At 57.7% G+C, this 57,671-nt stretch carries 38 protein-coding genes (1 of these 38 only partly in view); 21 read left to right on the forward strand and 17 right to left on the reverse strand.

What is annotated here, in order from left to right:
* Positions 1-108 precede the first annotated feature (108 nt).
* From BJL95_RS07485 to BJL95_RS07515, 7 genes are all read right to left on the reverse strand, one after another.
* Positions 109-2,247: a hypothetical protein gene (locus tag BJL95_RS07485; RefSeq protein WP_071156737.1), complete on the reverse strand. Its 2,139-nt coding sequence runs from the start codon at positions 2,245-2,247 to the stop codon at positions 109-111.
* Between the two features lie 558 nt (positions 2,248-2,805).
* Positions 2,806-3,384 carry a potassium-transporting ATPase subunit KdpC gene (gene kdpC, locus BJL95_RS07490; protein ID WP_071157061.1) on the reverse strand — a complete coding sequence of 193 codons (579 nt, stop codon included), beginning with the start codon at positions 3,382-3,384 and terminating at the stop codon, positions 2,806-2,808.
* A gap of 130 nt (positions 3,385-3,514) precedes the next feature.
* Positions 3,515-5,587 (reverse strand): potassium-transporting ATPase subunit KdpB, encoded by a 2,073-nt coding sequence (kdpB, locus tag BJL95_RS07495; RefSeq protein ID WP_071156739.1) that lies wholly within the window; start codon positions 5,585-5,587, stop codon positions 3,515-3,517.
* A gap of 124 nt (positions 5,588-5,711) precedes the next feature.
* Complete coding sequence (kdpA, locus tag BJL95_RS07500; protein WP_071156741.1) at positions 5,712-7,520, reverse strand: potassium-transporting ATPase subunit KdpA; 1,809 nt, start codon at positions 7,518-7,520, stop codon at positions 5,712-5,714.
* Positions 7,520-7,609, reverse strand: a complete 90-nt coding sequence (locus tag BJL95_RS07505) for a potassium-transporting ATPase subunit F (RefSeq protein ID WP_064025021.1) — start codon at positions 7,607-7,609, stop codon at positions 7,520-7,522. The genes kdpA and BJL95_RS07505 overlap by 1 nt, the downstream gene beginning before the upstream one ends.
* A 1,100-nt stretch (positions 7,610-8,709) precedes the next feature.
* Positions 8,710-9,141 (reverse strand): IS200/IS605 family transposase, encoded by a 432-nt coding sequence (gene tnpA / locus BJL95_RS07510; protein ID WP_071156743.1) that lies wholly within the window; start codon positions 9,139-9,141, stop codon positions 8,710-8,712.
* Between the two features lie 342 nt (positions 9,142-9,483).
* Complete coding sequence (locus BJL95_RS07515; protein ID WP_071156745.1) at positions 9,484-11,898, reverse strand: TonB-dependent receptor; 2,415 nt, start codon at positions 11,896-11,898, stop codon at positions 9,484-9,486.
* A 657-nt stretch (positions 11,899-12,555) separates the two neighbouring features.
* Here BJL95_RS07515 and BJL95_RS07520 point away from each other — a divergent pair.
* The 3 genes from BJL95_RS07520 (at position 12,556) to BJL95_RS07530 (ending at position 16,141) form a co-directional block, all read left to right on the forward strand.
* Complete coding sequence (locus tag BJL95_RS07520) at positions 12,556-13,239, forward strand: hypothetical protein (RefSeq protein ID WP_139306164.1); 684 nt, start codon at positions 12,556-12,558, stop codon at positions 13,237-13,239.
* Positions 13,240-13,371: 132 nt separating this feature from the next.
* Entirely contained in the window at positions 13,372-14,658 is a 1,287-nt protein-coding gene (locus BJL95_RS07525; protein WP_139306165.1) for a hypothetical protein, read from the forward strand.
* An 871-nt stretch (positions 14,659-15,529) separates the two neighbouring features.
* Positions 15,530-16,141 carry a hypothetical protein gene (locus BJL95_RS07530; RefSeq protein WP_071156751.1) on the forward strand — a complete coding sequence of 204 codons (612 nt, stop codon included), beginning with the start codon at positions 15,530-15,532 and terminating at the stop codon, positions 16,139-16,141.
* Between the two features lie 125 nt (positions 16,142-16,266).
* Here the strand turns inward: BJL95_RS07530 and BJL95_RS07535 are convergent, their stop codons facing one another.
* The gene (locus BJL95_RS07535) at positions 16,267-17,223 is read right to left on the reverse strand and encodes a FecR family protein (RefSeq protein WP_071156753.1); all 957 of its coding nucleotides are present in this window, start codon (positions 17,221-17,223) and stop codon (positions 16,267-16,269) included.
* A gap of 76 nt (positions 17,224-17,299) precedes the next feature.
* Positions 17,300-17,806, reverse strand: coding sequence for an RNA polymerase sigma factor (locus tag BJL95_RS07540; RefSeq protein WP_071156755.1), 507 nt, complete (start codon positions 17,804-17,806; stop codon positions 17,300-17,302).
* Positions 17,807-18,138: 332 nt separating this feature from the next.
* Here BJL95_RS07540 and BJL95_RS07545 point away from each other — a divergent pair, with 332 nt between their 5' ends.
* The 3 genes from BJL95_RS07545 to BJL95_RS07555 all read left to right on the forward strand — a co-directional run bounded on the left by BJL95_RS07545 (position 18,139) and on the right by BJL95_RS07555 (position 20,952).
* Positions 18,139-18,642, forward strand: coding sequence for an RNA polymerase sigma factor (locus BJL95_RS07545; protein WP_071156757.1), 504 nt, complete (start codon positions 18,139-18,141; stop codon positions 18,640-18,642).
* 19 nt (positions 18,643-18,661) lie between these two features.
* Positions 18,662-19,618: a FecR domain-containing protein gene (locus tag BJL95_RS07550; protein WP_071156759.1), complete on the forward strand. Its 957-nt coding sequence runs from the start codon at positions 18,662-18,664 to the stop codon at positions 19,616-19,618.
* A 263-nt stretch (positions 19,619-19,881) separates the two neighbouring features.
* Positions 19,882-20,952: an alkene reductase gene (locus BJL95_RS07555; RefSeq protein WP_071156762.1), complete on the forward strand. Its 1,071-nt coding sequence runs from the start codon at positions 19,882-19,884 to the stop codon at positions 20,950-20,952.
* 24 nt (positions 20,953-20,976) lie between these two features.
* On the opposite strand, the gene BJL95_RS07560 is transcribed toward BJL95_RS07555, so the two are convergent.
* The gene (locus tag BJL95_RS07560; RefSeq protein ID WP_254786717.1) at positions 20,977-22,392 is read right to left on the reverse strand and encodes a TolC family protein; all 1,416 of its coding nucleotides are present in this window, start codon (positions 22,390-22,392) and stop codon (positions 20,977-20,979) included.
* A 356-nt stretch (positions 22,393-22,748) separates the two neighbouring features.
* On the opposite strand from BJL95_RS07560, the gene BJL95_RS07565 reads away from it, so the two are divergent.
* From BJL95_RS07565 to can, 8 genes are all read left to right on the forward strand, one after another.
* Complete coding sequence (locus tag BJL95_RS07565) at positions 22,749-23,018, forward strand: YtcA family lipoprotein (RefSeq protein ID WP_064030395.1); 270 nt, start codon at positions 22,749-22,751, stop codon at positions 23,016-23,018.
* An 8-nt stretch (positions 23,019-23,026) separates the two neighbouring features.
* Complete coding sequence (locus BJL95_RS07570; RefSeq protein WP_071156764.1) at positions 23,027-24,193, forward strand: biotin/lipoyl-binding protein; 1,167 nt, start codon at positions 23,027-23,029, stop codon at positions 24,191-24,193.
* Positions 24,186-26,426 (forward strand): FUSC family protein, encoded by a 2,241-nt coding sequence (locus BJL95_RS07575; protein WP_071156766.1) that lies wholly within the window; start codon positions 24,186-24,188, stop codon positions 26,424-26,426. The genes BJL95_RS07570 and BJL95_RS07575 overlap by 8 nt, the downstream gene beginning before the upstream one ends.
* A 144-nt stretch (positions 26,427-26,570) precedes the next feature.
* On the forward strand, positions 26,571-29,093 hold the full coding sequence (locus tag BJL95_RS07580; RefSeq protein WP_071156768.1) for a TonB-dependent receptor: 2,523 nt from the start codon (positions 26,571-26,573) through the stop codon (positions 29,091-29,093).
* Between the two features lie 146 nt (positions 29,094-29,239).
* A complete protein-coding gene (locus BJL95_RS07585; RefSeq protein ID WP_071156770.1) occupies positions 29,240-29,755 on the forward strand; it encodes an RNA polymerase sigma factor in 516 nt (171 codons plus the stop codon).
* Positions 29,756-29,777: 22 nt separating this feature from the next.
* Entirely contained in the window at positions 29,778-30,758 is a 981-nt protein-coding gene (locus BJL95_RS07590) for a FecR family protein (protein ID WP_071156772.1), read from the forward strand.
* Between the two features lie 147 nt (positions 30,759-30,905).
* Positions 30,906-33,332, forward strand: coding sequence for a TonB-dependent siderophore receptor (locus tag BJL95_RS07595; RefSeq protein ID WP_071156774.1), 2,427 nt, complete (start codon positions 30,906-30,908; stop codon positions 33,330-33,332).
* A 166-nt stretch (positions 33,333-33,498) separates the two neighbouring features.
* Complete coding sequence (can, locus tag BJL95_RS07600) at positions 33,499-34,131, forward strand: carbonate dehydratase (RefSeq protein WP_064030413.1); 633 nt, start codon at positions 33,499-33,501, stop codon at positions 34,129-34,131.
* Positions 34,132-34,152: 21 nt separating this feature from the next.
* On the opposite strand, the gene BJL95_RS07605 is transcribed toward can, so the two are convergent.
* From BJL95_RS07605 to BJL95_RS07635, 7 genes are all read right to left on the reverse strand, one after another.
* The gene (locus tag BJL95_RS07605; RefSeq protein WP_071156776.1) at positions 34,153-35,202 is read right to left on the reverse strand and encodes an HD-GYP domain-containing protein; all 1,050 of its coding nucleotides are present in this window, start codon (positions 35,200-35,202) and stop codon (positions 34,153-34,155) included.
* A gap of 366 nt (positions 35,203-35,568) precedes the next feature.
* Positions 35,569-38,883 carry a PAS domain S-box protein gene (locus tag BJL95_RS07610; protein ID WP_254786719.1) on the reverse strand — a complete coding sequence of 1,105 codons (3,315 nt, stop codon included), beginning with the start codon at positions 38,881-38,883 and terminating at the stop codon, positions 35,569-35,571.
* Between the two features lie 9 nt (positions 38,884-38,892).
* Positions 38,893-39,510 carry a YfiR family protein gene (locus BJL95_RS07615; RefSeq protein WP_083385770.1) on the reverse strand — a complete coding sequence of 206 codons (618 nt, stop codon included), beginning with the start codon at positions 39,508-39,510 and terminating at the stop codon, positions 38,893-38,895.
* Positions 39,511-39,526: 16 nt separating this feature from the next.
* Positions 39,527-42,010, reverse strand: coding sequence for a TonB-dependent siderophore receptor (locus BJL95_RS07620; RefSeq protein ID WP_071156780.1), 2,484 nt, complete (start codon positions 42,008-42,010; stop codon positions 39,527-39,529).
* Between the two features lie 160 nt (positions 42,011-42,170).
* Complete coding sequence (locus BJL95_RS07625) at positions 42,171-44,435, reverse strand: ATP-binding protein (protein WP_071156782.1); 2,265 nt, start codon at positions 44,433-44,435, stop codon at positions 42,171-42,173.
* Positions 44,436-44,442: 7 nt separating this feature from the next.
* On the reverse strand, positions 44,443-45,555 hold the full coding sequence (locus BJL95_RS07630) for a substrate-binding domain-containing protein (RefSeq protein WP_071156784.1): 1,113 nt from the start codon (positions 45,553-45,555) through the stop codon (positions 44,443-44,445).
* 298 nt (positions 45,556-45,853) lie between these two features.
* The gene (locus BJL95_RS07635) at positions 45,854-50,737 is read right to left on the reverse strand and encodes a PAS domain S-box protein (protein WP_071156786.1); all 4,884 of its coding nucleotides are present in this window, start codon (positions 50,735-50,737) and stop codon (positions 45,854-45,856) included.
* Between the two features lie 216 nt (positions 50,738-50,953).
* Here BJL95_RS07635 and BJL95_RS07640 point away from each other — a divergent pair, with 216 nt between their 5' ends.
* The 7 genes from BJL95_RS07640 to BJL95_RS07670 form a co-directional block, all read left to right on the forward strand.
* On the forward strand, positions 50,954-51,541 hold the full coding sequence (locus BJL95_RS07640) for a TIGR00730 family Rossman fold protein (RefSeq protein ID WP_071156788.1): 588 nt from the start codon (positions 50,954-50,956) through the stop codon (positions 51,539-51,541).
* Positions 51,542-51,567: 26 nt separating this feature from the next.
* On the forward strand, positions 51,568-51,924 hold the full coding sequence (locus BJL95_RS07645; RefSeq protein ID WP_139306167.1) for a hypothetical protein: 357 nt from the start codon (positions 51,568-51,570) through the stop codon (positions 51,922-51,924).
* A gap of 118 nt (positions 51,925-52,042) precedes the next feature.
* Positions 52,043-52,414, forward strand: a complete 372-nt coding sequence (locus tag BJL95_RS07650) for a hypothetical protein (RefSeq protein ID WP_071156792.1) — start codon at positions 52,043-52,045, stop codon at positions 52,412-52,414.
* Positions 52,414-52,809 carry a glycine zipper family protein gene (locus BJL95_RS07655; RefSeq protein WP_064027668.1) on the forward strand — a complete coding sequence of 132 codons (396 nt, stop codon included), beginning with the start codon at positions 52,414-52,416 and terminating at the stop codon, positions 52,807-52,809. Before BJL95_RS07650 ends, BJL95_RS07655 begins: the two co-directional genes overlap by 1 nt.
* A gap of 78 nt (positions 52,810-52,887) precedes the next feature.
* Positions 52,888-53,502 carry a septal ring lytic transglycosylase RlpA family protein gene (locus BJL95_RS07660; protein WP_254786721.1) on the forward strand — a complete coding sequence of 205 codons (615 nt, stop codon included), beginning with the start codon at positions 52,888-52,890 and terminating at the stop codon, positions 53,500-53,502.
* A 393-nt stretch (positions 53,503-53,895) separates the two neighbouring features.
* A complete protein-coding gene (locus tag BJL95_RS07665; protein ID WP_071156794.1) occupies positions 53,896-55,089 on the forward strand; it encodes an HlyD family secretion protein in 1,194 nt (397 codons plus the stop codon).
* A protein-coding gene (locus BJL95_RS07670; RefSeq protein WP_071156796.1) for an ATP-binding cassette domain-containing protein crosses the window boundary here: on the forward strand, positions 55,086-57,671 show its 5' portion. Its footprint extends 444 nt past the window's final position; the window shows 2,586 of its 3,030 coding nt (coding positions 1-2,586); it begins with the start codon at positions 55,086-55,088; its stop codon lies off the right edge, out of view. The genes BJL95_RS07665 and BJL95_RS07670 overlap by 4 nt, the downstream gene beginning before the upstream one ends.

Consider the following 57,671-nt stretch of genomic DNA (forward strand, 5'->3'; position numbering starts at 1 on the left):
AGACGAGGGAAAATATACCATCGACCGGCAATCGGCTTGTTTGCAACGCGTCCGCATGAAAAAGCCCGCTCGCGTTGCCGCGCGCGGGCTTTCGGAAAGAAGGCGTTTTTAGCCTTCGGTGACGATCAAGGCCTTGGCCTGATTTTTCAGAGTGATGGCCTGTTGCAGCAAGCGTAGGCGTTGTCCACCGGTCATGAACCACCCGTTAACGGCGCGATGTTCATAATCCAATGCTTTTTCCAACTTGTTTAGGGCTTCCGGATAGGGATTGATCACCGCCTCGGATAGCACCCTGATTGCATCCTGAGTGTCGGCGATGGCCAGTTTTACCGATTTCACGCTGTTGGCGTTAGCCTGGTCGACGGCTTTTTGATCCAGCGCATTCGAACTGCGGATGTTTTCCAGCACATTGATCGAACGCAGAAACAGCGCAACCGCGATAACTTGCGACGAGTCGAGCTTCACCTGACGATTGACGCCTTTGGAGGTAAACGCCCCCGGCGACTGGTTGAAGGATTCGGTGTTGTAGTAGGCGACGGTCTCTTCCAGCGTTGTGACGCTGTTATTATGAAAGAACGGCGCGGTATCGGCGGCTTCGACCAACGGGGGCGTGTTGAAACGGTTCAGGCGCGGATGATCCGCGGGCCGAATGTTGCGCGGATCGACGCTTCCGTCGCTGTAACAAGGCTGATCGTAGTCCGGACCGCAATCGCTTTGCAGAACTTGGCCGAATCCGCCGTCGTAGGCCACGCTAGTGTCGGCGAGGTGATGCAATTGATCGCGCATGCGCTCGATGCCGGTGTCGCGGGTCGGATTACCGCCGGTCGTGGAACTGATCGCGCCGGCGTTCATATGGCAGCCATTGCAGTTGGCCGAGGTGCCGAAGACCGGCGTGCCGCCGACCGGGTAGCCGTTGCTCAAGGTCTCGCCGGGGTTGTTCTTGGTATTGAACAATTTCAGACCGCGTTGCACCAGCGGCGACTTGAAGGTCATCGCCGCCAGATTGATGTCGGCGCTACGCCCCAGCGATAGCATATAAGCTTCCAGCGCATCCAATTCGTCTTCGGTTGGCAGCCGGAAATCGACATTCTCGACCCGATCCAAACGCTTGGGCAAGTGTTGTTTGACCGCACCCTTGGCGAAATCGCGCAACGAACCGCCGTCCGGCGCGCCGTCCCCACCCCAGCCGATGGCTTCGGTTTGGCGATTGTCTTGCTGCGCGATCGGATCGTGTTCCGCGAAATAATCGTTGTCTTCGGTGAATTCACCACCCATCGCCAATGTCTCGAATTTCAACGAAGCCGACAACCCCAGCAAATGCGGCGCTGCCCGCATCACCGGCGGTTTGCCGAAGCCGTCCACGTTGGCGACGAATAGCCCGAACTGACGTAACAGCGCGGGTTTTTCCAGATCAGCCAGGGCCGGGTTGTTTTCCGCGACGAACAGCGGATCGCTGGGCGGTAATTTAGCGATATACGCCGGATCGATAGTGTGATTGCGGTCGGGACGGTGACAGGTGGAACAGGTTCGGCCGTTACCGCCGAAGGTTTCTTCGGTGAACAGCTTTTGACCCTTGGCGATTAATTCGGCCAATTGTTGGTCGGTGGTTGCCGCGGTGGCGGCGTTCGCCGTTTTAGGCAGCAGAAAACCGAAAGGGACTTCGGCTTGACCCGCCGGTTCCGCGTGGCCGACAGTGCCCAGATTGGCCGCTGGCCAGTAGCGTTCAGTGTAGTAAACCCGTTGCAGCAATCCGGGAGAACCGAATAGCAGACCGCCTTCGCTTGGGGTTTTGCCGGCCAAGGTTATCGCAACGCTGTCCAACGTAAAGCCGTTCAGACGGTCGCGATCGAGCATGGTTGCGAAAACTTGTTTGTCCGCTTTTACGGACAACGGACCCAGCTTGATCGCGTTGCCGCTGTGATGGTTGTCGATCAGCCAGACGTCGTAGGGCCGCTCGGCAGACAAGCCTTTAACCGAAATGCGCACTTGCCCGCTCATCAGATCGATAGCGGCCTGACCTTGGCCGTCGCTGAGTTCGCGCGAAAGCGATTTGGAATAGCCGAGACCGATGTTGACGGTTTCCGGGTGGCCCTGTATTTCGAACGCGGATTTCCAGCGTTCGTAGACCGAGCCTAGCGTTTCGACGCTGCCGACACCGGTATAAGGCGCCTCGATTCGCGGCATCAGGCTGTAGCCCAGCGCCAGCGCGGCTGCAAAGGCCAAGGGAAGTGTGATGGTTTTTCTCATAATGTATCCTGTCGTGGGTGATAGTCCGATGCGGCGGCTGCGGGGCGATGGAAACGGATAGAAAGCACTATTCCGGGTGTTTCTGCTCCAGACAACCTGAATCGACGAATCCGCGCGGCATCGGCTTTCGCGGAGCAATCGGCGTGCCCACATTGACGGTTGATTTTTCCAGAAAAAATACTCTATATAAGTCAATAGCCTACAGCTATTTTTCTTCAGGCGGCGGCTTAAAAAGATCGGAGCGGGGTGTCGTAGACGAATAATGAAAAAAGTCAAATAGACATCGATTCAAAAAATAGGGGATATGACCTAGTGGTGTGTGAAATAACACAGAACGAATCAAATTCGCTCGGAGTCGACCCAATTTGTCTGGGAAATCCTCAAAAATGCCGACGTACGTTTTTACTTACAAATTACCCGTATTGATACGTTCGTTATTTCCTTGAAGAAATTCAGGTATTTAACTTGGAGGACGGTTCCGGAGCGAATAAAGCGGAGTGTGTGAAATGACCTATTCTTGCCGCCTTCAACCAAGCCTACACGCATTTCCCTGTATCACTAGCGGCTTGCCCGGTCCAGTGCCAGATTCAATCTCAACACATTGACTCTGGGTTCGCCAAACACTAGCCATTGCCGGCCTTCGGTATGCGCATCCACTAGTTCGCGCAGCGTGGCTTCGTTAATTTTGCGGACCTTTGCGACCCGTTTGATCTGATATTCGGCAGCGGCGACGCTGATATGCGGATCCAGGCCGCTTCCGGATGTGGTGACCAGATCCACCGGCACCGGCGAGTGGTTGCCGTGATCGGCGTCTTTCAGCGCTTGTATCCTGGCGGCGACCACGTCAGCCAACGCCGGATTGGTCGGCCCCAGGTTGGAACCGCTGGAAGCGGCGGCGTTATAGCTATAGGGGCCCGTGGCCGAGGGCCGGCTCCAGAAATATTTCGGCTCGCTAAAAGTTTGGCCGATCAGTTCCGAACCGATCGGCTGGCCTTGCTGGTTTTTGATCAGGCTGCCATTGGCTTGCTCGCTGAACAAGGCTTGCGCCAGCACCGTCACCAGGGCCGGATAAGCGGCACCGGTCACCAGGGTCAGCAGGAACAGCATCATCGCTGCGGGTTTTAAGTAAGTAGTCATCATTTAATGCCTTAATAATTCTGTAAAAACGCTCTCTCGGCAAATGCTCCCGGCGTTGCTCTACCTCCTGCATCCTTGCAGTCGTCCACCAGGAGAGGGAACAAAGCTCTCGGTATTTGTTGTGCCTGGTTTACACCAGATTCATCGCAACCAAAATTAAATCGATCGCCTTGATGCCGATAAACGGCACGACCAAGCCGCCGACGCCGTAGACCAGCAAATTGTTTTGCAGCAGTTTTTCCGCACCGACCGGTTTATAGCTGATGCCTTTTAAAGCTAGCGGGATCAGCGCGATGATGATCAAGGCGTTAAAGATAACCGCCGACAGAATCGCGCTGGCCGGCGTCGCCAAACCCATCACGTTCAGCACGTTCAAGGCCGGATAGGTAGTGGCAAAGGCCGCCGGGATGATCGCGAAATATTTGGCGACATCGTTGGCGATACTAAACGTGGTCAGCGCGCCGCGCGTCATCAGCATTTGCTTGCCGGTTTCGACGATTTCGATCAGCTTGGTCGGGTTGGAATCCAGATCGACCATGTTGCCGGCTTCCTTGGCTGCCTGGGTGCCGCTGTTCATCGCCACCGCCACGTCGGCTTGGGCGAGGGCCGGGGCGTCGTTGGTTCCGTCGCCGGTCATCGCCACCAAGCGGCCGTCGGTTTGATGTTGACGAATCAGATTCAGCTTGGCTTCCGGGGTGGCTTCGGCCAGGAAGTCGTCGACGCCGGCTTCGGCGGCAATCGCGGCGGCGGTCAGGCGGTTGTCGCCGGTGATCATGATGGTTTTAATGCCCATCTGCCGAAGTTCGATAAAACGTTCCTTGATGCCGCCCTTAACGATGTCCTTTAGTTCGATGACGCCCAGCGCTTTAGCGCCATCCGATACCACCAGCGGCGTGCTGCCCCGGCGCGCGACATCGTCGACCATTTTCTTAAGCTCTTGCGGCACCTTGCCGCCTTGTTCTTCGATATGTTGCCGAATCGAATCGGCCGCGCCCTTGCGGATTTGCCGGCCTTCCAGGTTGACGCCGCTCATCCGGGTCTGGGCGCTGAAATGCACGAAAGTGGCGCCCAGGGAATGGATATCGCGTTCGCGAATATTGTATTTTTGCTTCGCCAGTATCACAACGCTACGACCTTCGGGCGTTTCGTCCGCTAACGAGGCCAGTTGCGCGGCATCGGCCAGTTGGCGATCCGTCACGCCTTTGACCGGAAAAAAACCGGAGGCCTGGCGGTTACCCAAGGTGATCGTACCGGTTTTGTCCAACAGCAGCACATCGACGTCGCCGGCCGCTTCCACGGCCCGGCCGGAGGTGGCAATCACGTTTTTCTGCATCATCCGGCCGATGCCGGCCACGCCGATCGCCGACAGCAAACCGCCGATAGTGGTCGGAATCAAGCACACCAGCAAGGCCACCAACACGGTGACGCTGATCGGACTGCCGGCGCCCGCGGTCTGCACGCTGTACAGCGAGAAAGGCAGCAAGGTCACGGTCGCCATCAGGAACACCAGCGTCAACGCCACCAACAAAATGGTCAACGCAATCTCGTTGGGGGTTTTCTGGCGTTTGGCGCTTTCCACCATGCCTATCATTCGGTCCAGAAAGGTTTCGCCGGGATTGGTACTAATACGCACCACTAGCCAGTCGGACAGCACTCGGGTGCCGCCGGTCACCGAGCTGAAATCGCCGCCAGACTCGCGGATTACGGGCGCCGATTCGCCGGTGATCGCGCTTTCGTCCACCGAGGCCACGCCTTCGATGACATCGCCGTCGCCGGGCACGAAATCGCCGGCTTCGATCAGCACTACATCGCCTTTACGCAGACTGGAGCCTTCGACTTTGCTGTAGTTGCTGCCGTATTTGGCTTCGTCGAGCTTTTTGGCGGCGATGTCGCGTTTGGCACTGCGCAAAAACGCGGCTTGGGCCTTGCTGCGGCCTTCCGCGACCGCTTCGGCGAAGTTGGCGAACAGCACGGTAAACCACAGCCACAGCGTGATGCTCATTATAAAACCCGCGGATTCTTCGCTTTCGCCGTTCAGCGCTTGCAACCACAACACGGTGGTCAACAAACTGCCGAGGTAGACCACGAACATCACCGGGTTTTTCCATTGTTGTTGCGGCGTCAGTTTGGCAAAAGCATCGAACAAGGCTTGTTGCAGAATTTGCGGGTCCAATAAGGACGTTGAAACGGGTTTGCTAGTCATGATGTTATCTCTATTCTGATGCGCCTTTGGGGGCAATCGGCGCTGCCATGGCGGGTTACGGTGCGTACAAAGATCATCGTTTGTCGGAGAACTTTCTGCCTTGCGCACCTAATCCACCCTAAATTTATTTGGTGGCCGTCATCTGCAAATGCTCGACGACAGGCCCCAAGGCCAAGGCCGGGACGAAGGTCAGCGCGCCGACCATCAGCACGGTGATGATCAATAAAACGGCAAACAACGGCGTGTGCGTCGGCAGGGTGCCGGGGCCGACCGGCACGGTCTTTTTGGCCGCCAAAGAGCCGGCAATCGCCAATACCGGAATCATCAACCAATACCGAGAGAACAGCATCGCCAGACCCAGCATGAAGTTGTAGAACGGTACGTTAGCCGACAGACCGCCGAAGGCGCTGCCGTTGTTATTGCCGGCCGACGACCAGGCATACAGCACTTCGCTGAAACCGTGAGCGCCGGGATTGAAGATCGACGCCCTGCCGACATCCAGCATCAGGCTCACCGCCGTGCCGCCCAATACCATCAAAGGCGGAATCAGGATAATGATGGCGGCCATTTTCATCTCATAGGCTTCGATCTTTTTGCCTAAATATTCCGGGGTACGGCCTATCATCAGGCCGGCGATGAACACCGCGACGATCGCAAACACGATCATGCCGTACAAGCCGGAACCGACGCCGCCGAAAATCACTTCGCCCAATTGCATCAGCCACATCGGCACCATGCCGCCGATCGGCGTAAAAGAATCGTGCATGGCGTTGACCGAGCCGTTGGATGCCGCAGTCGTCGCCACCGCCCATAGGCCGGAGTTGACGATGCCGAAACGGGTTTCCTTGCCTTCCATATTGCCACCGGCCTGTTGGTTGGTGGCGGATTGATCGACGCCCAGCAAAGTCAGGGCCGGCGTTCCGCGCTGTTCGGCCGGCACCGTCACAAAGATCAGCGCGACAAACACCAAGGTCATTGCCCCAAGGATTACCCAGCCCTGACGGGTATCGCCGACCATCGCGCCAAAGGTATGGCACAGTGCGGCAGGGATCAGCAGGATGGCCAGCATTTCCAGGAAATTGGACAGCGGCGTCGGGTTCTCGAACGGATGAGCGGAGTTGACGTTAAAAAATCCGCCGCCGTTGGTCCCCAATTGTTTGATAGCAACTTGCGAAGCCGCCGGCCCCATCGCCAGGGTTTGCGTTTGGGTGGACACGGTTTCGGTCACCGGTTTGCCCGCGGCATCCACCATGGCTTTACCATCGGCATCCAGTTTCGGTGCCGAGTAGCTGACCGCTTCTTGCAAATTGACGGTCTGATACGGATTGAAGGTTTGCACCACGCCTTGACCGACCAATACCATCGCCAGCAAAAACGACAAGGGCAGCAAGATGTACAACGTGCTACGAGTCATGTCCACCCAGAAGTTACCGATGCTGTTGCTGTTACGGCGATTAAAGCCGCGAATCAGCGCTACCAGCACCGCCATGCCGCTGGCGGCCGAGACGAAGTTTTGTACGTTCAGGCCCAGCATCTGGGTCAGATAGCTCATCGTGGTTTCGCCGCCGTAGCCTTGCCAGTTGGTGTTGGTGGCGAAGCTGACCGCCGTATTGAACGCCGAATCGGGCGTCACTGCCGCTAAGGCTTGCGGATTCAGCGGCAACACGTCCTGAAAACGTTGTAGGCAGTAAACCGCCAGCAATCCGAACAAATTGAACGCCAGCATCGCCAATGCATATTGCGTCCAGCGCATTTCCTGTGCCGGATCGACACCGCTGAGGCGGTAAAACAGCCTTTCAACGCCGCCAAACCAGCGATTCAAGCCCACGGATTCGTCTTGATAAACCCGTGCCATATAAGCGCCCAAAGGTTTGGCTAAAGCCAACAGCGTAAAGACGTAAACGGCAATCTGTAAAAAACCTTGACCTGTCATCAGAATTTCTCCGGATAAAACAATGCCACGACCAAATAAACGAACACGGCCAGCGTCAAGCCGCCGCTTAGTAAATAAATCCAGCTCATGATTGCCCCCTCAACGCTTCGCACGCGCCGATCAATAATGCGGTCGCCACAAAGAACACCGCCGTTAACAGCAAATACGCAATATCCATTTGGATTACCTCGTTAAAATTGAAAAAACTACGATTGCAATCAGCCGCGATCGCCTGTTAAACAATGTACAAAACGACCGATAAAAAAGTCGTAAAAATAGCCATGCCGGATATAAATGGAATATAAAAATCAGAGTGCCGGAAGCACGCAACGGCCTTATCGATCCTAACTGCGGCTACGACAGGGTTACGCCACGGAGACTTAAAATGAGGGCATCGGCGCGGCTTTAGCCGCGATTAAGGGCGTCCGGACACCGGTATGTCTGCAGCGCCCAGCGACTTTTATAGTAACAAGATGGTCTGAAATTAATCAGCCATGTTGCTGCTGATTAAAGTCCATAGGGTACGCTGATAAATGCCGATATAGTTTAATAACGGTAACGATTCAGCTCGCGGCACATACCTGCTCTCCATCGGCCGAGGAAGTAAGCCGCCTTTTTTAAAATGCCACGATAATAGAAAAAATCAGGTAGTTATTAACGATGTTTCGCTCGACGATCGTTAAATCCGGTCCTAGCATCTGAGTCGATATTACTGGAAATGCTCGCCAAGCAAAATAATACGGTAGATAGAATAAATTCGCCGGACATAAATACAAACATTCCCGCCGTAAAGGTAATCGCGGTAAAAATATCTCTAGTTAAATTCTTCGATTTGCGCATTTTGCCCCCAAAAGGACTGTCGCTATCGATAAATACTCGATAGCCGTTAACCCCATCCCTTCACCGATCATTCAGCCGTCCTTGATGGCCTAAGGCTTAAGTTACCGAAACACGAATAAAAAGATCGTAAAAGTTAATAGTTCGCTTGTAAAGAAGATGTAAAACTGCTTGACGGATTACGTCTTTTGTCTGCCAATGTTGAATAGTTTGGCTGAGTTATTTTTCGGATAAGTCGCTGTAATGTAAATATCCCCCGGCAAAGCCGGGGGCTTTATAAAGTGAACCGCTCAAAGCGGTAAATGGGGACGCTAACGCGGCCCCTTATCAATAGCCGCCAATAGGCGGCGACTCATTGCCAAAGGTTCATTTGTTCGACTCGCTGGTCTTCCTGTTCTTGATGACGGATATACTCCCGTATCATCCTTTCGTCCCGGCCCACCGTCGAAACAAAATACCCTCGCGCCCAGAAATGTTGACCGACAAAGTTACGCTTCTTTTCACCATAAACACGGGCCAAGTGAATCGCACTCTTCCCTTTGATGTAGCCAATCACCTGCGACACCGCATATTTCGGTGGAATCGATATCAACATATGCACGTGATCCGGCATCAAATGCCCTTCCAATATTCGGCTTTCTTTCTGGCTCGCTAACCTTCGAAACACCTCGCCCAAATGCTTGCGCAACGCCCTATACAGCGTTCGGCGACGGCACTTGGGAATAAACACAACGTGATATTTGCACTCCCATTTCGAGTGGCTTAAGCTTTCGTTCTCGTCCATCAGGTTCTCCTCTTGCGTTTGCTTGGCGGCTCACGCTCTCGAGTTTCCTGATGGACTCCTCTAAATGTCAAACTCCTGCTGTCTCCCCGGCTAAGCCGGGGGATTTCTCATTTTTGGTTAAGGTGGGCGTTTTGACGGCCTTTGGGCGTAGGCTATTGGGAGCTGATGGTGTGGACATCAATTTAACCCTGAACAGAATCGGATTGTGTCCGTATGCATTGAAAGGACGATATAAGAATGCGACGGTATCGAAACGCATTGATCGATGAAGGGCCGCGACGAGCCGCAACTCGGGCCGGGTATTGCAGAATCCGGCCCCAGCGTCGGCGGAAACGGTTTGCGCTAAAACTCCACTTTCACCGAACCTAAAAACGTCCTGGGCGCGCCAGGCATCGCCTGGTGGATGAATTGGCTATAGCCGTTGGCCGAGGCGATGTATTCCTTATCCAGCAGATTCTCGACGTTGAATTGGAAGGTCACGTTGGACGGGCCGACCTTGCTCCGGTAGCGCAGCATCGAATCGACGCGGGTATAGCCGGGGATTTCGTAGCTGTTGTTGACGTTGCCTTCGCGGCTGTCAACCAAATATACGCCGGCGCCGGCGCTCAAGCCTTCCGCGCCCAGGTGGCTGAAATCGTAAGTCGACCACAAACTGGCGGTGTTGCGCGGAATGTTTTCCAAGCGGTCGCCGGTGCCGCCGACCCCGGTGAAGTCGCCGGTCAAGCCTTTGGTGACCACCGCGCCGATGTAGGTATAGGTGGCGATGACGTTCCAGGCGTCGGTCAATTGGCCTTGCAAATCGAACTCGATGCCGCGACTGCGTTGCGCGCCTATCGTAACGAAATAATCGCTGAGCGGGGCCGGCAACGGCGATTTGACGTTCTTCTTGGTCAGTTCGAAAAAGGCCAGATTGGCTTGCAATTTGCCGCTCCACCAGTTTCCTTTCATGCCGAATTCCATTTCGCGGGATTGCTCGGGATCGTAGGACGAACCGTTTAACGCAGTGCCGCTGTTGAATGCGTTAAAGCCTTTGACGAAGTTGACGTAAACGCCCAGCCAATCCAGCGGGTGGTACATCAAACCGATCCGAGGGCTGAAATAATCGTCGTCGGTCTTGTCCCCGAAACTATTGCGGTAGGTGGCGTTGTCGAAGCGGCCGCCGAGCAATAAATGCCAAGTATCGTTCCAAGCCAACTGGTCCTGCAGATAAATGCCGTACCACTCGTTATGTTCGATATTACCCAGCCTTAGCGGATCGTTCAGAAAGCCGGTAAAACCGTATTGCGGGTCGAACACGTTGATGGTCGGCACCGCGGTTCGGTAAGGGCTGCTGAAGTGTTTATCGGTCGAGTTGTAATAATCGGCGCCGAGCAACACGTTGTGTTGTATCGGTCCGGTTGCGAACCGGCCGGTGATGTCTATCGTGCCGTATTTGTTATCGAAATCCGTGGCGTTCTTCAAAAAGCCCCTGGCAATATCGCCGGAACCGTTGGTCGTTTCGTTCGACGGCGTTTGCGCGGCGGCGCTGTCTTGCACCAGCGCGGAAAACTTGGCCCGCACCTTCCAGTCGTCGGTGAAAGCATGGGTCAGCGTAATACCTTGCTGGTAGGAGCGCTTGTTGCTGTAGTCGGTTGGCTCGTTGCCGTTGAAACTCAACGGAATCTTGCCGGGAATCGCGCCGGACAGTTGCTGATCGTAGGGGATGCCGGAGTCGGCGATGCTGCGGCTGTCCTGGTAGATAAAGTCCAGATCAAGCTGGGTTTTATCGGTGATATGCCAGGTCAGGCTGGGTGCCAGAAAGTCGCGTTGATTGTAGATGTTGTTCCGGAACGAATTGCTGTCCAGATGTTCGTAATTCACCCGATAAGCCAGCGCGCCGTCTTCGGTGATTTTGTTGGTCGCGTCCAGCAGTGTCCGATAGGTATCGTAGGAGCCGAACTGTTGCTGCAGCGAGTAATAGGCGTCGCCGCGCGGCCGTTTGGTCACGACGTTGACCAGGCCGCCGGGTTGCGCCCGCCCGTACAGCATCGCGGCCGGGCCTTTCAAGACTTCGACGCGCTCGGCGTTGGCCAACGAAATCGGCATGTTGGGCGTCAGTACGCCGTCGCGATAAATATTGCCGACGCTGTTGATGCCGTTGGCAAAGCCGCGCAGATAAATGTTTTCGTTGGCGTCCGCGCCGAAGCCCCAGTTTTTCGCCACGCCGCTGACGTTTTTCAAGACGTTTTCCAGGCCGATCGCCTGTTGATCTTCGATGAGGGCTTTTGGTATCACTTGTACCGATACCGGCGTATCGAACTGCAACGTATCGGTTTTCGTGCCGGTCGTGGCATTCGGCAGTGCATAATCCTTGTTGTAGGGCGAAGTGGTGTCGTAGACGCCTTGTCCGGTCACCGTCACCGCCGGCATCGTCGCGGTGCCGTTGGACTGCGGCGTCGGCGCCGCCGGGGTTTTATCCAGCGTTACGGTCGAGGCGTTGCTAAAGCGGAAACTCAAGCCAGAGCCTTGCAGCAATTGGCGCAAGGCCTGTTCGGCGCTGAAACTCCCTTTTAACGCCGGCGCTTGAATTTGATCGGCGAGCCGGCCTTCGTAAAGCACCTGCAAGCCGCTGATCGCCGAAAACCGTATCAATGCGCTGCTCAACGGTTGCGAAGCTATGTCGAAGCTCAGCGTCGTAGTCTCGGCGGTCGCCATGCCCGGTATCGAGACGGCGGAAATCAATACTACGGCGCGGGTCAATGAGTCCTGGTAAATCATCGTGCATTCTCCATAAGTGAACGGTATCGATTACCAAGACGCCGGGACTGCGGCTCTACCCTTAGCGGCGGATGTAAAAAGTTTCGGCCGCACGTGGTAGATGGGCTACGCCGACACTCGAAGTAGGGCGGGCATCAAGCGCGACAGGGCAGTGGTCTATCGGTTGGGGCTGGAAAGCTGCTACGAGGAAAGGCCCGAGCCGATCCGGCCAAAGGGTTACATAGCGGTAAAGTGGGCAAGCCGGCGGAAACCGCGCGGGTTCGCTGGGTTAGGGGACTGGGTTCGGCCATAAGCCGCCACAGAACAATCATTGAGGAATGGCTGCAAACTGGCATATTGCCGCCGGTGGTTTTTGCTTCATTGGAAGTCCGACTGAGCACGATATGCGTGTAGATCATTGGCGTTTTTGAATCACTATAACAGAGCAATTTGGATAATATACACAAAGCATAATTCTTTGCAGTTCACAAATTTATTGTGGCTACACATTATTCATGATAGATATGTAATTAACAACTTAATAACTTGTTGATTTCACGACATGAGATTCATGGCGCACATCAACTATAAGTTCAAGCTGACTCCCCTTTGCTACGCAGTTCAGCTTTCCCTTAGGTCAAAGGAAAACGAATGGTTAGGTGCACTACCTGCGCACTCTTGATTCACGAACCATGGGATGCTTTTGTCGGGCGTGTTGGTGGGCCAGAGAAAGCTGAGGCATATGACTATGCAGCATATCTGGATCCCAAGGGTCGGGGAATGTTTCCGTTTATCGCAGTTTATTGTTATGGGCAACAACCTCAGTTTGTTCGACAGCTTGGCTCCGAATTTGATGTTAAGAGCGTAGAAGTACATGAAATGTTTGGAGAAGAACACGATTGCCAGTTTTACCAAACGGCATCGGGGCATCTAAATCTACAGCAATCAATTGCTCTGTACGAACAAAAGAGGATGGCCATGTCAGCACCAGCTAGCGTTGTTACACAGATCACTGGTGGTACATTCATTCAAAGTCAGGTGGGAACATCAGGCAGCACCCTGAATGCCTATATTGATGCGCTCCAGCTCCATATGTACACCAGCGAAGCTGAACGTGACTTGAAAGAAGCTCTAGTCAAACTTCGCGAGGGTATCGAAGCCGATAAATTATTGACGCAACCAGTAAGGTACGCTGCCGCAACGGATCTTTCAGCTTTTTCGGAGGAAATTAAAAAGCCTCCTATCGAGCAAAATTCGGAAATAAAACAATTCTTTTGGGGACGGCTTACCGAGGTCATCAAATTTTCCGCTGCACTCGTTGCACTTGCAGGCGCTGTTGCCAAACTAACGGGCATGACCTAACATGGTTCTCAAACTGATGCGCCGGATATGGCTCTTATACAGTTTTTTACCCCCCAGCTTTGCGGGGTTGTTTCAAGGTCATCGACCGGCGCACCGCTTAGTTAGGAACGTTAGGCTTGGAACCATTATAAAATGAGTCATACTGATCGAGTGCGACAAGCAATTTATTTGCTAAAAAACCTAGCTACTGAAGCTCTTATTGCTGCAACAATTGCAGCTTATTTTGAATATAAATCTCGACAAGATAAATCTTATCAAATTGAATCTGCCATAAGAGACGTTAATGAAAATAAAGAGTCCTTAATTAAGGATATTTGTAATCGGCAATACACTTACGAATTACATCTAAGGTGGACGGTCGAATCTTTAAATAACTTCATTAACGACATCGAGGGAATAAATATTGAAAAAGTAGCTGAACTAATTAAGCAAGGATTGTCGACAGATAGTATATTTGAGACCCCTCTGAAAAGAGCAGCAGCTAATCTTGGCATGCGAACAAGTGGAGTGATGGCTTGTTATAACCAAATTGTCGGCAACCCTCAGATTCACTCCGTTGAAGTCATTAGTTTAATGGGAGCTATCAGGAAGAACGTAAAAGCCGTTAATAGATGTATTTTCGTGCTTCAACACGCTATACTGAGATGGTTTATCTTTAGTTTGCAACCAATACATTTGATTTTAGCATCTGTATCTATCTTTCTGTTTATTTATATAATCAATAGCTTTATATCGCAAGAATTAGTTACGACAGATACCTTAAGAAATCAGATACTCATTGATGCAGAGCAGTTTGAAGCTATTTGGCTACAGAGATCATCTAGCTTATTTCACAAGATAACTGCAACTTCGAACCTCATTTATCAAATAGCATCAGCAATTCCGCTTATACTTTTTGTGAGCTCATTTCCGCTGTATATTATTCGAAAATTTTTGATTAAATCAAATAATGCAAGAGAAAAGATCGAAAACATCCAAAACCACCTTGGTTCTATAGCAAAAAAACTTGGGAATAATCACATTACACTGGAGATTACAATGCCGGGCAATAATACAAATATAAACATTAGCGGTGGAAGTTTTATCAGCACTCAAATCGGTACATCTAAAAGCACATTAAATAGTTATATCGAAACACTCCAGTTAGAGAGCTACAATTCTAGTGAGGAACAAGAATTAAAAGAGGCGCTTGCTTCTTTACGACGAGCAATTGAATCAGATAAAAACTTATCAGATATAAAACGTCAAGAAGCAGCTTCTGATCTAGAGAAGTTTTCTCAAGAAATCACAAAACAACCTAGCGAACAAAATAACGAGGCAAAAAAGTTCTACTGGGGACGTCTGACAGAAATATTGAAGCTCTCCGCTTCTTTATTCACTCTTGCGGCTGCAGTTGCGAAATTCACCGGAATGGCATAAAGGTCAAGTAGGTTCATTATTTTTCGCGGTACTTTAGGCTGGACAACAGCTTTAGGGTTCTTAACATATTCACTTTTGGCCTAACGTTCATGAAGCCAATGCATCATCCCGGCAAATGAAAGTTTTTCTATATCTCTAAAACAGATAATGAATGCGAATCGACAAACTTTCAGAGTAACAAGTCGGCCAAAAGTGGCTCGCACCTTACTTACCGTAACTTTAAATGGCAGCTCATTGGTTACCTGCCGACATTGAGCGTAAAGCTTCGAGTGTCAACTAGGGGTCGTTAGCTGCCAACTAAACTTCCTAAACGCAACGAGCCGCAATCATAGCGCATGGAAAAATGTCTGCCCGAAGTGTTTAGCGGCTATTCTATGCTGTTTTTAATTTATAGACTATCCTTTCAAACGCTCAAGGAGGGCGCGCCTCTGCTAATCCACTAGCTTTTCCGCTTAAGTTAGCTCGCTGGCGAGCGAATAGGCGCGCATCTCAACGCGGCTGGCGGTAAGCCGCTTTGCTTGCCCGTCCCGGAACGGTTTTTACACGTGTTTCCAACGTTGGGGGAAAACCGCTGCAGGCCACGGCTGGCAAGGCTTCCGGCGATTCGGGTTTCACGGAGCTGTAGAATCACGACACGGAAGCCTGGAAGGACGTCACGGAAGGTTGGAAGGACGTCACGGAACTTTGGAAGCATGTCACGGAAGCCTGGAAACACGTCACGGAACTTTAGAAGCACGTCACTGGACAGCGGAAGGACGTGTTTCCAACATAAAAACACGGCACGGAAACGCCGATACCCTCGTCGCGGGCGTTGCCGGTGGCGAAACTGGAGTAGGTGGGCGGATTCAATTCATTCATCGAGGAATTTAACATGCCCAAATCCACGTTTATCCCGAACGCCGATCACGACTTTCTGGCCTGGTTCGACCATTTCCTGGCCAATCTGAAACCCGAACACGGCGTGGCGGATGCCGACTTGGCGGCGCTAACGGCGGCGAACGCCGATTTTCACGATAAGTCGCGGCTGGCCGGCAATGCCGCCGCGCTCGCCAAGCAGGCCACCGCCGACAAGAGCGACAGTCGTAAAGCATCCGAAAACCTGATTCGGGCGGAAGTGCGGCGCATTAAGGCGCGCGCCAATTACACCGACGGTATCGGTGCGCAATTGGGTATCGACAGCAGCAGCCGGGCTGGCGATCTGTCCACGGCCAACCCCAAATTGAGCGGCAACGATCAAACCGGTGGGGTGGTGGTACTGAGTTTTGTGAAGCACCGCAGCGATGGCGTGAATCTCTATTGCCAGCGCGACATCGACACCGACTGGGTGTTGCTGGGCCGCGCCACCGTCTCGCCCTTCGTCGATCGCCGGCCGCTGCTGACGCCCGGCAAGCCGGAACTGCGCCGCTACACCGCCGTGTTCATGTCCAAGGACCAGGAAGTCGGTCAATACAGTCAGGAACTGGTGGTGAATTGCGCGCCCTGAGCGCCGGGGGCATTTATTAACCCGGCCCTATTTATCACTGGTATCCGTTCGGGCTGATCTTGTCGGGCGAAGCACTGTAGCGCGCCCATCGACAGGCTCAGGGCAAACGGTATTTAAAGGCCGGGTTAGTAATACAGCAACACCCAATCGCCCGGTAAATGCGCGGCTTGCGCGTTGAGAGTGGCTTGCAAGGCGTCGACGATGGCTTGCGGGTCGCCGAGGTTGAACACGCCGCTGACGATGCGTCCGCCCAGTTCGCCGCTGACCGCGACGATGCGGCCCGCGCGGTAGCGGTTGACTTCGGCCAACACCTCGCTCAACGGCTGCTGCTGGAATACAACTTGGCGGCGGCGCCAGGCTAGGCTGTCGTCGTTGGTCAGGCGTTGCGGGGCTTGCAAGCGGCCTTGCTTGAATTCGATGCGCTGCATCGCGCGCACCGCTTGCGCGCCCACGCCGTCGCCGACTTCCACGGTGCCTTCGGCGACGGTCACGGCCAAGTCCGCGCCGGACTTTTTTACGCCATAGGCGGTGCCGACCGCGCGGGCTTCGGCATGGCCGCCGTCCACGATAAAGGGTTTGGCTGGGTCGGGCGCCACTTCGAAAAACGCTTCGCCGCGCAGCAACACGACGCGTCGTTCGCGGGCGCCGAACCGGATCGCTAGCGCGGTGTCGGTATTCAACATGATTCGCGAGCCGTCCGCCAGCGTCACATTGGTTTGCTGTCCGGGGCCGGTGCGGTAGTCGCTCCGCCAATCCTGAATCCGCGCCGGCAACAGCCAGGCCATCATGAGCAGCGCCGCGCTCGCGCCGGCCAGATAGCGGCGGAATGGGATTGCGGCTCTCGGGGGCGGCGATGGGGCAGGGCGGGATTCCGCTTGCAGGCGTTCGGCCACCCGTTCCGCCGGCAATTGCAGCAAACTCCACAATTGGCGGGTGCGCTCGTAGGCCTGCGCATGGCGTTGATCCGCCGCATACCAGGCCTGAAATCGGCGGCGCTCGTCGTCGCTGGCGTCGGCGTCTTGCAGGCGGGCGAACCAGGCATCGGCTTGGTCGGCGATCGATCGCGGGTGTTGGTCGGACATGCGCTGGGCGGCTCGGAAATGACGGTAACGAAATAATGCCAGTTTTACTCGGCAAGCGGAAACGGACGGCGGCAGCTCACAACCAATCCATGCGTTCCTTTAATAATTTGATCGCTTTGTACATGTGAGCTTCGACCGTGCGCGGCGAAATGTTTAGTTCGTCGGCGATTTCGGCGTAGCTCTTGCCGTCGACCCGACAGGCTAGAAACACGGTCCGGCATTGTTGCGGCAGCGCGTAGATAAAGCGTTCCATCCTGGCCAGTTGCTGTTGCGCGGCGACGGCGGAATCCGGTTGCGGCGCCCGGCAAGCGATCGAGTCTTCGACAGGTCCGTAGTCGCGGGCTTCGGAGCGGGCCAGGCCGCGCAAATAATCCAGAGCCAGATTATTGGCTATCCGGAACAAAAACGCCCGCAAATCCAGAATTTCTTCACCGCCGCGGTATCTGGCGATACGCAAATAGGTTTCCTGGGTCAAGTCGTCCGCCGCGGTCGGACAACTGACTTTGCGGGCCAAGAATTGGCGGATTTCGCTTTGGTGGCGTAAAAACGCGTCCAGCAATAGGGGTTCGCTAACCGTGGACATGCAGTTCGAATCGGCAATGGAATGGTCGCTTTCAGCAAATTACAGGCCACTTTTTGTGGTCGGCGAGCGCCAGATAGAGCCTGTACCCGGAGATCAGCTGGAGCGTTGCAAACAAAAAAGTGCGGCATATGACGTATCGAGTGCGTGATATGCCGTATTTTTTTATTTAGGATCGGGCCTCAGGTCGACCAAACCGGACCGGTCAAAAAACTCGGTTAGCCCGGTAACCACGGGTTATCGTGGGTCGATGGATTGACGTCGGCATCGAAGCGGGTGAGTGGCTTGGCTTTTGCTATATTATCCGCCTGGTTTCTCCGATCTTCTCGCCGACCATGACTATCAAAAGCCTTTTCGAGCAATTGTTTCAAAGTCATTCCAAGGAATTGGTGTACTTCGCCGGTCAGCGCGCCGCCGAGGTGGCGGAAGATGTGGTGCAGGAGTCGTTTCTAAGATTGATGCAGCATCCCGAGCCGCAAACCATCGAAAATCATCGCGCGTATCTTTACAAATTGACCGGCAATGCGCTGATCGATTACCAGCGCAAGCTCGCGGTCCGCGAACGTTACCACGGCGAAGTCGAGGACTTGGATAGCCTGCCGGCGGATGCGCCGGGTCCGGATGTCAGCCTGCACCACCAACAAATTCTGCAGGGCGTCATGCGCGCGTTGGACGAGCTGCCGCCGCTGCAACGCAGCATCTTCCTGTTGCATCGCGTCGACGGACTGACCTACCTGCAAATCGGCAAACTGCTCAGGATGTCGCGCAGCAACGTCGAACGCCAATTTTACGCGGCGCTGGAACACTGCTTTGCGGCCGCGTTGGCCGGCAAACGTTGAATTCTTAGGTTGTGCCGTCATGAGCCTCGCCAGTCTGACCGAATCTCAACGCCAAGCTCTGCAATGGTTGTCGCGCTTGCGCGGCGACGCGGACGAAACCGAACGCCGGCAATTCGAAGATTGGCTCGGCGGCTCGCCGGAACATGCCGAGGCTTACCAACAAGTTCAACAATTCTGGCAACAGCTTGGCGATTTACCCGATGTGGCCGGCAAGCAGCTGGACGCCGCGCGTGGCTTCGTTCGCCATAGCCAGTTGGCCCGCCGACGGCGCAATGCCGCTTTGATCGCCGTCGGGTTCGCCGTTGCGTTGGGTTTTCAGTACCCGGAACCCTTACAAAAATTGGCGGCCGCTCGTTACCAAACCGACATTGGCCAGCGCCGGACCCTGGCCTTGGCCGATGGCGGCCGCATCGAACTGAATACCGCGACGCGATTGCGGATCGACCGTTTCGGCGCGCGCACGGTCTGGCTGGAGCAGGGCGAAGCTTGGTTCAGCGTCGCTCACGATGCCGAGCACCCTTTCGAAGTGCGGGTGGGCGCCGGGCGTATCCGCGACGTCGGCACGCAATTCAACGTCGAGATCGACCGCGAGAACACGACGGTCGCGGTGGTCGAAGGCGAAGTGGCGTTGAGCGTGCCCGGTAAGCCGGCGCTGGCGCTGACGGCCGGTCTGCAAGCCGGTTTTAGCGCCGACGGAAATCTGCGGGCGCCCAGTGTCGCCGACGCCGCCAGCGGCGCTTGGCGCGACGGTACGCTGATCTTCAAACGCCAACCCTTGCCGGAAGTGTTGCGCCAACTGTCGCGCTATCACGCGGTCCAATTCAAGCTGACGGACAGCCAATTGCAAACCGTGACGGTTAGCGGCCGCTTTTCCACGTCCGATTTGAACGAGAGTTTAAGCACCTTGCAAAACGGTTTGGCGGCGCGGATTGTCAGGGAAGGGGATGGCACGATCCTAATCAGCGCCAAGCAATGACCCTAAAAAGAGCAGTTTGGCGATGAAAAATCCCGTTCGTCCTGAGCTTGTCGAAGGGCGCGCGGGACTTTTCATTCACCCGTTTGGTGAGTGTATTGCGAGCCGTCCATGCTTCGACATTGCTCAGCACGAACGGCCCGCAATACACGCCAACTGCCCTTTTTAGGATGACGGACCAGGGCCGTCGCTAACCGAACCAGTCTAGTGCTTCGCTTCGCGGCGGCCCTGGTATCATGAGGGATTTAACCGCTCAGGAGCCGCGCATGAATCCCTTGTTCGATCCCATCCGTATCGGCGACATTGAATTGCCCAACCGCATCGTGATGGCGCCGCTGACCCGCTGCCGCGCCAGCGCCGGCCGCGTGCCGAATGCGCTGATGGCGGACTATTACGCTCAACGAGCGAGTGCCGGCCTGATCATCAGCGAAGCCACTTGCGTTAGCCCGCAAGGCGTCGGCTACCCGGATACGCCGGGCATCTGGTCGCCGGAACAAATCGACGGCTGGCGCGGCGTGACCGACGCGGTACACGCCGCCGGCGGGTGCATGTTGTTGCAACTGTGGCATGTCGGCCGGATTTCCGATCCGTATTATCTGGACGGCGCATTGCCGGTCGCGCCCAGCGCGATTGCCGCGCCAGGTCACGTCAGCCTGCTACGGCCGATGCGCGATTACGTGACGCCGCGAGCCTTGGCGTTGGACGAAATTCCCGCAATTATCGAAGCGTTTCGCCAAGGCGCGGCCAATGCCGAACTGGCCGGTTTCGACGGCGTCGAAATTCACGCCGCCAACGGCTATTTGCTCGATCAATTCCTGCAAGACAGCACCAATCGCCGTGACGATGCCTACGGCGGACCGGTGGAAAACCGCGCTCGTTTGCTGCTGGAAGTGGCCGACGCGGCGATTTCGGTGTGGGGCGCCGGCCGGGTTGGCGTGCATCTGTCGCCGCGTTGCGACATGCACGGTATGGGCGACGCCAACCCGCTGGCGACCTTCGCTTACGTCGCGGAACAATTGGGCCAACGCAAGCTTGCCTTCATCTTTACCCGCGAAGCGCAAGGTCCGGACGCGATCAGTCCGGCGTTGAAACGCCGTTTCGGCGGCGCGCTGATCGCCAACGAAAATTTCACGGCCGAAAGCGCGGTACAAGCCATCGCCGATGGCGATGCCGACGCGGTGTCGTTCGGCAAACACTTCATCGCCAACCCGGACCTACCGCGCCGCATAGCACTCGGCGCGCCGTTGACCCCGTTCGACGCCGCGACCTTCTATCTGTACGGCGACGAAGGTCCGAGCAAGGGCTATACGGATTATCCGGTGTTGGCCGCCGACTGACGGGACGCAATATTGCCGATCGCTTTAAGGCGACTCGCCGCCGCCGGCTGCATATACCAATGCGGCGGCCGATTTCAGCAAATCGGCCCGGCTGTCGATTTCGGTGTAGCGGGCTCGGGCCAGATCCTTTTGCGCGGACAGCAGCTCGATGACGGTGGAGAAGCCGTGCCGGTAGGATTCCTGGGTCGCCGCGTAGGACTCCTCGGCGGCGCGTAGCAGGGCCAGCGCGAATTCGCGTTTTTCCAACGCGGTTTTGGTGTCGGCGTAGGTTTGCCAGATATGGCGCATGATCTCCAGACGCAAGCTGTCGATCTGCGCTTCGCCAGCCCGGCGTTTGGCTTCGGCCTCGTCTACCGCGCCGCGGCGTTCGAAGCCGTCGAACAAATTCCATTCCAGATTCAGCATCGCGCTGCCGACCAGATTGTCCGACGAATAATGCCGTCGGCTTGGCGGATCGGTCTGCACGTCGCCCCAATACTGATTGCCGATGCTGCCTTTCAACGACAGCTTGGGCCAATACTCGGCGCGGGCTTTTCTCACCTCCGCTTCGCGGGCGCGCAGTTCGGCCAGTTTGGCCTGCAAATCCGGGCGCTGTTCCAGGGCCTGGTCGACGATTTTTTCCACCGACGGCGCCAGGGCGTCGGGCAACGGCACCTGACTCAGATCGATCAGAGACAGTTCGACCGACGGCGACAAACCGGCGCTGGTGGTCAACGCCGCTCTGGTCTGAGTCACGGCGCCGCGCGCATCCTGCCAATCGTAATTGGCCTTGGCTTGTTCCTGCAGGGCAAGCAGCAAATCGGGCCGCGTCGCGAAACCTTGCGACAGTTTGGCGTTGACCGCTTCAGCGTTGGCCTTGGCGGCGGTAAATGTTTGCTCCGCGGCCGCGACTTTGGCGATTGCCGCCTGATAGGCGAAGAAACTGTCGGCGACGCGGTAGGCGATCTCCTGGTGTTTGCGGCCGAAGCCGAATTGAGCCGCTTCGAAGCGCTCCAGACTGGCTTCGTCCAAGGCCTCGCGGCGGCCGAAGTCGAACAGCGTCCAGGCCAATTCGGCGCCGCCGAAAGTCCCGACGCCGGTGCTGACCAGCGTGCTTTGCGGAATCGGGATGCTGGTCTTGAAATATTGGCCGAAGGCCAACGCGGTCAGTTTCGGGTACCAGCTGGCGGCTTCCCGTTCGACTCTGGCGGCGGCCGCTTTGGCGTCTTCCCAGCTGAGCCGGGTTTCCGGATGGTTTTGCAACGCCATGTCGATTAGAGCCGGCAGATCGTAACGTTGCCGCACATTCGGCGCGGCGGATGGGCTGGGCGCCTTCTCCACGGACGGCAGCGGATGGCTAACACGGTATTCGGACCAGCGAACCACCGGCGATTGTTGCGGTTCGCCGGCGTCGGGGTGCCGGTGCGCGACGGGCGGCGTACAGGCTGTGCTTATCGACAACAGCAGCGGCAGGCAGCATTTAAATCGCAATGGGCGGCCGGGACTAAAATCGGCGGGCCGAACGCGCGGTACAGGCGGAAACGCGGAAACTGACTGAGTCAAAAAATTCGCCACCATTAGAAGGAAATGCTTATATAGTAACGGAAGCGCCACTGCGAATGTGGCAACAAATTGCCAACGAATATTGAACAATATCGTTGTATCAAACCGATTGTAGCGCTTTACAATAACGATGTTTGAAATCGTATCGGTGGTTGCGCCGGGCACGGCTAACAGCCTATCGTGGGTTTTACAACAGCCGCGTTCGCGATAGTCCGTTTTTTCCATAACGCCAACGTTTCGCATTGAGGGCCGTCATGACTCCGTTTCGTTTGTTTAGATCATTCCCGCTGGCGTATTCGGCGCCGCTATTGCTGGCCGGCTGCGATCCGATGTTGAGCCTGCACGGTTCGTTTTGGCCGGCCTGGATCATCTGCATTTTGACCGGTTTGGCCGCCAGCGTGGCGTTGATGTGGCAATTGGCGCGTGTCGGCTTGGCGCCGCATCTGGGACCGCCGTTGTTGATCGCTCCCAGCCTGTGGGCATTATGCACCTTCGTGATTTGGTTGTTGTTTTACGCAAGTTGAGGCCCGGCATGGCAAACGACCCTAAACTCGACTATCGGCGCCGGGTGCGCATCGGCCGCATTCTCGGCATGGCGATCGTGTTGGCGGCGGTTACGACCGGCGCTTGGGTATGGCAAATCAATTTCCGCCATCCGCGTACCAACGACGCGATGATCCGCGCCGACATCGTCGGCATCGCGCCCGAAGTCTCCGGCCGCATCGTGCGACTGCACGTGCGCGACAATCAGTTCGTACGCAAGGGCGAGTTGCTCTACGTCATCGATCCCAGGCCTTATCAAGCCAAACTGGATCGCGCCAAGGCCGAACTGATGTTGGCGGAACAAGAGGTCGAATCGCTGCGGGCGTCGAAAAGTTCCGCCGTCAGCGCGGTCGCGCGCCTGGAACATCAGCACGCGGCCGCGCTGGCCGAAATCAAACGCATCGCGGCCGACGACGACTATCTGGAACAGTACCTCGAGCAACTGGAGCCGCTGGCGGCAAAGCAATACGTGACCGGCGATCAACTTCGGCAGGCACGCGCCCGTTACTCGGCCTCCCGGGCGGCGTTGGCCGATGCGAAGGCCAAGGCGCTGTCGGTCGGGAGTGCGGTCTCCGAAGCGGAGAGCGATAGCCGGCGCGCGCAATCCCTGATCGCTCAGGTCGGCGACGTCAATGCGCGCGTCGAAGCGGCCCGCGCCACCGTGACCGCCGCCGAGCTGGAGCTGGAATATTGCGAAGTCCGCGCGCCGTTCGACGCCTACGTGACCAATTTGAATACCCGCGAAGGCGAATATGCCAAGGCCGGCGGCCAGTTGTTCGCGCTGGTCGACGACCGGCATTGGTACGCCGTCGCCAATTACAAGGAAACCTATTTGCAATCGATACGCCCCGGCCAGGAAGCGGACGTGTTTCTGGTCGGTTATCCCGGCAAGCGCTTTCGCGGCGTGGTGACCGGCATTGCTTGGGCCAATGCGCCGGACAACGTCAAACAGCAAGGCGGATTGCCGGAGGTACAACGTACGCTGAACTGGGTGGTGCTGGCGTCGCGTTTTCCGGTCAGAATCGAAATCCTCGACCGCGATCCGGAGCGTCCGCTGCGCATGGGGATGACCGCCTTCGTCACGGTACTGGATCGCACCTTGCCGATTCCGGACGATAGCGCCGCATCGGCGGACGGCGATCGGCAACATGACTGATTCTAACCGCCGCGCCCGGCGGGAACGCCACGGCCGGTTTTGGTTCGGCACCGGTCTGGCCGAATTCCTGACCGCCGAGCTGAAGGACTCCCCGGAGCGGCGGATTGCCGCGGCGCGGCTGTTCGCGGTGTCGTTGATTATCGCAACGGTCAGCCAAAGTCTGCACGTGCCGCCGCTGGGCGCGCTATCGCTGTTGGTTTGCCTGAGCTACGATGCTTACGCCAACGCCGGCCAATCGCTGGCATTCGGCTTGCGCCAGTTGTTTTATCTGTTCGTGACGGTGCTGATCTCGGTGTTGGCGTTGATGTTGGCCGGCAACGATCCCTGGCTGATGTTGAGCCTATCGTTCGCGATCATGGCGCTGGCCTTGTTTCACGCCCGACTCATCGCCTGGCCGACCGGCATCGCGCTGTGGTATTCGATTCCGGTGTTGTACAGTCCGACCACGCCCGACGAAAACCTATATCACGCACTCTGGAACATTCCGGTGATCGGCGTGCTCGGCTTGGGCAGTTGGACGCTGGTCCATCTCAGTATCGCGCCGCGCGACCCGCGCACTTTGCTGATTGCCGGCATCGCCGATCAATTGAAAGCGGCGGAGACGATATTTCTCGGCCGCTTGTCCGACAGCGAAGCCCGCAGACCGCGCCGCGCTTCGGTCAAACCGTCATCGATCGGTCTGTTCGGCAAGTTGCAAACCTTGTTGGCCAACAGCGAATTGCTGCATGTGTCGATACGGCGCCGGCATGCGGCGTATCTGGAGTTGCTGCAGGAAATCGACGGTTTGCGTCAAATCGCGCTGTGGCTGGAGCAATCGCTGACCGAAGATTATCGCGCTCAGCCGCTGACAGCGGAAAAGCGCGCCGTCTACGCGGCCTTACAGCAAGCTTGCGCGACCTTGAGACAGGGTTTCACCAACCGGCAAGACCTCAGCGACGGCGTGGCCGCGTTATTGGACGACGAGGTATTGCGGCGTTACGCAGGGACTGGTCAACCGACGGTGCTAACCGCATTTTGGCAAGCCTTGCAACGCATTGCCGCGCTGATGAAACGTTTGCATCAGCCGGCGACGGACTCGGACCCGGCCGAAACGGAAACCGAGCCGCAAGCCGACTATCCGGCCTGGCTGGGCTACGAATTTTGGCGGCGACACGCTGACAGTCTGCAATTCGGCATCAAGTTTTCGTTGGGCGCCATCCTTTGCATGCTGATCGTGCAAAGCCTAGATTGGCCGGACATCAACACCGCGATACCGACTTGCCTGGTGGCCGCGCAGACCAGTCTTGGCGCCGATTACCGGCTGTCGCTGCTCAGGGTCGTCGGCGCCGCGTTAGGCGGAGCGTGCGCCTATGTGTACGTGTGGGTGTTTCAGTCGCAGTTCGATTCCATCATCGGCTTCATGCTGGCGACCGCGCCGTTTTGGGCTTTGTCGGCCTGGATCACCGCCGGCAGCGAGCGCATCGCCTACCTCGGCCGCCAGTTGGGTTTTTCGTTTGCGTTGTTCGTACTGCACGACTTCGGCGCGGTCGAGGATCTATTTTTGCCGCGCGACCGCGTCATCGGTATTTTGCTGGGTCTGACGGTGATGGGCGCACTCGATTATGCGTTGTGGCCGCGCCGGTCCGCGGCGTTGGCGCGTCACCATTGCATCGCCGCGTTGCGTACGCTGGCCAAACTGACGGTGCGACTGCCGGATCCCGGCCATCTGATGAGCTATACGCTGCCGCTGCGGCTGGCGGCGGAAAAGGATTTGGCCGCGGCGCAAGACTTGCTGGCACATGCGGTGCTGGAACCGGATGCCCGCCAAGCCGGCAAGATGCGCGAACGCGGCGTATTGCGCGCGATCATTCGGGACGCGAGCAATCTGTCGGCATTGCTTCAGGTCCGCAAGCGCTATCGTTTGCTGAGCGGCCAGCAATTCGACCGTTTTCCCGAGGCTTTGCAACGCCACAGTCGCGACTTCGACGCCGAGCTGGCCAAGACCCTGGCCCACACCGCCGACGTCGTTGCCGGCGAAAAAGCCGTCGATTTATACGACGCCGATGCGATTGGCCAATTACTGCGGCAGAGTTACATCCGGTATCACGATATCGGCAGCCTGCCGGCCGACCTGGCGATGGAATGGGAATTGCGCTTCTTGCTGGACGAGCAAATCTTGAACTATTTGGAGCGCTTGCAAAATGCCGCGTCGAAATCCTTCCCCGAAACGTCACCCGGTTTTACGAACCGTTAATCCATGTCCGGCGTTTATCTCGGTCTGCCTTGTTGAGGCTATTTCGGTACGTTGCGACTTTTGGTTTCGAAACAAAATAAATTGAGGTGTTTGCCCACGCTAAAACGCTCTTATCGGTGACTCATTCATTTTTCAGGAGAACCGATGAATCCGCTACGAGATTTGCTGGCCGCCGCGCCGTTGGCCGTTTGCCTGGCTTCCGCGCAGGCCGAGGAACAAACCTTCCACTTCAACATTCCGGTCCAGCCGTTGCCGGCGGCGTTGGACGCGCTGGCGGCCCAAACCGGCATCAAACCGTTTTATTCCGACCAGGTCGTCTCCGGCAAAACCGGCCATGCGGTATCCGGCAATCTGACCGCCGCGCAGGCTTTGCAGCAACTTTTGTCGGGTACCGGCTTGAGTTTCAAATTCAACGGCGATCATGCGGTGGCGATTACCCAACCGGATGCCAATTCCGCCGCGACCTTGGCGGCGGTGACGGTGGTTGCCAAGGCGAACGCCGAGCTGTTCGATCCCAACAACGCCAACTACAATCGCGCGTTCGCGTCGGCGTCGACAAAAACCGATACGCCGTTAATGGATACGCCGATGACGGTGCAGGTCGTGCCCCGGCAGGTCTTGAGCGATCAGCAGGCCATCCGCCTGGAAGACGCGGTCAAAAACGTCAGCGGCGTGCAGCCGGTATGGACATCGGGCGGGCAAGGCCAGGACTTCGTGATTCGCGGCTTCGGCACCAACTATTCCAGATTTCGCAACGGTCAACGTATATCCAACTTCAATGCCGACTTGGCCAACATCGAACAAGTGGAAGTCTTGAAAGGTCCGGCGGCGATGTTGTTCGGCCGGGTGCAGCCGGGCGGCATGGTTAACGTCGTCACCAAAAAGCCGCTAAGCGAAGCGCATTATTCGCTGCAACAACAATTCGGCAGTTACGATTTATATCGCACCGTCGCGGAGGCCACCGGACCGCTGAACGACGACAAGAGCTTGGCTTACCGCCTGGATTTCGGTTACACCGACCGAAACTCCTTTCGCGATTTCGTCAGCCAAACTCAAGTATTCGTGGCGCCGTCGTTGCATTGGCAAGCCAGCGATGCGACCGAATTCAATCTGAGCCTGGAATATATGGATCGTAACTTGCCTTACGATACCGGTATTCCCGCCGTCGGTACGCGAGTGGCCAACGTACCGATCAATACCAACTACGGTCAGCCCGGCGGTCAGTTCAATCAGGATCCGTCCGATAGCACGCTGTTGGATTTCAATTGGTCGCACGCATTCAACGATCATTGGACCTTCAAGAACGGTTTCGTCGCCAACTGGACCACCCAGCATTACCGCGAATTGCTGGTCGCTGTATTTCAGCCTTTGTTGGCAACCGACAGCAATCCGCAGGTCGTTCGTCGCGGCTCGCAATTCGAAGATCGCACCGAGGAATCCTATAACGCGTTTTTTAATTTAAACGGCAAATTCGCGACCGGTCCGGTCAACCACAACGTTTTGGTGGGCGGGGATTACTTTTACGATGAGGTGCGCCAATCCGGCTTCTTCGGTTTCAACGCCGTCAACGCGCCGGCCAACAGTCCTTATCATTTTCCCGCCGATTTCGGCGGCGGCAATTTCGCCTTTACCCGGGTCAACCTTTACAACCCGGTTTACGCGAATTTGGATTACAACACCTACGAATTTCAACGCATCAACCATCCCAACGATTTCTCGATCAACCAAACCTCCTGGTACGGCCTTTACTTCCAAGATCATCTGGCATTTTTCGACGGCAAATTGCAAATTCTGGGCGGCGGCCGCTACGACTGGGCCCACCAGGCTACGGGCGCCTCAACTTCTTATCAAAACTCCGCCGATCAGAACGACAACTACAACGGCTACATTCCCAGTTTCGGCAACGTCAATCTCGCGGCCCAAAGCGAGGGGTTTTTTAGCCCCCGAGTCGGTATTCTGTACCGCCCATGGAATTGGCTGTCACTGTACGGCAACCGAGTGGAGGGATTCGGGACGAACAACGGCCGCTCCGAGAGCGGACAACCGTTGAAACCCGAAACCGCCGAACAGTATGAAGCCGGCTTGAAAGGCGAATGGTTTAAAGGCGATTTGACCGCTAATCTGGCCTATTTTCATATCGATAAACAAAATGTGGCAACCCTGGTTCGGGAAGGCATTTCCGAGACCATCGGCGCCGCGCGCAGCCAAGGTATCGAAATGGACGTCGCCGGGCAATTGGGCGGCGGCTTTAGCCTGATCGCTAGCTATGCGTTCACCGACGCCCGTATCACCCAGGACGGCGCGTTGTCCGGCAACATCGGCCACCGCTTGCCGAACGTCGCCGAACACTCCGGTAGCACCTGGCTGAAATACGCCTTTCAAAATCCGACGCTGTCCGGTTTAAATCTGGGCATCGGCGCCTATCTGGCCGGTAAGCGAGAAGGCGACAACGCCAACAGTTACCAGTTGCCCGGCTATGTACGGGTCGATACCTCGGTCGGTTACAGTTTGCGCCTGGGTGCCAGCAAACTCACCACCCAATTGAACGTTTACAATATTTTCGATAAGCGCTATTTCGTGGCGGGCGAACCCTATAACGCCAATCGCGCCTGGAATATGCCCGGCGATCCGTTGACGGTGATTGGGTCGATGAAGTTGGAGTTTTAAACCGGATAGACGGCACGGCAGGGCGGTTGGTTTACGTGGTGCTTGGTCGCGCTAAGGCCGATCGCTTTGCGGCGATCGGCCGTGATTATTGATAACGCAGCGCCGGAGTATTTGCTATAAAGGCGATTTTTGTCCCTGCATCAGTGATGGCCCGAAAACAAAATTGGCTGGAACGCTTGTTCAGACTGCACCGGCAGGAGTTGTTGGGATTCGCCGGGCAGCGCTTGGACGATGCCGCCGAAGACCTGGTGCAGGATGCGTATCTGCGCTTGTTGGAACACGAGGCGCCGGATGCGATCTTGAACCCGCGGGCTTACTTGTATCGGGTGACCGCCAATGCTGCGGTGGATTTGCGGCGCAAGCGGCAGGTACGCGAACTGTACGACGGCGAAATCGAAGATTTCGATCAAATCAGCAGCCCAGTAGCAACGCCTGAAGCCATATCGGCCGATCAACAAACCCTGCGCTTGTGCATGCAGGTGTTGCAGGAATTGCCGGAAATCCAACGGCATATTTTTCTGTTGCACCGCATCGAAGGCTACAGTCATCGGGAAATCGCCGAGACCCTGAAGCTACCGCGACGCACGGTCGAGCGGCATTGCGCGAAAGCATTGGAACTATTCCTGACGGCAGTGGACGCCGCCGATTGGGATAGGGATTGATCGCGTGGCCGCCCGAATGCCCATGAACTCGACGAATAGCGACGAGCGAGACGCCCGGATACGCAGGGAAGCGTCGGCCTGGCTGGCGCGCCTGAATTCCGGCGACTGCTCCACCGACGATCGTGCCGGCTTCGAGGCCTGGTTGGCCATGGATACTCGCCACGCGGACGCCTTTCGCCGCGCGGAGCGTTTATGGCGCGAGTTGGCCGGTCTCGGCGAAGTGGCGCGGCCGCAACTTAAACAGGCTCAAGCGGTTTACCGGCACGCTCGCCGCAAGCGACGTTGGCCGATGGCCGGATTGGCCGCCGCCGCATTGCTGGCCGGCGTATTGATCGTCAATCCGCCGATCTGGCAGTGGCTGACCGCCGAGCGCTTTACGACAGGCAAGGGCGAACGGGAAACCGTGACGTTGAGTGACGGTTCCAGTATTGAATTGAATACCGACACGGCGATTCGGGTCAATTACTCTGCGCGGGCCCGCCGGGTCTGGCTGGAGCGGGGAGAGGCCTGGTTTAACGTGGCCCACAATAACTTAACCCGGTTCGAGGTTCGCGTCGGCGAGGGGTGGATAGAGGATATCGGCACTCAATTCAATGTGCGCCGGGATCCGGCGAACCTCGATGTTGCCGTTCAAGAGGGCGAAGTCGCGGTTCAGGTTGCCACGAACCCCGAGGTACTGCATTTGACCGCCGGGCAGCAAACCAACTTTGATCGACAAGGGCGTGCCGCGCCGGTGCGGGCCGGCGATCTAGCAGCCATTGCCGCGTGGCGGGGCGGGGTGCTGGTTTTGAAAAATCTGACCCTGGCGGACGTGGCGCGGGAGCTGGAGCGCTATCATGCGGTGTCGATTGAAATCGCCGACGCTGACTTGCGGCAATTGTCGGTCAGCGGCCGCTTTCCGACCGACAATCTGCCACTGGCCCTGAATACCATCGCCACCGCATTGCCGGTCAGGATCGCGTATTTGGACGGTAACCGAATCGGCATCCTGGCCAGACGGTAAGTTTGGTCTTACGGGCTTAAAGACTCCGCGCAGCGTGTTCCAGCATACCGGCATACCGGCAATGCTTGCTAAATCGGCGAATGTGGCGGTGTTTTATTTTTGAAACGGTCTTATCGAACGGAACCCAAACCACGATAAGGAGAACCGATGTCAAACATGCCGCTGTATATTTTCGTTGCCCCGTTGCTGCTGGCCTCCAGCGCCGCGCGGGCGGACGACCAGACTTTCGCGATCAACATTCCCGCCCAACCGCTGGCCCGCGCCTTGGATGCTTTGTCGCGGCAGACCGGCGTGCAACCGTTTTACGCCGATGGCGCGGTGGCCGGCAAAACCGCGCCGGCGGTCAACGGCCGCTTCAGTGTGGCGCAGGCCTTACAGCAGTTGTTGGCCGGTAGCGGTCTAGTGTTCAGTTTTACTGCCGCCAATACAGTGGCGATCAAACCGGTGGGCGCGGCCGGCGAACGCGTCGAGACGCTGGGGGCGGTGACCGTCACCGCTCAAACGGCCTACTTGGCCAACGATCCTTACAACCCGCAATACAGTCGCACCCACGCCAGCACCGCAACCCGCACCGATACGCCGTTGATGGACACGCCGACTTCGATACAAGTCGTGCCGCAACAAGTCTTGAAGGATCAGCAAGCGATTACGTTGGCCGACGGCTTGCGCAACGTCAGCGGCGTGCAAATCAGCCCGTCGCCAACCTACGAAAATTTTACCGTGCGCGGCTTCGACATGAACGGCGCGACTTACCGCAACGGTATCCGCGAGGCGTCCTGGGCGGCGGAAACCGCCAATGTCGAGCGTTTGGAAGTGCTGAAAGGTCCCGGCGCGATGCTGTATGGGCGGATCGAGCCGGGCGGGATGATCAACCGGGTCTTGAAAAAGCCGCTGTTCACGCCGTATTACGCGCTGCAGCAACAGTTCGGTTCGTTCGATAACTATCGGACCACGTTGGACGCCACCGGCGCGTTGAACCAGGATAAAACCTTCGCCTACCGCTTCAATCTGGCTTACCAGGACACCAAGTCGTTTCGGGATTTGTTTTACCGCGACCGTATCTTCATCGCCCCGCAATTTACCTGGAAGGTCAGCGATCGGACCGAGGTCAATTTCGGTATGGAATATCAACGCGACGACTTTCGCTGGGACGACGGGCTTCCGGTGCTGAATGGAGCGACTCGACCGGCCAATTTGCCGATCAACACCGCGTTAAGCGACCAGTCGGCGCACGCCAATCAGGAGCGCAATGTCGCCGACCTGAACTGGTCGCATGCTTTTAACGACGATTGGAAAATCAGTCAGCAATTTTCGGCCTTTCTCGGCAGCCGGATTCAATACGACATTTTTCCGTACGGCATTCATGCCGACCAGCGCACCGTCGATCGCTACAATTGGGACAACAATGTCAAAAGTTCGCAAACCTATTCGTTCAATACCAATCTGTTGGGCCATCTGAATACCTGGGGCGTCAAACATACCTTGTTGGTGGGTCACGACTATTACGCGTACACCGACGAAAGCCAGAATCGCTGCTGCGCCAGCGTCGATAGTATCGACATCTATAACCCGCAGCCCTTTACCGGCAACTTGGCGCTGCTACCGTTGAATTACGGCCATTACCATCAGGAATGGAACGGCGTGTATTTTCAGGATCAAATGGTGTTCTGGGATAAGCTGCATTTATTGGGCGGCGGCCGCTATGACTGGGCCGACTACGGCGTCGGCAGCTCCGGCAGTTCCTATGCCGCCGCCGAGGCCGCCATGAACGCAAACCATGTGTCGGCCGGAAAATTCAGTCCGCGGGTCGGCGTGTTGTATAGGGCCTTTCCGTGGCTGTCCTTGTACGGCAACTACACCGAATCGCTGGGTACCAATAATTCCTACAGCGCCCGCAATACGGACGGCACGCCGTTAAAGCCGCAAGAAGCCAGACAATTCGAAGGCGGCATCAAGACCGAACTGTTCGATCAAAAATTGACCGCCAGTCTGGCTTATTTCGATATCGTCAAAACCAATTTGGCCACCGGCAATCCCGATCCAACGTTGGCTTTACTTGGCTATACGACCACGGTGGGCGCGGCACGCAGTCGGGGCGTTGAGTTCGACTTGGCCGGGGAGCTATCCGAGAATTGGAGTTTGATCGCCAATTACACCTATTTGGATACCCGCATTACTAAGTTTACCGAGCAGGACGTCTACGGTGGCGTCAGCCTGCTGGGCAAGCGTTTTCCCAACGCACCACGCCATTCGGCTAATGTCTGGTTGAAATACGAATTCACCGATCCGGCCTTCGCCGGCCTCAGTTTGGGCAGCGGTATCCGCGTGACCAGCCAGCGCCAGGGCGATCCGCAAAACAGCTATCAATTGCCGGGCTATGCGACCTGGGACGCTTCGGCGGCTTACAAATTCAAGGTGGGGCCGACTCGGATGACCGCGCAACTCAACGCTTATAATCTGTTGGATAAGCGCTATTTCACCGGGGCGGATACCTTCGACGCCAGCCAGCGCTACTATGGCAATATGCCCGGTGCGCCGATCAGTTTTATCGGTTCTATCAAGGTCGAGTACTAGATCTATACCCGATGCAAAGCTAGCGGTCGAAAACGCCGACGCTATCGGAGATAATGGGCGGTTTGAGATTCGGGTGCTACCCGGCCTGGCGGACGGCGTCGAGTCTGGCAGGGTGCGGCGACACTGAGTCTCGGTTTGCAAACAACTCAACCCGATAGGTCGGCCCATGCATACACCCTCTAAACTGCTGTTGGAAAACCGCGCCTGGTCGCAGGACATGGTCGCCAAGGATCCCGGTTATTTCATCGAGTTGGCCAAGGAACAGCGCCCGGATTTTTTATGGATCGGTTGTTCCGATAGTCGGGTGCCGGCCGAAACAGTGGTCAATGCTCAGCCCGGCGAAATCTTCGTGCATCGCAACATCGCCAATCAGGTGATTACCACCGATTTCAATTGCCTGAGCGTCTTGCAATATGCCATCGCGGTTTTGAAGGTAAAACATATCGTCGTTTGCGGCCATTACGGTTGCGGCGGCGTCAAGGCGGCGATGCAGCCGCAACGCGGCGATCTGACGATTACCAATAAGTGGTTGATGCACATCAAGGATGTTTATCGGCTGCATCAGGACGAGCTCGCTTATTTGAGCGAAGACAAAAAAGTCGATCGGATGATAGAGCTGAATATCCTAGAGCAGGTACACCGTTTGTCGCATACCTCCATCGTGCAGACGGCCTGGAAACACGGCCACCAGCCGACCTTGCACGGTTGGGTGTACGGATTGAACGACGGGATCATCGAGCAATTGATAGAGCTGGATCATACCGCCGAGATTCCGCCGATCTATCGTTACGGCGCCTAAGCGGACCCGGCGGGTCCGCGGTTAACTCTCCAGCTGGTAGCCCTTGTCCCGAAACAGCCGAAGCGCGGCGTCGGCGACCTGCGGGTCGAACATGATCCCCCGCTTACTTTCGATTTCCGCCAAAGCGGTGTCTATGCCCAAACCAGGCCGGTAAGGGCGATGGGAGGCCATTGCTTCGATGACGTCGGCAACCGCTATGATCCTGGCCTCCAGGTGAATTTCCTCGCCCTTTAAGCCTTGCGGGTAGCCGGAACCGTCCAGCCGTTCATGGTGTTGACCGACAAACTCGGCGATCGGCCACGGGAAATCGATGGCTTTCAGGATGTCGTAGCCGTCCTGGGCATGCAATTTGATCAGCGAGAATTCCAGTTCGGTCAGCCGGCCCGGCTTGCACAGAATTTCCGCCGGAATCTTGACCTTGCCGACATCGTGGACGACAGCGGCCAGATGCATGCCTTCGATGCGATTATCCGGTAGGCCCATTTCTCGGGCAATTTCGGTGGCTACCTGGGCGACCCGGCGCTGGTGACCCGCGGTATACGGATCGCGCATCTCGACGGTAGCGGCGATTGCGGTGATGGATTCCAGTAAATTGGCCCTCAACTTCAATTCGCTGCGTTTCAGCGACTGGGTACGCTCCTCGACCATGTCGCCCAAATGGTGGCGCAGCCGGTTGAGTTCCAGGTGGGTGTGGACGCGGGCCAGCAGTTCTTCGCGCTGGAACGGTTTGGTCACGTAATCGACCGCGCCTAATTCGAAGCCGCGCAGTTTTTCCTGGGTGTCGGACATTGCACTGACGAAAATGACCGGCACGTCGCTGGAGCCGGGAATTTGCTTAAGCCGTCTGCAGACTTCGAAGCCGTCCATGCCCGGCATGCTGACATCAAGCAAGGCCAGTTCCGGTGCCTGGATCTCGGCGGCGTGCAGCGCCAGTTCGCCGCTGATCGCCGAGCGTACTTCGTAGCCCTCGGCCTTGAGCACGTCGGTCAGCAGCCTGAGTGAGGCCGGCGTATCGTCCACCGCCAAGATCAGGCCTTTGGACGAAGTCGAACCGGATTGTTCATCAATCATTGGGTTTTCCCTGGTCAAGGCGGGCCTCCTCCGGTTGCGCGGCGGCTACTTGGATTAGCGCGGCCGATGGGTTGGGGTACTCGAATTCCTCCGCCGGCAGCCGCCATCTTTGGCTGCCGGCGGAGGAATTCGCCGATTCTGCCGACAGGCGCTTCCTTGGTTGTCAACGCTCCTGAATCAGCGCCGCATCGGTCTTATACAACCGGTTATTGTATGCCGAGTTGTCTTACCCTGCACGAGCGGCTTCCCTTTTTAAGCTAAGGTTTTGAGCATCGCGTCTCGCTGGATCGTTAATCATAGTGCGCCATCTTGCGTCGAGCGATCGTTGAATAGCCAGAATATAGCCATTTGTAGACCGGCGCCGATCTAGCCGTTCTTCCGCTTAGCGGCATCCAGATATCCGAGCAACGCTTGATAATTGAATTGGTCGGCCACGCCGGACAACGCGACCGCCAGGCTTGGGTCTAGCAAGGCGATTTCGGCGATCAGCGCGGCGACCGCTTCGCTGTTCAGGTTTTCCAAGGCGTTGGTCAGCCGATTGCGCAATTCGGCCGGAAGCGCCGCCAGCGCGTCGGTATCCACGGCCGGTGCGGCGGTGGCCGGCGCCTCGCTGGCGTAGCGATAGCTCAGTCCCAGCTGCCGAGCCAGGCAGTCGTATATTTCCGCGAACTGGTAAGGCTTACGGATCACGTCGTCCATGCCGGCGTCCAACATTTCCTGCTGCTGTTCCTGAAACGCCGACGCGGTGACCGCGATAATTTTAACGTGTCGTCCTCCCGGCGCTTGCCGAATCCGCTGGGTGGCCTCGATGCCGTCCATCACCGGCATGCGCCGGTCCATCCAAATCAAGTCCGGATGCCAGTTTTCGAATAGCGTTACACAATCCCGGCCATTCTCTGCGAATTTCGTGTCCAGGCCCAAGCCGGTCATCAAGCGTCCCAGCAGCAAGCGGTTTTCGTGCTGATCCTCGGCGATCAGTATCCGGTAACGGGGTTGACCGCCGGCCAGGCCGATCACCTTGCCGCCGGAAGCGGAGGATAACTCGGTAATACCCTCCGCGCCGGCCAGTGCCACCGGTAACTCCACTCGAAACAGCGAGCCTTGGCCCAATTCGCTTTTAACGCGAATGTCGCCGCCCAGCATCCGGACGAATTGGCGGGTAATCGTCAGTCCCAAGCCGGTCCCTTGTTGAGAGACGCCGTCGGCCAACTGTACGAAGGGTTCGAACAAGCGCGATTGATCTTCCGCCGCGATGCCGGGGCCGCTGTCCTCCACCTCGATCAGCAAATGATGTTTGGCGTTGTGCTTGATCCCCATCCGCAGCGTGACGTGTCCGTGCTCGGTAAATTTCACGGCGTTGTTGATCAGATTGATTAATATCTGCCGGATGCGGGCTTCGTCGGAACTGACGTAGCGAGGGCATTCGTCGGCTTGCTCGAGCACCAGCGACAAACCTTTTTCGCGAGCCCGGATGCGCATCATCTCGGTGACGTCCTTGACCAGCGCGTATAAATCGAACGCGGCGATGTCCAGTTGCAGACGGCCCGCTTCGATTTTCGCGACTTCCAGTACGTCGTTGATCAGATTGAGCAAATGCTCGCCGCTACGATTGATGATATCCAAGCTCTCCGCCTGATGCTCGGTGATCTGCGGGTCGTGGCGCATCATGCCGGAGAAACCCAAGATCGCGTTGAGCGGCGTCCGCAATTCGTGGCTCATATTGGCTAGGAACACGCTTTTGGCCTTGTTGGCGGCTTCCGCCGCGTCGCGGGCCAGCCGCAATTCGTCGGTGCGGCGCCGCACGGTGTCTTCCAGTTGTAGCTTATATTGGTCCAGCTCCGCCTCGATACGCTTGCGCTCGGTAACATCGCGGGCGATCGCCAGCACGCTGGCTACCTCGCCATGTTCGCCGAGTTCCGGAATATGGCGAATTTCGGTGGTACGTCCGGTCGGCCAGGTAAATTCCATCAAATTCGGCGCGCCGCTGCCGACAACCCCCAACACGGCGTTCAGCAATGGTTGCGTCAGGTCCGGATTGCCCGGTATCGGCAATTCGCATACGGTCTTGCCGATCGGCGACATTCCGGCAGTTCCCGAGCTGCGCGCGGCCGCCGCATTGATGTACAGATGGCGGCCCAGGGTGTCGAAGCGTACGATGCCGTCGGGATGGTTCTCGGTCAGCGTGCGAAACTCGCGCACCCTTTTCGCCAGGGCCGCCTCGGCTTGCTTGCATTCGCTAACGTCCCGGCAAATGACCAAGTTGTAGATTTGGCCGGCGAATTCGAACACATTGGCCGTGATCTCCACCGGAAAGCGTCGGCCGTCCCGGCGTTGATGCTGGGTTTCGAATTGCGCGCGCCGCCGCTCGCTCAGTTCCCGCCGGAAGCTCGCCCACATCGCGTCGGTCCAATCCGGGATGATGTCGAATAGGCTCATGCCGCCGGTGAGTTCTTCGCGGCTATAGCCCAGGGTGCGCACCGTACTTAGATTGGCATACAAAAAACGCGGGTCGTTCTCGCCCATCAACAATATCGTCTCCTCGACTCGATCCAGCGCGAAACTGAGCAAATGCAGGCGTTGCTGGGTTTGCTTGCGTTCGGAAAGGTCGTAGGTCAGGCCGACGAAGCCGCCGATCCGTCCGGCATCGTCGCGCAAAGCGGTAATCGACAAATACACCGGAATCCGTTGCCCGTTCTTACGGATGAAGGTCCATTCGCGTTCCTCCGGTTGATGACGCATCGGCTTGGCGGTGAATACCTCGAAGCCCGGCGATAGGGTTACTCCGAGTTCCGCGGACAGCTCGCGAGCGTAGCGGGCGATTTCCTCGCCGTCGTGCCAAAGCGCGGGTGTCGCGCGGCCGACGACTTCGCTTGCGGCATAACCCAGTAAACGCTCGGCGGCCGGATTGAAACTGGTGACGGTGCCGTCCGGGGATGTGGAGATGATACCGTGGGCGATGTTTTGCAATATCGTGTGTTGGAACACGTTGGCATGGCGCAATGCCTGCTCGCGTTCCTGGATTGCCGCCATCATCGCGTTGAAGTTTTGTCCCAAGCGCGCCAGTTCCTCGGCGCCGCCGGCCGGCACGCGGTGGTGGTAATCGGCCGAGAACCTCACCCGTTCGCTTGCGTCGGTCAGTGCGGCGATCGGCGCGACGATGGCGCGCTTCAGCATCAGTTGTTGGCCTATCGTGGCGATCAGCAGCACCAGCACGCCGCCGCCGAATAAAGCGAAGATTTCGCGGGTTTGCTGCTCGATGGCCGCCATACTCATGGCCAGATACAGCCTGGCGCCGCTGGATAAGGTTTGCAACCAGTCGGCGCGCTCGCGATTCACGAAAATCCCGTCCTTTTCGGGAAGTGCCCGCGCTAGAGAACTTTGCGGCAAACGCTCGAAACTCGCCAACACCCGGCCGTTGTCCAAAACGATGGCCGCCGCTTGAATTTGCGGATTGGATTTTAAGGTGTCGAGGATTTCCTGCGCACGCGTCGGATCTTCGAAGGCGATGGCTGTATCGGTGCCAACCGCGATCATTCGCGCGTAGGGTTCGATGATTTGCGCGGCTCTTTGCTCCCGCGTCAGGTTTTGAAACATTGCCAAGCCGGCGCCTGCCAACAGAAACGCCAGCAGGGCGCTGCCCCACAGAATCAGTACCAGCCGGCCTTGGATGTTGGATGGCATCGTCATCGCTTAGCGTACCCGGCGAAAAATACCGTTGATCAAGATTTCGTTGGAGACTTCCAGCAGCTTGGTTTGAATCGTCAGCGAAACGGCGCGGGCTTGATCGAGATTAATGGTCATGCCGACCCGCTCGTCGACTTTAAAGCGGATAACGCCGCCATCCGCAATAAAGTCTTCCGCATCTCCGACCGTCAGTACCGGTTTTCGTTTCAGCTCGGCCAACGCGGCGTGGCGAAGCGTAATGTCGGTGTACGCAACAAAGACGATATGGCAGATCGGCAAATCCGCCGGGCTTTCAGCTCTCACGATTTGAAACGCGTGACCCTGCTCGCTTCTATCCTTGACACTGGTTTCCAGTACCTCGCCGAAGGGGTCGGGACCCAACACCGCGATGCACCAGGGCCTATCGACGCTGGGGGAAACCGGCTCCGGCCAAGTGACGTAGCGGGCGAAATTGCGTAAAAACGCGGCTTTGACGCGAATCGCGCTGCTCTGCCCCGGCGTCGGGTCGGCATTCACCGCCGGAACCAACATACCCAGCAACAGTGCCGCGATGCCCAAGCGGCGCCGGGAACGCCGATTGAGTCGCGGAGTGGCGTCGAAACAGGCGAGGTCGGCGTGTTTCATGGTTCAGGTGCCGCCATCAAAACTTGACGGAGAAACTGATCGTCAGCTCGCGCGGCCGGCCGCGGCTGCTTTGCGAGGGACGATATTGTTCGTCGAGCAAATTTTTCCCCATGAAATCCACGCTCAGTTCGTGTTCGCCGACTCGCCAGCTATAGCCGATCAACGCGTTCAACAGCAGATAGGTTTGCCGGTCCGAGCTTGGGGTATCCGATAACAAGGTTTGATCGTAGACGAAATTGAAGCCGCCACCGATATGCAAGCCGCGCCAGGCGTCGGCCTTGAAGTCGTAACGCGTCCACAGATTGGCAAGATGCGGCGCGCTCATTTGCAGCGGCGCGTTATGAAATCGCAGCGCATTCTTGTAATACGTTAGGCCGGTGGCGTCCAGCGTATCGGGGTTCTGGGCCAGGATGGCATCGTCCCGGCCGGTGAACTCGGTAATCTTGGCATCCATATAGGTATAGGATAGATAGAGCTGCCATTGCTCGGTCAATTGGGCGGTGGCATCCCATTCGATGCCGCGCGAAGTTTGCTTGCCGGTCTGTACGCCGTAGATCGTCACGACGCCGTTGGCATCGGTAACGGCCAAGTCGTTGACGATGTTTTTATTTTCGATGTCGAAGTAGCTCAAGGTGCTGGACAGGCGGCCGTCGAGCCATTCCGCTTTGATGCCGACGTCGTAGCCACGGCCCTCGCTGGGGTCCGGAATGGCTGTGCCGCCGTCAAGACGGTTGATGGAAAATGTGCCGGGGACGAAGGATTCGGCATAGCTGGCGAACCAGGACCATTCCGGCGTCAATTTGAACAATAGCCCGTACTGTGGCGTCACTCGGCTGGCGCTAACCCGCGGCTGCGACCGCTGGTTCAAGACGTCGCTAAGCCGGCTTTCGGTCTCGGTCCAACGCCAGCCGGTTAGCACCAGTAAGCGATCTTCGAAAATTCCGAAGGTCGAGCCGCCGTAAACCGACTTATCCGCCGCGTTGAGGTTTTGGTCGAACCGGGAAGCTGTCAATCCCGACAAGCCGATCGACGTGTGGCGATTCCAGGTCGAGGGATCGCTCAAATCCCATAGCGGCAGCGGCGACGCGGTCGGATTGCCGCTCAGGCTTGGATCGTTGGGCGCCTGACCGGCCCAGCGGTGAAAATTGCGGTCCACGTACTGCCCACCGAACAACAAGCGCAGACTGGCGAAGCCCAAGTCGTAGCGGCCGACGCCTTGCAGTTCTATCGTGTCGTCGCGGTTGTTGTAAACCTGATGGCGGACCCGGCGGCCCTGCAGGGTCGTGACGTTGTTCGCCATGCCGAAATTGCCGGTGGCCAATGCATCCACGTCGTATTCCATATGGGAATAGCCTGCCCGCAAATTCCAGTGTTCGTCGGCTTTGAAGTCTAACCAGGTGCTGAGGTTATCGGTATTGCTATGGCGATAATCGCTGTAGGCCATGCCGTTCCAGGTGTCAGGCAGGCCCGGCACGTCGACGCCGGATCGGTTGGGATCGGTTGCACTGGGCATGATGCCGGTCCAAGTACCGTAACCGGGCTTTTGCATGAGTTGCGGCGCTTCGATCTTTTCGAACCGCTCGTATTTCAGCGATAGGCTGAAGCGGTCGATGGGCTGCCAAAGCAGGGATGGCGAAATATTCCAGGCATGGGCGTCATAAGGCTCCCAATAGTGCAAATCTTGGTCGTAAGAGGCCGCCATTCGGTAGAACAGAGTTTTCGAGGCCGGCCCGGTTACATCGGTTTCAAAGCGGTATTGGCCGTAGGAACCGTAACGGGCGGCGACATTCGCCGCGAATTGGCGCCGAGGCGTTTTGGTGATGACGTTGACGATGCCGCCCGGCGCGACTTGCCCGTACAGAAACGAGGCCGGCCCCTTGACGACTTCTACCCGCGACACATTCGTGAAATCCAGGATCGACGGACCATGCACCCCGTCCCGCAAGGTCTGGATATTGCCGCCGGCCAACGAGCCAACGGTAAAGCCGCGTATCGCTAGATTCGCGTTACCTTCGTTGAAATCGTTGCTCCGATAGGTGACGCCGGGAGAATAGCGGGCGATGTCGAAAATCTCGCGAGGCCGTTGATCCTTGATAAAGGCTTCGGTAAAGCTTTGGATCGCGAAAGGCAGTTCGCGAATCGGCGCGTCGAAACGCGAGCCTGACACTGAATTGGAGGCCCGGTAACCGCTGTCGAGACCACTAGACACTTCGAAGGGCGAGATTTTGACCTTGACCAGCTCGTCAATGTCCATGTCCGCGACATCCTTTAACGGGCCGTTGAATTCGTCGACGGCGGCTAGCGATTCGCTTAGGCTTTCGAGAGCGTTGGAGTTTGAGGGGGCCGAATCGGGCTGGGTGGCGCTGGCCGGTTTAGCGGGCGAGATTGCGGTGTCCTCAGGTTCGTTCGCGCTCGCAAGCGAAGCCAACTGCGACAAACTCAGCGCTAACGCCAGTTTGGCAATCGCCGTTAAGTCGGCGTCATGCTTACCTGCTTTCATTCGAAGCCCCCGGAAAATTCGTTAAACCGCATACGGATTTTCAGCGTCACCACGCCACTTACGTTAGCCGATAAGCATAGCCGATAGGTCGAAAACCACGCGAATATTCAAGTTAGGCTAGCCGAGCTGGCGGCGACGCGGCTGCGTAGCGTGCCGCCGGTTAGTCGAGGTCAGCGGTGTCTAGGAGTTTCAAAATGCCCGGATAGTCGAAATTCGCCGCCAACGCGGCCAGCCGCTCCGCCAGCGCGGCGTGTCCGACGCCGATTTGACTTATCGCTGCCGCTATTTGGGCTGCATCCAGGCTCTCCAGTGCCTGCCGCAGCGATAGGCGCAACGGCGCCGGCAAGTCGGCCAGCGAGTCCTCGATCGGAGCGTTGGCGGGAGGTTCGACGCTATTCGATAAACGGTCGTCAACGAACTCGAGGCCCAAATGCCTGGCCAAGCAATCGTAGATCTCTTGAAACCGGTAAGGCTTGGGAATGAAGTCGTCCATGCCGGCGTCCAGCATTTCCTGCTGCTCTTCCCGGAAGGCGGAGGCGGTAACGGCGATAATCTTGATCCGGTTGCCGCCCGGCAGGCGGCGGATTTGCCGGGTCGCCTCGACGCCGTCCAGTACCGGCATCCGTCTATCCATCCAAATCAGATCGGGTTGCCAGTCCCGACAGAGATCCAAACACTGTTGGCCGTTGCCCGCAATTCGGGTTTCCAGGCCAAGACGGTTCATCAATTGCCGGAGTAGAATCTGGTTTTCGATTTGGTCGTCGGCGATCAAGATTCGATAAGCCGGTTGGCCAGGCGCCAGGCGGATCGCCGACCCCGATCTGGGGGTAAGGCTTACCGGAAATGCCTCATCCGCCACTAGTTCGACCGGCACGTCGACGGAAAATAGCGAGCCCTTGCCGGGCGTGCTGGTCACCGAGATTCGGCCTCCCATCAATTCGACGAATTGTCGGGTAATGGCCAAGCCAAGTCCGGTGCCTTTTTGATCGCCGTTATCCGCCAACTGCACGAACGGTTCGAACAAGCGTTGTTGATCCTCCGGGGCAATGCCGGGTCCGGTGTCTTCGACCGTCATCAGCAAGTGCTGGCGGTGGTTTTCCAGCGTCGCCAGCCTTACCGTCACATCGCCTGCTGGGGTGAACTTCAGCGCGTTGCCGATCAGATTCACCAATATCTGGCGGAGCCGAGCTTGGTCGGCCTTGATGAAACGGGGAAACTCGGACGATTGGTCTACGCCGAGCCGTAAACCTTTGGCTGACGCCCGTGCTTGCATCATGTCGGTCACGTCTCTGACCAGGCCGCCGAGGTCGAACGGCGCGACCGTCAATTTGAGTTGACCAGCCTCGATCTTGGCGATTTCCAGCACATCGTTGATCAAATCCAGCAGGTGCTCGCCGCTACGATTAATGATGTCCAGACTTTCCAGCTGGCTTTCGCTCAGTTCGGGATCGTCGCGCAACATGCTGGAAAAGCCCAAAATCGCGCTCAAGGGCGTACGCAGTTCGTGGCTCATATTGGCGAGAAACGCGCTCTTGGCTTTGTTGGCCGATTCGGCCGCGTCGCGGGCGCGCGCCAATTCCTCGGTGCGTAGCGCCAGTTGTCGCCTATCCTCGCGAAATTGCGCCACGGCCTGGGCCATCTCATCGATTTCGTCGAGGTCGGATCGCGGCGTACTCCCGGTCGCGTTGTCGGGATGGTCTTCGCGTAATTGGCGACTAATGTGTTGCAGACGCGCCAGTACGTGCCGGCCCACGAAGACTTGGGCGATCGTCCAAGCCAGCAGTAAGCTGCCGGCCAGTAGGATTTCCACCCAATGTTCCTTGTCGCGGGCGGTTTGCCACAGCTCCCTCACGCTGTTCCGGTAGGCTTCGGTATATTGATCGTTCAAGGTCCGCGCGGCGTCTACCATCGCGGTGGCCTGGCGGCGGAGCTCCTCGTCGAATTCCTGTTGCACGCGATGGCGGGCGGCGCTGTCGGCTACGTCTTGGGGCGCCAGGGATTCGCGCACGGCGCTTTCCCGCAACTGCGCGACGACATTCGCGGTATTGCGAAACAATTGACTGGCTTGCCGCAAATCCAGCAAGGCGGCGTCTTCGCCGCCGGCGGCCAGCTTGTCCACCAATACATCGAAGATTTCCATGCGCTTGGCGATATCGGCGTAACTTGCCCGCATTGGGGCGAGTGCGCCGGTCCTTGCCAATTGGTAGGAGGCGCGTTCGATCTGCAAGGTCTGGTCGACCATCTGTTGCGCTTGCCGCAGGCTTTCCAAGCGTTCCTCCGCCAGCCAGGCGACGGTGTTCGCCGAGCCGCGCAAGGCATGGACCGCAGTCAGGCCGCCGGCCAGAATTAAGGCCGCCAGCGCGGCCAATGTGAACAGAAATTGCCGGCGTAGCGTACGGGGCAGATAACGGCGTGACAGGCTCATGTCGGTTTCAAGGTTTCCAAATGTGCCGGAAAATTTCCCGGTAACCATTGTTCGGATCATACAGCAGGTCGGGCGCGCCTTCCGACGCGATATTCGCGGCCGTGACCAGATGTACCGGAACCACGTAGCCGGTGACCGCTTGGCCGGACAGTAGCCGGTTCAATTCGTCGACGAGCTGCCAGCCTTGCAGATTCAGCGGCTCGGCGGCGGTGGCGGTTTGAAAGGCGCCGGCGCGGATACGCAGAAAGGCGGCGGGGCTGCCGTCGCCGGCCGACAGCAAGGCGATACTGGCACTGGACCGACCGGATTGGGTGAGTTCCGGCACCGCGTAGTCGAAATAAATATCGTTGATCGCCAATAGGTGAGTCAGGCCGGTGCCGTGGCGCGCCAACCATTCGCGGGTGATTTTCGGCATCGTTTCAGCGGCCGTGGAAATCGCGATGTCCCGGATTTCCAGCAACTTGCATTCCGCGCAACGTCGCACAACAATGGCCATTGCTTCGGCCTTGGCTAGGGCAATGTCGAAGTTGCTGTCGGTGACGATCACCACACCGGCGCCGCGCGCGTCCGAAACGGCGGCCGCGGCGGTCACGCGGGCAACTTCCAGCGGGTCGCTGGACACGTTTATCGCGATAGGGCCTTTATCCAGCGCGCCGGCCTTGAGATCGACGTGCCAGCCGACCACCGGGATACCGCGCTCGGCGAATGGCGCCAGTCCGGCGCCGATAGCGCGGGCGTCGGTGCCGACCACGATCACGCCGTCCGGCTGCTGCGCGTTGGCGGCGGTCAAGGCCCGGTCGCGTCCGGCCGGGTTGCCGCCCGCGTCGAATATTTTCGTTTGCCAGCCGATTTCGCCCGCCGCCTCGCGGATGCCCCGGGTGACGCCGAGTACCCCGCCATTGCGCAAGTCTTCGCAGACGATCGCCACCCGCGCCCCGATGCGCGCCGGCGGGCCGTTCCGGGCGCCGCCCCATGCGGTGTCGAACGACGAGGCGTTCGATGCTGATTCCGCTTCAGTCGTTGCAGACTTGTCGTCGGCTATTGACGGCGTGCAGGGCAGGCAGGCGCAGCTCAGCCCCAAAACCCAGGCACCGACCCATCGTAAGCTTGGCGCAAACATTGTTAAATATCCTCCGTCTGGGCGTTGCCCATTTCGGGTTAATACTGAAATCGCCGCCGCCGGCCGGTCGCGGCGGACTAGGGTCGGCGTTGGCTTCAGCGGTCCTGGTGGCGACGGTTTAGCGTTATGGGGTGCCTGTCCGCTTTGCGACAACTTGGACTCGGCTGCAATTGTAGCCTTTGCGCCATCGCGCCGCAGCGGTGATGGCGCGACGCGCCGGTTTGAGCATCGCGGCGATCCGACACATTTATCGGTCACGGGTTGTTTCAATACCGGAAAGTTAGGGAAAGCCACTCGGCTAGCTGTTAGGCGCCCGGATTAAGGCCGTGCAGCGATCCAGCGCGGTCAGTATCGTCGGATATTCGAAATAGTCGGCGCATCGGCTCAGAGTTTGCGCCAAGTCGGGAGCGACTTCGGCGATTTCGCCGATCGCGGCGGCGATACGCGCGGCATCCAGGCTTTCCACGGCCGCGCGCAGATCGAGTCTTAGCGGTGCCGGCAGCGCCGCCAAGCGTTCGAGGTCGGGTTCGTTGTCGATTGGCGTGTTTCGCGGTGGCGCGCCGAGGTAAACGTATTTCACCCCCAATTGCCTGGCTAGGCAGTCGTAAATTTCCTCGAACCGGTAGGGCTTGCGGATGAAGTCGTCCATGCCGGCGTCCAGCATTTCTCGCTGTTGTTCCTTGAAGGCCGAGGCGGTCACGGCCACGATTTTCACTTTATCGCCGCCCGGTAAGCGGCGGATGCGTAGCGTCGCCTCGATACCGTCCATTTCCGGCATGCGTCTATCCATCCAGATCAAATCCGGCTGCCAGGTTTCGAATAGCTCGACGCCTTGCTTGCCGTTTTCGGCTATTTTGACCGGCAAATCCAGGGTGTGCATCAAGCGACTGAGCAAGGACTGGTTTTCCGGTTGGTCTTCGACGATTAGGATGCGGTAGCGCGGCTGCCCTGGCTCTAAGCCGACGATCGGTCCGAGCTTGTCGGCGTGTTGGCTGGGTATGTCGACGGTATCCGACAACTCGACCGGTAATTCGATCCGAAATAGCGAACCTTTGCCGGGTTGGCTGTCGACCTCGATCCGGCCGTGCAGCATTTCGACGAATTGGCGGGTGATCGCCAAGCCGAGGCCCGTGCCGCTCTGCGGCAAGCGGCTGTCGGCGAGCTGGACGAAGGGTTCGAATAGGCGCTGGCGATCTTGCGGCGCGATGCCGGCCCCGGAGTCTTCCACCTCGATGATCAGATGGTGGCGGGCGTTTTCCTTGACCCCTAGCCTCACCGTGACGCCGCCTTGTTCGGTGAATTTGATGGCGTTATTGATCAAGTTGATCAGGATTTGCCGCAAGCGCGATTCGTCGCTCTTGATGTAACGCGGAAATTCCGACGATTGATCCAGCGTCAGGCGCAGACCTTTTTCCTCGGCGCGAACTTGCATCAGTTCGGTCACATCGCGAACCAAGCCGCCTAAATCGAACGGGGCTATTTCGACTTGCAAGTGGCCTGCCTCGATTTTGGCCATTTCCAACACATCGTTGATCAAGTTCAATAAATGCGCGCCGCTGCGGTTGATGATGTCCAGGTTATCCCGTTGATTGTCGGTCAATTGCGCGTCGGTACGCATCAGTCCGGAAAAGCCCAGGATCGCGTTGAGCGGCGTGCGCAGCTCGTGGCTCATATTCGCCAGAAACACGCTTTTGGCTTTATTCGCGGCTTCGGCGGCATCGCGGGCTTCCAACAACTCGGCGGTGCGTTGCAGAACCGTGTCTTCGAGATGGTCTTTATAGCGCCGCAGTTCTTCCTCGTTACGCTTACGCTCGCTAATGTCGGTGACCATTGCCAACGAACCTTGGAATACGCCGTCGTCGTCGAAAATTGGGGCCGCCGACACTTGCGCCCAAATGAACTGGCCCCGCCGCGTCAGGAAACGCCGCTCGTAGTTCTCGGTGATACCGGCGCGCCGGCGGCGAAGTTTTTCTAAGTGATCGTCGGCGTCTTCGGCCGGCATGAAATCGCTCATCGGCCGGCCGTTCAGTTCTTCAGCCCGGTAACCGACCAGTTCCGCCATCCGGCCGTTGACGAAGTTGGTCAGCCCGTCCGGGCCCACCACCCAGATGCCCTCGGTGGCGGTATCGACGATGCGCCGGTATTTGGCTTCGCTTTCGCGCATGGCCTGTTCGGCCAGTTTGCGCTCGTGTATGTCCATCCGCGTGCCGAGCACGCGGGTGACCTTGCCTTGGCTGTCTCGGCGTATTCCGAAACCGCGCACTTGCTGCCAACGGTATTGACCGTCGGCATGACGGAGGCGGGCTTCGTATTGATATTCCAGGAAGCCGTCGATCAGCACGCTTTCGATTTTACCGAGGACTCGGGCGCGATCGTCGGGGTGTAGCCGCGCTATCCATTCCTGGCGATCGCCGGGACCGGTCTCGGGCTGATAACCCAGCATCGTGAAATAGGCGGGCGAAGCGTACCAGAGGTCGTTCTCGATATCCCAATCCCAAATGCCGATTTGAGTCGCTTCCAGCGTCAGCCTCAGGCGCTCTTCGGAATCGTGCAATTTGGATTCGATCTGTTGACGTTCCGACCGGGCCCGCAGCACGCTGATCCCGAACGCCAAATCGTTGGCCAATTCGCCTAATAGACGTATTTCGGCCGAGGTGATACTGCCCACCCGGTCGGCATAAATCAACACGATCCCGAAGACGACATTACCGGTGTCCTTCAGCGGCAACGCGATGCAGGACCGGTAATCGCGACGCAAACACGCTTGCCGCCAAGTCGCCATCAGCGGATCGCCGGCAATGTCCTCTACATACACCACTTGTCCGGAGCGAACGGCTAGACCGCAAGGCCCTTGTCCTCGTTCGTTATCGCCCCAGGACAATTTGGCGTTGCGCAAATAGCCGAGTTCCGCACCGGCCCAAGCCACCGGTTGGACTGTTTGCTCGGCGTCGCGCATCAAAAACCCGACCCAAGCCATTCGGTAACCGGCCTGTTCGCAGACGATCCGGCACACTTCGTCGAGCAGGGTTTGTTCGGTGTCCGCGCGCAGCAAGATTTGATTGCAACTGCCGATTGCTTGCAGCTCCCGATTCAAGCGCCGCAATTCATCTTCGTTACGCTGGCGTTCGCTGATGTCCCGGCAGATCGCCAAGTTGTAGCCTTGGCCGGCGTATTCGACAAAATTGGCGGTAATTTCGACCGGGATGCTTAGGCCGTCCTTGGTCAGGTGGCGGGTTTCGAAACGAATTCGGCGTTCGTTGCGCAATCGCGGCCAAAATTCGGTCAGTCTGGCCGGCGACCAATTCGGATCGATGTCGAATACCGTGACGTGGCCTAGCATCTCTTCGCGGCTGTAACCCAGCACGCTGGTGGCGCTTTGGTTAACGTACAAAAAGTCGGCGGCGTTTTCGGCCATCAAGAACACGGTTTCGCCGACTTGATCCATCGCGTCGTTCAGCAACTGCAGTTGCTGGCGGAGGGTTTTTTGCTCGGAAATATCGGTGCGCAGGTAGAGAAAGTTAGCGACTTTAAACTCGCTGTCGAAGATAGGCGAGGCGATGATTTGCTCCCAGCGCGCTTCGCCGTTTTTGTGACGGTTGACCAGTTCGGCTTGCCAGAGCCGGCCGGCCTTGACCGTTTTTAGGCTGTCGGCGAATTCGGCTTCGGTCATCTCGGAGGCGATCAGTTCGCGGTGACTTTTGCCGTAGATTTCGCCGAATCGATAGCCGGTGATGCGGGTGTAGGCGGCGTTGGTATAGATGGCGGTGCCGTCGCGCTCGGTAATCAGAATACCGACCGGATTTTGATCGGCGGCTTGGGCCAAGCGGTTGATCTCATGTTCGAACAAGCGGCGATCGGTGATGTCGCGGTTAGACACCCGGTGACCGATGTAACGGCCGTCGCGGCTGAACGCTGCTTGGCAGCAATGTGAAATCCAGCGGATTTCTCCGTCCCGGCGCACGATGCGGAAATCCAGCTCAGCCGGCCTGGCATGTCCGGCGTCGTGACGATGCAGATGATAGCTTTCGCGGTCGTCGGCATGCACGACGTCGTGCAATCGAACGGGATCTTCCATGAAGTGTTCCGGCGGGTAACCGGTAATCCGTTTGCAAGAGGGCGACATGTAATTCAACGTACCGTTTTCGTTTAGCCAATATTCCCAGTCGTAGGGATAGTCGGCAACGATATGGAATTTTTCTTCTTCGGCGGCCAGACGTTCGATGATGCGTTGCTGTTGGCGCCAAGCCCGGACGATTAACCAGGCGCCAATCCAGGATATTGCGATGAACAAACACACCAAGCCGGCGATTTGCCAGACTTCGTTATACCACTCCGCCAAATAATCGATTTCGGCGAGACCGACGCTGACGTAGAGCGGGTAGAAATTGACCCGTCGAAACGACACGATCCGGGCCATCCCGTCGAAACTGAGCGGGCTGTGAAAAGTGCCTTGCCTGGAATCCTTGGCAAGTTGGTGTTTGAATTCCTCGGAAATATCTTGTCGACCAATCGTGCTAGCAATGTCGCCGGAAAACGGCAGGCGCGCGATCAAGCGTAGGTCGGCGTCGCGCAAATTGATCGCGCCGCGCCGACCGACATCGACCCGACTGAGCATTTTGTTGAAATTGTCCAGCGAAATATTGGCGAAGACCACGCCGGCAAAATCGCCGTTCGGCATCCGCAAGCGGCGCGCAAAATTGATCACCCAGGTCCGGTTGATCCGCGACATGACCGGTTGATTGATAAACAGACCCAACTCGGGGCGATCGCGCAGCTCGGTAAAATATCGGCGATCGGCCATGCTCGGTGGCGATTCCTTGGGAATGTCGGTACCGAACGCTACCGTGCCGCGCGCGTCGGTGGCCCGCAGTCCGATAACCCATGGCAGCTTGGTCTGCAGCCACGCCATATGCGCCGATAAACCCGCCGAATCTGGATGGCCGGTGGCAAGCTGCTGTTCTATCCGTTCGGCCGCCAGTTGCAAACCCAAATCGACTTGGTCGATCGTGCTTTCGATCGTTTGGGCAATAACGCTGGCCAGGTTTTCGGTGGCCACTTCGGCGCGCTGCCGATAGGCGGTATAGCTGTGGCGCAAGGCTATAGCGGTTACCGAAACGGCGAGGATATCGATCAGGACAATGCCCCAGATCAAACGAAAAAATAAGCCGCGGGTTACGTTCATTATTATTAGGTTAGTGTTGCCCCGGTCCACGCCAGCCGGGGCCACTCGCGGGCGGATTCGCGTCGAGTCGCCGAGGCCTTTGCCTTGGATCGGTTTTACCACAAATAACGGCGCGGCGTGTATCGTTCGATGCCATTTAGCCGGCGCTCTGGCGCCGGCGAGCGATCGACTTTGCACTACACTTTCAAGCACCGTTGCCGATCACTTGGGGTCACGATGTCCTTTCGCAGTCTTTGTGTCTATTGCGGTTCCAGTCCGGGCCGCTTACCGGCCTATATCGCCTCGGCCAACGCGCTGGCCGAGGCGATGGTACGGCGGGGCATTCGCTTGATTTACGGTGGCGCCGGCATCGGCATCATGGGAGCGGTGGCGGATCGGGTCCTGGCGCTGGGCGGCGAAGCGGTCGGCGTGATTCCCAAGGCACTGGCTCATAAGGAAGTCGCGCACGCCGGCTTGACTGAACTTTACGTGACCGCGTCGATGCATGAACGCAAGATGCGGATGGCGGAATTGGCCGACGGCTTCGTCGCTTTGCCGGGCGGTATCGGTACCTTGGAAGAATTGTTCGAAATCTGGACCTGGGCGCAATTGGGTTTTCACCGCAAACCTTGCGGTTTATTGAACGTCGCCGGTTATTACGACGGTCTGCTCGGGTTTCTGGATCATGTTCGCGCCGAACAATTCGTCAAGCCCGAGCAACGCGAGTTGTTGATGGTCGCCGGCGATCCCGAAACGTTGTTAAAGCGCTATGCCGCGTATCAAGCCCCACCGACCAAGCAGTGGCTGGCGAATGACGAGACCTGACGCGCTTATTGCCGGTGGGAGGACGTATGCGGATAAATAGGTTTTTAACGCCGGTCTTGAGCCTGATCGCCGTCGCGGCATCCGCCGCGCCGCCGGTTAAATGTCTGGTTGACGGTAAAATGTTGTATACCGACGACGCGGCGCGTTGCCAGAATGCCGACAAACTGCCGATAGCCGGGAACGTGATTATCGCGCCGAAAGCCAAGGCGGCTGCTCCGACATTACCGGGCTTGCCCGGTTTGGAGACACCCGGTATGTTGGATTCGATATTGGAAAGGTTTGGTTTGACCCGGCAAGATGTTGCCGATGGCTGGAAAACCGTCATGGATGCCCGCGAGCGCGGAAGCTGGCAAGCACCGGCCATTCCCGAGGAGGATCGTTAGTCCCGAGCGGAGCTCGGTTTCGCCGTCTTAATCGTTTCATAATCCCGCCTTAATTTTGCTTTAAGCCCCCGTCTTTAGAATTTTCCGCAACTGAATAATTATCCAAAGAGGGAGTGCAATGTTCAGATTAACAAGCTTAGCAATATTGGGTATCGCGTTTTCGTCGACCGTCAGCGCCGACGACGGTTGGGGTGAGCATCACCACCGCCATCACCACCATCATTATCAGCGCGACTATTTTCCGGCGTATCCGGCGGAACGAGTATATGTGCCGGCGCCTGTCGTGCAATATGTACCGGCGCCTCCGGTTTATTACGCTCCGCCACCTCCACCGGTGCGCTACGGGTATTACGATCAACGCAACCCATCCGGCTTGGTCGGCGGCATGGTCGGCAGTGCGTTGGGATACGGAATGGGCGGCGGCGATCCGCTGGCCGCCGGGATTGGCGCGGCGGCGGGTTCCTGGCTGGGCAATGGGATGAACAGATGATGACATTACGTTCGTTTTCGTGCTTGATCATCGTCGCGCTCGGCGCGTCCGGCTGCGCTACCCAAACCGGATGGACCCCGACCGTCGATACCTATAACGACCGGAACAGCTATCGTCTGAATCAAGACATGCAGGAATGCCGGCAACTTGCCGAACAAGCCTCTGGCGGTACCGCCAAGGAAGCCGCGATCGGCGCCGGCGTCGGTGGATTAATCGGTGCCGCGGGCGGCGCGGCCTTGGGTGCGATTATCGGAAATCCGGGTACCGGAGCGGCGATAGGCGCGGCGGCGGGCGGTATCGGCGGCGGCGCCAAGCAAGGCATCCAATCCGAAGACCGCTTCAAAAATGCTTACAACAGTTGTTTGCGGCAGCGCGGACATACCGTCGTCAACTAAACAGATTGCCCGCTTGTGCGTTTTGTCTGGTTGGTAGGTCTTGAGCTTCCTCGAATCGCCGCCATAGCCCGAAATAGCATGTTCAAACATCGGGTAGCCGTCGTCGAAGCCCACGGCGACCGTTCGCGCCTGGAATCCGGCGCCGACACCGGTTTAAGGATTGGCCGCGCGGGATTTCACCGCGCGAATCTCGCTAGGTCTATAACCAAGCGGCTAACTCGGCCCGGCCTGATGTTGCGACGCTGCGTATTAGCCTTAACGGTACTGGCGTTCGCCGGTTGTTCGCTATTGCCCGATTTGGAAGAAAGCGATGATAGCGCGAACAGGCCGGCCGGTAGTGGTGCCCGCTACAACCGGCCCTATCGGGTTAAGGGTAAAACCTATGTACCGTTGCAAAGCGCGGTGGGTTATAAGGAACAGGGCAGGGCGTCCTGGTACGGCGCCGAATCCGGCCCGCGGACCGCGAGCGGGATACGCTTCGATCCGCGCGGCTTGACGGCCGCGCACAAGACCTTGCCGATACCCTGCAAGGTTAGAGTTACCAATCTGCGTAACGGTCGCCAGGTTGACGTGGTGATCACCGATCGGGGGCCGTTTGCGGAAGATCGTTTGATCGATTTGTCCAAGGCGGCCGCCGAGCGAATCGGCATGCGCGGTACCGCTGAGGTCACTATCGAGTATTTGGGCGGATAGGCTCGGCGTTGGTGTATCGTTTTGGGCCCGCGCGCCGGCGGAAATAACCACGCCGCCAAGTTCCAGTACAAGACGGGCCAGCGCGCTACCGCATGCTACGCAAAATCGTCGAGAGAGAAACGCTAGTCTTCCGAGACTTTGAAACGCTTCGATAGCGACTCACTAGTAATAAACGCCAACTCGGCATTCCTAGTGTCCGCTCAGTCGCTCCGTAAGCTCGCGGCAGCGGCGGACCTTTAATAACCGGGGGAATGGCGCCGGCGGTCGCGGCCGGCACAGAACCTTACCGACACCACAAGCAAATCCTACCCCGCTGTGAATTAGTTCATTGCGTCGGGCCGGCAAAACGTTCGAAATCTCCGGGCATTCAACGACTGTTACAGGAGAATTCGTTTGCCTACCCGTTTCTCTCGCACCACCCGTTCCCTGGCGCGCGATTCCGCGCGGCATGCCATTCTCGTCTGGTCGCTGGCAGGCGTTTTGCTGGTGGCTTGGCTGTTTTGGTTTTGCATGGCGCGGTTGACAATTTACGAGATCAGCTCGCAAGCCCGTCTCGAGGTCAATCGCTCGGTACATCCGATCGCTGCACCGGTCGCCGGCAAAATCGTCTCGATCGACTTTTCGTTAGGTCAGCAAGTCGAGGCCGGTCAGGTGTTGGCAACATTGGACACGGTCAGTGAAACCTTGCGTTTGCAAGAAGAACAGGCGAGATTGACGGCCTTGCCGCCGCAAATAGAGGCGTTGCATAAGCAAATCGCTGCATTGGAGCAGTCCAGGCTGGACGACCAGCAAGCGGCGTTGGCGGCTATCGACAGCGCTCGCTCCCGGCAGCGCGAGGCCAACGCGGCGGTGTCGTTCGCCAAGGATTACGAGCGGCGCTTGAGCGAGTTGAAGGGAGCCGGCAAGGGCGCTTTGATCGATACACTCCGAGCCGGCACCGAAGTGCAAAAACTCAGTTCCGCCCGCTCCGCGCTGTCCGCCGACATTCAACGCCTGCAAATGGACGCGCAAACCCATTCCCACCAAAAACTGGCCGAGATCGAAGAGTTAAAACAGGATGCCGCCAAATTGAGCGGCGAACAGGCAACCTGCCGCATCACGATAGACCGCTTACGCGAAGAGATCGAAAAACATCGGATCCGCGCGCCGGCCGCCGGGCAAATCGGCGATATCGCGCCGTTGCAAGTTGGCGCTTATTTGGCGATCGGCGACAAGCTGGGTTCGGTGGTGCCGCACAGCGAACTGCGTATCGTCGCCGATTTTCCGCCGGCGGCGGTAATCGGACGGATACGGCCCGGCCAAGCCGCCACGATGCGGCTGGACGGATTTCCGTGGGCGCAATTCGGTACGCTGGCGGCGAAAGTGAGCACCGTTGCTTCGGAGATTCGCGACAACCGAGTGCGGGTCGAATTCGCGCCCGAGCAGGCGGCGAACTCGGCCATCGTGTTGCAACACGGTCTGCCGGGCTCCATCGAAGTCGTCATCGAACAACTCAGCCCGGCGCTACTGGTATTGCGCAAGGCCGGACAATTGTTTGACGACGGCATTCGCCAACCGCGTTCGTCCGCTGGTGCGCCCGAGTCATGAGTTGGTTCGGCGAGCGGTGTTGGCTGGTGCCGGAGGTGGTGCAAACCTCGGCGATGGATTGCGGGCCGGCGGCGCTGAAATCTCTGCTCGAAGGGTTTCGAATTCCGGTCAGTTACGGGCGCTTGCGGGAAGCCTGCCAAACTAATGTGGACGGCACTTCGATCGACATGTTGGAACTGGTCGCCAATCGCTTGGGCCTGCAAGCAGAGCAAGTGATGGTGCCGGTCGATCATGTGTTTTTGTCCGAGGCCGCCGTCTTGCCGGCGATGGTCGTGGCGCACCGGGCAGACGGATCGACGCACTTTGTCGTCGTTTGGCGCCGGCACGGCGATTGGCTGCAAGTGATGGACCCGGCGGTGGGCCGGCGCTGGCTGCGTTGCAAGTCATTCGCCGAGGAGATATTGCAGCATAAACTGCCGGTTTCGGCGGACAATTGGCGGGCTTGGGCCGCCTCCGCGGAGTTTGTGAATCCACTCAGACAGCGCCTGGCCGCGCTTAGGGCCGGAAGGGCAGTGGTCGATGCGATCATAGACCAGGCGGAACAAGACCCCGATTGGTTAGGTTTCGCCAAATTGGACGCCGGTTTGCGGTTGGTGTCCACACTGCAATCCGTCGGCGGTATCGGTGCCGGCGCGGTGGCGGTTCGCTTGCTGAGGACCGTGCTCGGCGCGGTTTCCAGCCAGGATTTAAACCGTACCGTTCCGGCGGCGTATTGGTCGGTGGCGCCGTACGATGCGGGGACCGACGAAGCCCTATTGCTGCTGCACGGCGCGGTGTTGTTGCAAATCCGAGGTCGGCAACCCGCGTTGGAAGCCGATCCGCCGGTGCAAGATGCGCTGGAAGCCGAGTTGACAACCGCGCTGAACCAGCGCCCCGTGAATCCGGAACGAACTGTTTTCGACTTGTTGAAAGCCGACGGCTTGTTGTCGCCGCTAGCCTTGCTGGGGGCCTTGAGCGTGGCGGTGGCCGCGGTACTGCTGGAGACCTTGTTGTTCCGGGGCGTGTTCGATATTGCCTGGGAACTGAAAGCCGCCGAACAACGTCTGGGGGCGCTATTGAGCTTGTTGGCCTTTGTCACGTTGCTGTTGTCGATCGAAGTGCCGATTGCGATGGAAACACTACGTTACGGCCGGCATCTGGAAATTCAACTGCGTATGGCATTGCTGCGTAAACTGCCGCGTTTACCCGATCGTTATTTTCAAAGTCGGCCGGTGTCCGACATGGCCGAACGCAGCCACGCCATTGCGCTAACCCGGCAGATTCCGGGCTTGGCGATTCAATTCATGCAAACCCTGTGCGACTTATGCTTGACGTTGATCGGCATTCTATTGCTGGATCGCGCCGGATTCGCTTGGGTGGCGCTCGCCGCGGGGCTGGCGGTGGCAGTGCCTTTAATTGGTCAAGCCTGGTTGAACGAGCGCGATTTACGGGTGCGCAATCACACCGGCGCAATGATCGGCTTTTATCTCGACGCCTTGCTGGGCTTGGTGCCTATACGCACTCACCGAGCCGAACCGGCGGTGCGCCGCGAACATGAAGGACTGTTGGTGGATTGGGCGCTCGCCAGTCGCGGTTTAATTCGTTCGGCGTTGACGATAGAAGCGGTGCAGGGAGCGGCCAGTTTGAGCGCGATCGGCGTGATGCTGTGCCAACATTTTATTCGGACCGGCAGCGTCACCGGTTCTGACTTGTTGTTGGTATATTGGGCTTTGAAATTGCCGGCGCTGGGTCAAAAATTGACGACGCTGGCGCATCAATATCCGGCCCAGCGCAATAGTCTGTTGCGTTTGCTGGAACCGTTAGCCACGCCGGAAGAAGCGGATGATACGGAAGTGTCTCCGTCGTTCGATACCCTCGACGCCGTGGTCGGCTCGCGGCCGCAGTCGGCGAGTGAGGTTATTGGCGGCAGCGGCAGCGACAGCGGCGGGGGCAGCCCCTTCGGCTCCGCTCAGGGCACGCGCTTCGACTCGGTCCTGGGTTGGCCCTTCGGCTTGGCGGACGGCGCGCTTTCGGGTAACGAATCGGGCATTTCGCTTGATGGACACTTCATTTACGGTGTCGGCCGGCCGGGCAAACGCCGATTTGGCAAGGCGCGGAGGAGTGCGGACGCATCCCGGCCTTCCTTCGCCAGACTTGGGGGCGAGCAGCCCGGAATCAACAAGCGGAGCCCCGACAAAATTCGGACGCATCGGCTAGGCGGCTTTACGCGGCCGCCCGCCATCCGCATCAACGAAGGCCACGTGGTCGCGGCCGGTCACGATATCTTGCTGAACGTCGATTTAAGCATCGCTCCCGGCGAGCATATCGCGATAGTCGGTCCTTCCGGCGCCGGTAAGTCCAGTTTGGTCGGTTTGTTGTTGGGCTGGCACCGATTGGCGGCCGGCAGGTTGTTGGTCGACGGCAAGCCGTTGAGCGGCAAGTATCTTGCCGCGTTGCGCCGGCAAACCGCCTGGCTGGACCCGGCCGTGCAGCTTTGGAACCGTTCGTTTTTGGAAAACCTGACTTTCGGTGTCCAGCATGGCGGATTCGGCCGGATAGGCGAGGCCATCGACGCGGCGACCTTGCGCCCGGTGTTGCAAAAC

Origin of the sequence: Methylomonas sp. LWB (assembly GCF_001856095.1) — a bacterium.
GTDB lineage: Bacteria > Pseudomonadota > Gammaproteobacteria > Methylococcales > Methylomonadaceae > Methylomonas > Methylomonas koyamae_A.

What these genes read in the sequence shown, in the direction of transcription:
- BJL95_RS07485 (WP_071156737.1), bottom strand. Translation starts at nt 2,247, where the DNA reads ATGAGAAAAACCATCACACTTCCCTTGGCCTTTGCAGCCGCGCTGGCG.
- kdpC (WP_071157061.1), bottom strand. Translation starts at nt 3,384, where the DNA reads ATGACTACTTACTTAAAACCCGCAGCGATGATGCTGTTCCTGCTGACC.
- kdpB (WP_071156739.1), bottom strand. Translation starts at nt 5,587, where the DNA reads ATGACTAGCAAACCCGTTTCAACGTCCTTATTGGACCCGCAAATTCTG.
- kdpA (WP_071156741.1), bottom strand. Translation starts at nt 7,520, where the DNA reads ATGACAGGTCAAGGTTTTTTACAGATTGCCGTTTACGTCTTTACGCTG.
- BJL95_RS07505 (WP_064025021.1), bottom strand. Translation starts at nt 7,609, where the DNA reads ATGAGCTGGATTTATTTACTAAGCGGCGGCTTGACGCTGGCCGTGTTC.
- tnpA (WP_071156743.1), bottom strand. Translation starts at nt 9,141, where the DNA reads ATGGACGAGAACGAAAGCTTAAGCCACTCGAAATGGGAGTGCAAATAT.
- BJL95_RS07515 (WP_071156745.1), bottom strand. Translation starts at nt 11,898, where the DNA reads ATGATTTACCAGGACTCATTGACCCGCGCCGTAGTATTGATTTCCGCC.
- BJL95_RS07525 (WP_139306165.1), top strand. Translation starts at nt 13,372, where the DNA reads ATGAGTCATACTGATCGAGTGCGACAAGCAATTTATTTGCTAAAAAAC.
- BJL95_RS07530 (WP_071156751.1), top strand. Translation starts at nt 15,530, where the DNA reads ATGCCCAAATCCACGTTTATCCCGAACGCCGATCACGACTTTCTGGCC.
- BJL95_RS07535 (WP_071156753.1), bottom strand. Translation starts at nt 17,223, where the DNA reads ATGTCCGACCAACACCCGCGATCGATCGCCGACCAAGCCGATGCCTGG.
- BJL95_RS07540 (WP_071156755.1), bottom strand. Translation starts at nt 17,806, where the DNA reads ATGTCCACGGTTAGCGAACCCCTATTGCTGGACGCGTTTTTACGCCAC.
- BJL95_RS07545 (WP_071156757.1), top strand. Translation starts at nt 18,139, where the DNA reads ATGACTATCAAAAGCCTTTTCGAGCAATTGTTTCAAAGTCATTCCAAG.
- BJL95_RS07550 (WP_071156759.1), top strand. Translation starts at nt 18,662, where the DNA reads ATGAGCCTCGCCAGTCTGACCGAATCTCAACGCCAAGCTCTGCAATGG.
- BJL95_RS07555 (WP_071156762.1), top strand. Translation starts at nt 19,882, where the DNA reads ATGAATCCCTTGTTCGATCCCATCCGTATCGGCGACATTGAATTGCCC.
- BJL95_RS07565 (WP_064030395.1), top strand. Translation starts at nt 22,749, where the DNA reads ATGACTCCGTTTCGTTTGTTTAGATCATTCCCGCTGGCGTATTCGGCG.
- BJL95_RS07570 (WP_071156764.1), top strand. Translation starts at nt 23,027, where the DNA reads ATGGCAAACGACCCTAAACTCGACTATCGGCGCCGGGTGCGCATCGGC.
- BJL95_RS07575 (WP_071156766.1), top strand. Translation starts at nt 24,186, where the DNA reads ATGACTGATTCTAACCGCCGCGCCCGGCGGGAACGCCACGGCCGGTTT.
- BJL95_RS07580 (WP_071156768.1), top strand. Translation starts at nt 26,571, where the DNA reads ATGAATCCGCTACGAGATTTGCTGGCCGCCGCGCCGTTGGCCGTTTGC.
- BJL95_RS07585 (WP_071156770.1), top strand. Translation starts at nt 29,240, where the DNA reads ATGGCCCGAAAACAAAATTGGCTGGAACGCTTGTTCAGACTGCACCGG.
- BJL95_RS07590 (WP_071156772.1), top strand. Translation starts at nt 29,778, where the DNA reads ATGAACTCGACGAATAGCGACGAGCGAGACGCCCGGATACGCAGGGAA.
- BJL95_RS07595 (WP_071156774.1), top strand. Translation starts at nt 30,906, where the DNA reads ATGTCAAACATGCCGCTGTATATTTTCGTTGCCCCGTTGCTGCTGGCC.
- can (WP_064030413.1), top strand. Translation starts at nt 33,499, where the DNA reads ATGCATACACCCTCTAAACTGCTGTTGGAAAACCGCGCCTGGTCGCAG.
- BJL95_RS07605 (WP_071156776.1), bottom strand. Translation starts at nt 35,202, where the DNA reads ATGATTGATGAACAATCCGGTTCGACTTCGTCCAAAGGCCTGATCTTG.
- BJL95_RS07610 (WP_254786719.1), bottom strand. Translation starts at nt 38,883, where the DNA reads ATGCCATCCAACATCCAAGGCCGGCTGGTACTGATTCTGTGGGGCAGC.
- BJL95_RS07615 (WP_083385770.1), bottom strand. Translation starts at nt 39,510, where the DNA reads ATGAAACACGCCGACCTCGCCTGTTTCGACGCCACTCCGCGACTCAAT.
- BJL95_RS07620 (WP_071156780.1), bottom strand. Translation starts at nt 42,010, where the DNA reads ATGAAAGCAGGTAAGCATGACGCCGACTTAACGGCGATTGCCAAACTG.
- BJL95_RS07625 (WP_071156782.1), bottom strand. Translation starts at nt 44,435, where the DNA reads ATGAGCCTGTCACGCCGTTATCTGCCCCGTACGCTACGCCGGCAATTT.
- BJL95_RS07630 (WP_071156784.1), bottom strand. Translation starts at nt 45,555, where the DNA reads ATGTTTGCGCCAAGCTTACGATGGGTCGGTGCCTGGGTTTTGGGGCTG.
- BJL95_RS07635 (WP_071156786.1), bottom strand. Translation starts at nt 50,737, where the DNA reads ATGAACGTAACCCGCGGCTTATTTTTTCGTTTGATCTGGGGCATTGTC.
- BJL95_RS07640 (WP_071156788.1), top strand. Translation starts at nt 50,954, where the DNA reads ATGTCCTTTCGCAGTCTTTGTGTCTATTGCGGTTCCAGTCCGGGCCGC.
- BJL95_RS07645 (WP_139306167.1), top strand. Translation starts at nt 51,568, where the DNA reads ATGCGGATAAATAGGTTTTTAACGCCGGTCTTGAGCCTGATCGCCGTC.
- BJL95_RS07650 (WP_071156792.1), top strand. Translation starts at nt 52,043, where the DNA reads ATGTTCAGATTAACAAGCTTAGCAATATTGGGTATCGCGTTTTCGTCG.
- BJL95_RS07655 (WP_064027668.1), top strand. Translation starts at nt 52,414, where the DNA reads ATGACATTACGTTCGTTTTCGTGCTTGATCATCGTCGCGCTCGGCGCG.
- BJL95_RS07660 (WP_254786721.1), top strand. Translation starts at nt 52,888, where the DNA reads ATGTTCAAACATCGGGTAGCCGTCGTCGAAGCCCACGGCGACCGTTCG.